This is a genomic window from Leisingera sp. G5_S3_59_S7 (assembly GCF_054968485.1).
In genome coordinates this window covers 1-57,671 of the sequence record NZ_JBQKUH010000016.1, presented here as the reverse complement: position 1 = coordinate 57,671, position 57,671 = coordinate 1, and the positions used below count along the sequence as shown (strand labels likewise).

General features: G+C 64.8%; 49 protein-coding genes and 1 pseudogene (1 of these 50 running past the window's edge). 19 read left to right on the top strand and 31 right to left on the bottom strand.

Translation table 11 applies throughout. The annotated features are described in order from the left end of the window. The 7 genes from ACTRWG_RS09600 to ACTRWG_RS09570 form a co-directional block, all read right to left on the bottom strand. Positions 1–348, bottom strand: the beginning of a protein-coding gene (locus ACTRWG_RS09600; protein ID WP_027233843.1) for a bifunctional allantoicase/(S)-ureidoglycine aminohydrolase. 483 nt of this gene lie to the left of the window's left edge; 348 of the gene's 831 nt are visible here — the first part of the coding sequence; its start codon is at positions 346–348; the stop codon falls past the left edge of the window. A gap of 126 nt (positions 349–474) precedes the next feature. After that, positions 475–1,560: a molybdenum ABC transporter ATP-binding protein gene (gene modC / locus ACTRWG_RS09595; protein ID WP_027233844.1), complete on the bottom strand. Its 1,086-nt coding sequence runs from the start codon at positions 1,558–1,560 to the stop codon at positions 475–477. Further along, a complete protein-coding gene (gene modB, locus ACTRWG_RS09590) occupies positions 1,560–2,264 on the bottom strand; it encodes a molybdate ABC transporter permease subunit (RefSeq protein ID WP_027233845.1) in 705 nt (234 codons plus the stop codon). Before modB ends, modC begins: the two co-directional genes overlap by 1 nt. Next, on the bottom strand, positions 2,261–2,974 hold the full coding sequence (modA, locus tag ACTRWG_RS09585) for a molybdate ABC transporter substrate-binding protein (protein WP_051357646.1): 714 nt from the start codon (positions 2,972–2,974) through the stop codon (positions 2,261–2,263). Before modA ends, modB begins: the two co-directional genes overlap by 4 nt. Positions 2,975–3,169: 195 nt before the next feature. Next, a complete protein-coding gene (locus tag ACTRWG_RS09580) occupies positions 3,170–3,733 on the bottom strand; it encodes a chemotaxis protein CheD (RefSeq protein WP_027233847.1) in 564 nt (187 codons plus the stop codon). Positions 3,734–3,759: 26 nt separating this feature from the next. After that, on the bottom strand, positions 3,760–4,704 hold the full coding sequence (locus ACTRWG_RS09575; RefSeq protein ID WP_051357647.1) for a CheB methylesterase domain-containing protein: 945 nt from the start codon (positions 4,702–4,704) through the stop codon (positions 3,760–3,762). Positions 4,705–4,871: 167 nt separating this feature from the next. Further along, on the bottom strand, positions 4,872–7,244 hold the full coding sequence (locus ACTRWG_RS09570; protein WP_027233849.1) for a methyl-accepting chemotaxis protein: 2,373 nt from the start codon (positions 7,242–7,244) through the stop codon (positions 4,872–4,874). 413 nt (positions 7,245–7,657) lie between these two features. On the opposite strand from ACTRWG_RS09570, the gene ACTRWG_RS09565 reads away from it, so the two are divergent. From ACTRWG_RS09565 to ACTRWG_RS09520, 10 genes are all read left to right on the top strand, one after another. Beyond that, the gene (locus tag ACTRWG_RS09565; RefSeq protein ID WP_008558454.1) at positions 7,658–7,945 is read left to right on the top strand and encodes an STAS domain-containing protein; all 288 of its coding nucleotides are present in this window, start codon (positions 7,658–7,660) and stop codon (positions 7,943–7,945) included. Further along, the gene (locus tag ACTRWG_RS09560; protein WP_027233850.1) at positions 7,942–8,316 is read left to right on the top strand and encodes a response regulator; all 375 of its coding nucleotides are present in this window, start codon (positions 7,942–7,944) and stop codon (positions 8,314–8,316) included. The genes ACTRWG_RS09565 and ACTRWG_RS09560 overlap by 4 nt, the downstream gene beginning before the upstream one ends. Position 8,317: 1 nt before the next feature. Beyond that, positions 8,318–10,486 (top strand): chemotaxis protein CheA, encoded by a 2,169-nt coding sequence (locus tag ACTRWG_RS09555; RefSeq protein WP_027233851.1) that lies wholly within the window; start codon positions 8,318–8,320, stop codon positions 10,484–10,486. After that, entirely contained in the window at positions 10,476–10,958 is a 483-nt protein-coding gene (locus ACTRWG_RS09550) for a chemotaxis protein CheW (protein ID WP_019297432.1), read from the top strand. The genes ACTRWG_RS09555 and ACTRWG_RS09550 overlap by 11 nt, the downstream gene beginning before the upstream one ends. After that, positions 10,955–11,818: a CheR family methyltransferase gene (locus tag ACTRWG_RS09545; RefSeq protein ID WP_027233852.1), complete on the top strand. Its 864-nt coding sequence runs from the start codon at positions 10,955–10,957 to the stop codon at positions 11,816–11,818. Before ACTRWG_RS09550 ends, ACTRWG_RS09545 begins: the two co-directional genes overlap by 4 nt. Positions 11,819–11,851: 33 nt before the next feature. After that, positions 11,852–12,238 carry a response regulator gene (locus tag ACTRWG_RS09540; protein WP_027233853.1) on the top strand — a complete coding sequence of 129 codons (387 nt, stop codon included), beginning with the start codon at positions 11,852–11,854 and terminating at the stop codon, positions 12,236–12,238. A gap of 2 nt (positions 12,239–12,240) precedes the next feature. After that, positions 12,241–12,567 carry a hypothetical protein gene (locus tag ACTRWG_RS09535; protein WP_027233854.1) on the top strand — a complete coding sequence of 109 codons (327 nt, stop codon included), beginning with the start codon at positions 12,241–12,243 and terminating at the stop codon, positions 12,565–12,567. 129 nt (positions 12,568–12,696) lie between these two features. Next, on the top strand, positions 12,697–14,196 hold the full coding sequence (locus ACTRWG_RS09530; protein ID WP_027233855.1) for a caspase family protein: 1,500 nt from the start codon (positions 12,697–12,699) through the stop codon (positions 14,194–14,196). Positions 14,197–14,263: 67 nt separating this feature from the next. Then, on the top strand, positions 14,264–14,590 hold the full coding sequence (locus tag ACTRWG_RS09525; RefSeq protein ID WP_462829251.1) for a hypothetical protein: 327 nt from the start codon (positions 14,264–14,266) through the stop codon (positions 14,588–14,590). Further along, positions 14,587–15,120 (top strand): hypothetical protein, encoded by a 534-nt coding sequence (locus ACTRWG_RS09520; RefSeq protein ID WP_154667622.1) that lies wholly within the window; start codon positions 14,587–14,589, stop codon positions 15,118–15,120. Before ACTRWG_RS09525 ends, ACTRWG_RS09520 begins: the two co-directional genes overlap by 4 nt. Positions 15,121–15,129: 9 nt before the next feature. Here ACTRWG_RS09520 and ACTRWG_RS09515 read toward each other — a convergent pair whose 3' ends face one another. Further along, positions 15,130–15,972 carry a M15 family metallopeptidase gene (locus ACTRWG_RS09515; protein ID WP_027233856.1) on the bottom strand — a complete coding sequence of 281 codons (843 nt, stop codon included), beginning with the start codon at positions 15,970–15,972 and terminating at the stop codon, positions 15,130–15,132. A gap of 182 nt (positions 15,973–16,154) precedes the next feature. Between ACTRWG_RS09515 and ACTRWG_RS09510 the strand changes: the two genes are divergently transcribed. Both ACTRWG_RS09510 and ACTRWG_RS09505 read left to right on the top strand, forming a co-directional pair. Continuing rightward, positions 16,155–16,730: an OmpA family protein gene (locus ACTRWG_RS09510; RefSeq protein ID WP_027233857.1), complete on the top strand. Its 576-nt coding sequence runs from the start codon at positions 16,155–16,157 to the stop codon at positions 16,728–16,730. A gap of 44 nt (positions 16,731–16,774) precedes the next feature. Beyond that, complete coding sequence (locus ACTRWG_RS09505; RefSeq protein WP_462829250.1) at positions 16,775–18,937, top strand: serine/threonine protein kinase; 2,163 nt, start codon at positions 16,775–16,777, stop codon at positions 18,935–18,937. A 36-nt stretch (positions 18,938–18,973) separates the two neighbouring features. Here ACTRWG_RS09505 and ACTRWG_RS09500 read toward each other — a convergent pair whose 3' ends face one another. From ACTRWG_RS09500 to tssA, 22 genes and pseudogenes are all read right to left on the bottom strand, one after another. Then, on the bottom strand, positions 18,974–19,696 hold the full coding sequence (locus ACTRWG_RS09500) for a PP2C family protein-serine/threonine phosphatase (protein ID WP_259959464.1): 723 nt from the start codon (positions 19,694–19,696) through the stop codon (positions 18,974–18,976). Next, positions 19,696–20,364, bottom strand: a complete 669-nt coding sequence (gene tagF, locus ACTRWG_RS09495; protein WP_462829249.1) for a type VI secretion system-associated protein TagF — start codon at positions 20,362–20,364, stop codon at positions 19,696–19,698. Before tagF ends, ACTRWG_RS09500 begins: the two co-directional genes overlap by 1 nt. Next, a complete protein-coding gene (tssM, locus tag ACTRWG_RS09490; RefSeq protein ID WP_462829248.1) occupies positions 20,364–23,936 on the bottom strand; it encodes a type VI secretion system membrane subunit TssM in 3,573 nt (1,190 codons plus the stop codon). The genes tagF and tssM overlap by 1 nt, the downstream gene beginning before the upstream one ends. Then, positions 23,933–25,360, bottom strand: coding sequence for a type VI secretion system protein TssL, long form (tssL, locus tag ACTRWG_RS09485; RefSeq protein WP_027233862.1), 1,428 nt, complete (start codon positions 25,358–25,360; stop codon positions 23,933–23,935). The genes tssM and tssL overlap by 4 nt, the downstream gene beginning before the upstream one ends. 14 nt (positions 25,361–25,374) lie before the next feature. Beyond that, on the bottom strand, positions 25,375–26,715 hold the full coding sequence (tssK, locus tag ACTRWG_RS09480; protein WP_027233863.1) for a type VI secretion system baseplate subunit TssK: 1,341 nt from the start codon (positions 26,713–26,715) through the stop codon (positions 25,375–25,377). Between the two features lie 44 nt (positions 26,716–26,759). Further along, positions 26,760–28,247, bottom strand: coding sequence for a type VI secretion system-associated FHA domain protein TagH (tagH, locus tag ACTRWG_RS09475; protein WP_027233864.1), 1,488 nt, complete (start codon positions 28,245–28,247; stop codon positions 26,760–26,762). Between the two features lie 8 nt (positions 28,248–28,255). Continuing rightward, entirely contained in the window at positions 28,256–28,558 is a 303-nt protein-coding gene (locus tag ACTRWG_RS09470) for a PAAR domain-containing protein (RefSeq protein WP_027233865.1), read from the bottom strand. A 17-nt stretch (positions 28,559–28,575) separates the two neighbouring features. After that, positions 28,576–29,184: a DUF6931 family protein gene (locus tag ACTRWG_RS09465; RefSeq protein ID WP_027233866.1), complete on the bottom strand. Its 609-nt coding sequence runs from the start codon at positions 29,182–29,184 to the stop codon at positions 28,576–28,578. 9 nt (positions 29,185–29,193) lie between these two features. Further along, a complete protein-coding gene (locus ACTRWG_RS09460) occupies positions 29,194–31,305 on the bottom strand; it encodes a type VI secretion system Vgr family protein (RefSeq protein WP_027233867.1) in 2,112 nt (703 codons plus the stop codon). Positions 31,306–31,369: 64 nt separating this feature from the next. Further along, positions 31,370–34,987 (bottom strand): type VI secretion system contractile sheath domain-containing protein, encoded by a 3,618-nt coding sequence (locus ACTRWG_RS09455; protein WP_462829256.1) that lies wholly within the window; start codon positions 34,985–34,987, stop codon positions 31,370–31,372. A gap of 837 nt (positions 34,988–35,824) precedes the next feature. Continuing rightward, positions 35,825–36,322, bottom strand: a pseudogene (gene tssB / locus ACTRWG_RS09450) (type VI secretion system contractile sheath small subunit); the annotation flags it as partial. Next, entirely contained in the window at positions 36,315–37,145 is an 831-nt protein-coding gene (locus ACTRWG_RS09445; RefSeq protein WP_259959432.1) for an ion transporter, read from the bottom strand. The gene ACTRWG_RS09445 and the pseudogene tssB (ACTRWG_RS09450), both read right to left, overlap by 8 nt. Before the next feature lie 87 nt (positions 37,146–37,232). Beyond that, a complete protein-coding gene (locus ACTRWG_RS09440) occupies positions 37,233–38,468 on the bottom strand; it encodes a hypothetical protein (protein ID WP_027233785.1) in 1,236 nt (411 codons plus the stop codon). A 59-nt stretch (positions 38,469–38,527) separates the two neighbouring features. Beyond that, positions 38,528–41,251 carry a type VI secretion system ATPase TssH gene (gene tssH, locus ACTRWG_RS09435; protein ID WP_027233786.1) on the bottom strand — a complete coding sequence of 908 codons (2,724 nt, stop codon included), beginning with the start codon at positions 41,249–41,251 and terminating at the stop codon, positions 38,528–38,530. 1 nt (position 41,252) lies between these two features. Further along, positions 41,253–42,308 (bottom strand): type VI secretion system baseplate subunit TssG, encoded by a 1,056-nt coding sequence (tssG, locus tag ACTRWG_RS09430; RefSeq protein ID WP_027233787.1) that lies wholly within the window; start codon positions 42,306–42,308, stop codon positions 41,253–41,255. Beyond that, the gene (gene tssF, locus ACTRWG_RS09425) at positions 42,272–44,149 is read right to left on the bottom strand and encodes a type VI secretion system baseplate subunit TssF (protein ID WP_027233788.1); all 1,878 of its coding nucleotides are present in this window, start codon (positions 44,147–44,149) and stop codon (positions 42,272–42,274) included. Before tssF ends, tssG begins: the two co-directional genes overlap by 37 nt. Next, positions 44,149–44,646 (bottom strand): type VI secretion system baseplate subunit TssE, encoded by a 498-nt coding sequence (gene tssE / locus ACTRWG_RS09420; protein WP_027233789.1) that lies wholly within the window; start codon positions 44,644–44,646, stop codon positions 44,149–44,151. The genes tssF and tssE overlap by 1 nt, the downstream gene beginning before the upstream one ends. Beyond that, entirely contained in the window at positions 44,639–45,442 is an 804-nt protein-coding gene (locus ACTRWG_RS09415) for a type VI secretion system accessory protein TagJ (RefSeq protein ID WP_027233790.1), read from the bottom strand. Before ACTRWG_RS09415 ends, tssE begins: the two co-directional genes overlap by 8 nt. Positions 45,443–45,534: 92 nt before the next feature. Continuing rightward, positions 45,535–46,035 (bottom strand): Hcp family type VI secretion system effector, encoded by a 501-nt coding sequence (locus tag ACTRWG_RS09410; protein ID WP_027233791.1) that lies wholly within the window; start codon positions 46,033–46,035, stop codon positions 45,535–45,537. A 68-nt stretch (positions 46,036–46,103) separates the two neighbouring features. After that, positions 46,104–47,600: a type VI secretion system contractile sheath large subunit gene (tssC, locus tag ACTRWG_RS09405; protein WP_027233792.1), complete on the bottom strand. Its 1,497-nt coding sequence runs from the start codon at positions 47,598–47,600 to the stop codon at positions 46,104–46,106. 15 nt (positions 47,601–47,615) lie between these two features. Continuing rightward, positions 47,616–48,131, bottom strand: a complete 516-nt coding sequence (gene tssB, locus ACTRWG_RS09400; protein WP_027233793.1) for a type VI secretion system contractile sheath small subunit — start codon at positions 48,129–48,131, stop codon at positions 47,616–47,618. 70 nt (positions 48,132–48,201) lie between these two features. Then, positions 48,202–49,281, bottom strand: a complete 1,080-nt coding sequence (tssA, locus tag ACTRWG_RS09395; RefSeq protein ID WP_462829247.1) for a type VI secretion system protein TssA — start codon at positions 49,279–49,281, stop codon at positions 48,202–48,204. Positions 49,282–49,466: 185 nt separating this feature from the next. Between tssA and ACTRWG_RS09390 the strand changes: the two genes are divergently transcribed. The 6 genes from ACTRWG_RS09390 (at position 49,467) to ACTRWG_RS09365 (ending at position 53,981) form a co-directional block, all read left to right on the top strand. After that, positions 49,467–50,312: a hypothetical protein gene (locus ACTRWG_RS09390; protein ID WP_462829246.1), complete on the top strand. Its 846-nt coding sequence runs from the start codon at positions 49,467–49,469 to the stop codon at positions 50,310–50,312. A 66-nt stretch (positions 50,313–50,378) separates the two neighbouring features. Further along, positions 50,379–50,798 (top strand): hypothetical protein, encoded by a 420-nt coding sequence (locus ACTRWG_RS09385; protein ID WP_462829245.1) that lies wholly within the window; start codon positions 50,379–50,381, stop codon positions 50,796–50,798. Between the two features lie 3 nt (positions 50,799–50,801). Beyond that, positions 50,802–51,419: a MotA/TolQ/ExbB proton channel family protein gene (locus ACTRWG_RS09380; RefSeq protein WP_027233797.1), complete on the top strand. Its 618-nt coding sequence runs from the start codon at positions 50,802–50,804 to the stop codon at positions 51,417–51,419. Between the two features lie 167 nt (positions 51,420–51,586). Beyond that, positions 51,587–51,997, top strand: a complete 411-nt coding sequence (locus ACTRWG_RS09375) for an ExbD/TolR family protein (protein WP_462829244.1) — start codon at positions 51,587–51,589, stop codon at positions 51,995–51,997. After that, complete coding sequence (locus ACTRWG_RS09370) at positions 51,994–52,401, top strand: ExbD/TolR family protein (RefSeq protein WP_462829243.1); 408 nt, start codon at positions 51,994–51,996, stop codon at positions 52,399–52,401. Before ACTRWG_RS09375 ends, ACTRWG_RS09370 begins: the two co-directional genes overlap by 4 nt. Further along, a complete protein-coding gene (locus tag ACTRWG_RS09365) occupies positions 52,398–53,981 on the top strand; it encodes a hypothetical protein (protein WP_462829242.1) in 1,584 nt (527 codons plus the stop codon). The genes ACTRWG_RS09370 and ACTRWG_RS09365 overlap by 4 nt, the downstream gene beginning before the upstream one ends. Before the next feature lie 399 nt (positions 53,982–54,380). On the opposite strand, the gene ACTRWG_RS09360 is transcribed toward ACTRWG_RS09365, so the two are convergent. Further along, positions 54,381–55,883, bottom strand: coding sequence for a caspase family protein (locus ACTRWG_RS09360; RefSeq protein WP_462829255.1), 1,503 nt, complete (start codon positions 55,881–55,883; stop codon positions 54,381–54,383). 203 nt (positions 55,884–56,086) lie between these two features. On the opposite strand from ACTRWG_RS09360, the gene ACTRWG_RS09355 reads away from it, so the two are divergent. Next, complete coding sequence (locus ACTRWG_RS09355) at positions 56,087–57,127, top strand: OmpA family protein (protein ID WP_027233802.1); 1,041 nt, start codon at positions 56,087–56,089, stop codon at positions 57,125–57,127. Positions 57,128–57,671: the final 544 nt, after the last annotated feature.

Sequence of the window (57,671 nt, the reverse complement as noted above, 5' to 3'; positions counted from 1 at the left end):
ACCGCCCTCCTCCATTTCATGCGCGGTGCCGTCGATGGTCAGCGTCATGGCCCCTTGGACGACGAACAGAACCGCCTCGGTCCCCGGTTCGGTCTCAGGGCGGTCACTGCCGCCGCCGGGCTGCACCTCGGCGATGTACTGGGAAAACGTCTCGGCAAAGCCCGACAGGGGCCGCGACAGCACCCAGAACCGCGCCTTGTCCCAGAACGGCAGCAGGCTCGCCACAATATCGCTCATCGTGCCCTTGGGAATGACCGCATAGGCCTCGGTGAACATCGCCCGGTCGGTGAGCAGCTGGGTCTGCGGCGGCAGCCCGCCTTCCGGTGCGTAATAGGATCGTTTGGTCATGGGCTGCCTTTCCTGCTGAACTGCTGCCCCTATTGATACCCGCGCTGCGCGCGCAACCGAACTTATTTCCGTATCAAGATTACCTGAAGGATTATTGCGGAAAATTTGAAAGCAAGGGCCTCCGCCCTATCCGGCCCCGCCAATATCCTCCGGCGCGATGGAGACGGTTTTAACCACGGCAAAGCAGTCCGCCCCGGCCTCCAGCTCCAGCGCCTGCGCCGAGCGCCGCGTGACCCGGGCCAGCACCCGCCCTGCCGGCGTCCGCAGCGAGACCATGGCGCCGGGACCGCTGCCGGTGCGGACATGCTCAACCGTGCCCGGCAGGATGTTGAGCGCTGACAGGCCTTCGGGGCGCTGGCGCGACAGGATCACCTCATGCGCCGAGATCCGCACCCGCACCTGGCTGCCCGGTGCTTTGGTAATTTGCGGCAGGAACAGCGGCACGCCGCCCGCTTCCAGTTCTGTCAGCCCGTCCGCGTGGTGGAGGGCCACCCGTGCCTCCAGCAGGGCGCCGGCCGCGCGCACGCCCGCAGGCATGACAGCCGGATCGCCCAGCACCTCTGCCGCGCTGCCCTGGCGTTGCACTTTGCCGTCCTGCAGCACCACAACCGTTGTCGCCAGCCGGGCCACTTCAGCGGCGGAATGGCTGACATAGAGCATCGGGATGCCAATCTCGTCCCGCAGCCGCTCGAAATAGGGCAGGATCTCCGCCTTGCGAGCCTCATCCAGCGCTGACAGCGGCTCATCCGCCAGGATCATCCGCGGTGCCGACAGGAGGGCCCGGCCAATCGCCACCCGCTGTTTCTCACCGCCCGACAGCCGCCCGGGCCGCCGCTGCAGCAGCGGGCCGATGCCCAGCAGATCCACCACCCGGTCCAGGCTCTCACGTTTGGCGCCGCGGGGCGCAAACCATTGCCCGAACAGCAGATTTTGCCGCACGGTCAGATGCGGAAACAGCCGCCCCTCCTGAAACACATAGCCCATTCGGCGCTTGTGCGGCGGCAGCCAATGCCGCTGGGAGGTGTCAAACAGCACCTCGCCATTCAGCATCACCCGCCCCTGGTCGGGCCGCAACAGGCCGGCAACCGCCTGAATCACCGTGGTTTTGCCGGTGCCGGACCGCCCGAACAGCACGGTGACGCCCGGCGGTGCCTCGAACTGCACATCCAGCCCGAACCCCGTCAGCGAATGTTGCAGAGAAACCGTCAGCATCAGCGCCCCCCGGTCCGGTCAGCCGCCCGCCGCGCCAGGATCTCAGAGAGCAGCAGCGCGCTGAGGGCAATGGCAATCGACACCAGTGTCAGCCGCAACGCTGCCGCCTCCCCGCCTGGCACCTGCAGGAACGTGTAGATCGCCGAGGGCAGCGTCTGCGTCTGCCCCGGAATGCTGGAGACAAAGGTGATGGTTGCCCCGAACTCCCCCATCGCCTTGGCAAAGCCCAGCACGGTGCCGGCAATCAGCCCCGGCAGAATCATCGGCAGGGTGACGGTGGCAAAGCACAGCAGCCGCGATGCGCCCAGGGTTGCGGCGGCCTGCTCCAGCTTCGGATCCACCGCCTCCACCGACAGCCGGATCGCCCGCACCATCAGCGGAAACGCCATGATCCCGGCCGCCAGCGCCGCCCCGGTCCAGCGGAAGGCAAAGACAATGCCGATTTGCTGCAACGCTCCGCCGACCGGCCCCTTGGTGCCAAACACCATCAGCAGCAGGTAGCCGGTCACCACCGGCGGCAGGATCAGCGGCAGGTGCACCAGGCTGTTGACGATCTGCTTGCCGGGAAACTGCCAGCGCGCCAGCGCATAGGCCACGAAAACGGCCAGCGGCAGCGCCGCCAGCGTCGCCCAGAGAGAGACCCGCAGCGACAGCATCACCGCCTGCCACTCCTGCGGCCCCAGCCATGCCGTCTCAGCGCTCACTCCGCCAGCACCCCGAAGCCGTGGCGCAGGAAAATGTCCCGCGCGCCGGGGCTGCGCAGATAGTCCAGAAATTCCCCAGCCCCGGCGGCGTTGCCGCCCGCGACCACGGCTGCTGGATAAACGATGGGCGGGTGGCTTGCCTCCGGAAACACCGCGATGACCGAGACCCTGCTGTCCGCGCGGGCATCGGTCGCGTAGACCACGCCCATCGGTGCCTCGCCGGAGGCCACCAGCGCCAGCGCAGCACGCGCATTGGCGGCCTGCGCCACCTTGGGCGCGACGGTTGGCCAGTGCCCCAACGCAGACAGGGCCGCCTTGCCGTAGATGCCCGCAGGCACCGCATCGGTCAGCGCCATGGCCAGCCGCCCCTCGCCCAGCAGCCCGCCCAGATCAGCGGCTGACAGGTCCAGCGGCGTGGCGTCTTTTCCGTGCGCGATCAGCACCAGGCGGTTGGCCAGCAGGTCCAGGCGCGAGGCCGGATCCACCAGCCCCTCCTGCTGCAAAACGTCCATCCAGCCGGGATTGGCGGAGAGGAACACATCCGCGGGCGCGCCCAGCTGGATCTGCCGTGCCAGCGCCGGGGAGCCGGCGTAGGAAATCGTGACGGGCTGCGCGGTCTCAGACTGGTAGGCGGCGGCGGCCTCATCCAGCGCTGTTTTGGTGCTGGCGGCAGCGAAGACCGTGATCCGGGCCTGCGCCATCGCCGCCATGCCGCATGTCAGCAGCACAGCCGCTGCCAGGCCCCGCCGGAGGCCCGGCAAGATCCGGTAAAGCGATGAGGAAGCCCGGTTTGTTCTCATAACCCCTAAGGGACTACCCGCGCCGGGCAGCGCGGGCAAACGGTATTTGCGTCCGCCCGGTCAGCACCGGGCAGGGCTGTGGTCTGCTCTTGCCGTGCAAGCCCGTCAGAACAGGGTGACAGCGCCTGCGCCGCCTGCCGCCGGCGCCGGTGCCGGAGCCGGGCGTGTTGCGGCGCGCTGCTCCAGTTCGCCGAGCTTGCGGTCGTCCTGCACATGGGTCTGCTGGGCCGCGCCGGAACAGGCGTGGAACCGCACCCTGCGGGCGGAGGTGCCGCCAACACTGGAAGAGATGCAGGGAATGCCCTCGTCGCGCAGGAACCGCTGCACAAAGTCTGCATTGGATGCGCCGATATCCGACAGGTTGGCTGACATCTTGGCGCCGCCAAAGACCTTGGCCTTCAGGTTGGAGCGCGCAGCACCCTTCTTCATAATGCCGTTGATCAGCAGTTCCATCGCGTGAATGCCGTAACGGGCGTTGGCCGCACCGCCCTGGCGGGCATTCGCCAGCAGGAAATGGTTCATTCCGCCGACACCGTTCTCCGGATCGTAAATACACGCCGCGATACACGAGCCAAGCACCGTGGAGAACACGATTTTCGGATCGGTGGTCACCCGGTACTCCCCCTGAAGAACCGTTACGGATTTCGAGTTGGCGAAAACAGTGGTCAAGGCTTTGGTCCCTTCCTGCGGTGTGTTCAGGCTTTGCTGGCCTGTAGTAGTGTGCTGGCCATCCGGACCAGCGGCACCTGCTGCTGCGCGGCGCCGATATCCCAGGCCACTCTGGGCATTCCGTATACGACCGAGGACTTTTCATCCTGGGCAAAGGTCTTGGCACCGGCCTTGCGCAGGTCCAGAAGCCCCCGGGCGCCGTCCTGGCCCATGCCGGTCAGGATGGTGGCAACAACGTCCTTTCCATATGGCACGGCAGAGGTGAACAGAGCGTCAACAGACGGCGTGTGACCGGAAATATCCGGGCCTTCCTTCATCCGCAGCCGCAGCGGCTTGCGGCTGCTCAGCCCCATGTGGCGGCGCTGGCCGGCGGCGATGTAGACATGGCCCGGCTCCAGCGCGATGCCGTCCTCAGCCGCCCGCACCCGCGCCGGGCAGATGCGGTCCAGCAGCGATACCAGGCCGGACCCGAAATTCTTGCCGGTATGCTGCACGATCAGGGTCGGCGGGCAGTCGAAGGGGAAGCCGACCAGAATGCTGCGCAGGGCTTCCACCCCGCCGGTCGAGGATCCGATCAGGATCAGCTTGCGGCTGCCGCCCGCGGCCGGTGCCGGGCGGCTGGCGGTTGCGCGGGCCGCGGCCCGGGGGCTGCGGCGCGGCGCGTTGACCATCATGTCGAAGTACTGGGCGAACTGGCTGGGATGATCGGCCTTAGTCAGCTCGAAGATACCCGCACCGACATCCAGCAGCGGTGAGGATTTGCGCGCCGGAGTGGCGCCCTGGGTGTCCATGACCGAGACCCAGCGGGTATCCATCGCCGAAAACAGCGCCATCATCATCTCGAATTCCGGCAGCTTGGTGAACCCGTCTTCCACAAAGGCAAAAACCGGCTGCGCCGCTTCTGCCTGGTTGTAGGCCATCATCAGGTTGTTCGCCAAATACACCCGCATGCCCGGGTAGGCGGATTCCATGTAGCTTTGCAGGTTTCGGGCAAAGCTGCGGTCGGTGGTAATGATCAATAAGTTTTTTGAAGACAATGGGTTCCCCAGTCAATGTTCGGTGCCATCAGAGTTTCAGGCACAGGTTGCCATGGCCTGAAGGCGCCGCTGACCGGGCAGCGGCGCCTCCGGTGATTTTTTCAGAAGTCCTGCCAGAGATCGCGGGCGGCATTGCCGCTTGCGGCGGCGGATGCCACGGCAGGCGCCGCACTGGCCTCGATCTCCCAATCTTCTTCGCCATGCGCCGAGGGCGCAGGCTTTGCCGCCGGAGCCGCCGGGGCCGCTGCAGGGGCAGGACGGGCCGCAGGGCTGCCGCCTGTCACCCGGAAGCGGGCGACCAGTTCGGCCAGCTTGCTGGCATCCGTGTTCAGCATGTGGCCGGCCGCAGTGGCCTCTTCGACCATTGCCGCGTTCTGCTGAGTCACCTGGTCAAGCTGGGTGACGCCGGTGTTGATCTCATTCAGGCCGGTCGACTGCTCGGCTGCGCCTTCGGCAATGCCGGAGACCAGCTGCGAGATATGGGTGACCCGTTCGACGATGCTTTGCAGCGCCTCGCCGGCCTTGCCGACCAGATCGACGCCGCGCTCCACTTGCTTGGAGCTGTCGCTGATCAGCGTCTTGATCTCCATCGCCGCGTCCGAGGAGCGCTGCGCCAGGGCCCGCACCTCGCTGGCGACCACGGCAAAGCCTTTGCCGGCCTCGCCCGCGCGCGCCGCCTCGACGCCTGCGTTCAGCGCCAGCAGGTTGGTCTGGAAGGCAATGTCGTCGATCACAGAGATGATCTGGCTGATGTGGTTCGAGCTCTGCTCGATCTCGGTCATGGCCGACACCGCGCTTTGCACCACTTCGCGGTTGTTCTCCGCTTCGGTCCGCGCTTCTGCCATGGTTGCTTCGACGCTGCGGGCGCCTTCGGCGGCGGATTTCACCGACGCGGTCAGCTCGTCCAGCGCCGCGGCGGTTTCTTCCAGCGTGGCGGCCTGGCTCTCCGTACGGTGCGACAGGTCATCGGAGGCCTGGCTGATCTCGGCGGCGCCGTTGCGGATACTGCCGGAGGCGTCGATCACCTGCTGCACGGTGCCGCTCAGGTTCGTGACCGTGCTGTTGAAGTTCTCCCGCAGCTGTTCGTATTCCTGCGGGAACGGGCCCCTGATCTCATGCGAGAAATCGCCGTCGGCCAGCTGCACCAGGCCGGTGCTCAGGCTTTCGACCACCTCCTGCTGCTGACGCTGCATCTCGGCGCGCTCCTCTTCCGCGGCGCGGGCCAGTTTCAAGTCGTCCTGCATCGAGACCAGCGTTTTGCCGATCTTGCCGATTTCATCCGAACGGCCGGCCGCGGCGACCTCTGTGTCGAGATTGCCGGAGGATACGGCCTCCATGTCCGTGCAGATCCTGTTGATCGGCTTGGTGATGGAGCGGGCGAAGAGCCAGCCGAGGAACGACATGGCGGCTGCGCAGGCGGCCGAGGCCAGAAGCAGCATGTTGCGCTTCTTTTCCGCCGGGGCCATCAGCTCGGCCAAGTCCTGCTCGGCGATGATCGCCCAATCTGCAAAGGCCAGCGGAAGCGGTTCCGAATAGGCCAGCACGGGATGCCCGTCGAGGCCGGGAACATTTGTCTGGACATGCGATTTACCGTCAAAGGCTTCCACCACCTGCTTGGTTGAGGGGAGCTGCGAGAGCACTTTGAAACCCTCTTCGAATCGCGAATTCGTGCGGGCCTGCATATCCGAACCAACCAAGTAGACTTGGGTGGTTTCGCCCATCCCCTGCTCATTGTTAACGATCGACCCGATCAGGCTGACCGGAATCTGCACCGCCAGCACACCCACGGTGAGATTGGCGTCATTCACAACCGGCGCCGCGGCAAAGCCTGCTGCCTTACCCCCGCTTGCGGCGTAAGGCTCCAAATCGGCAAAGAACACGTCGCCGCGGCTGCCTTCGAGCGCTTCACGGTAGACTTTGGCAAGGCCGGAATCCTTGAACGGTCCCGTCATCATATTGGTGCCGAAATCGTTTTCCTTGAACACCGAATAAACGATGTCGCCAGCCAGGTTGATCAGGAAGGCATCATAGTACCCCTTGCTTTCGATCAGCGTTCTGTAGGCGGGATGAAAGCTCTCGTGATGCATATGATAGGGGGAGTCGCCCTCGGCACGCGCCAGCAGGTGCTTTTCTCCGGCCGGGTGGGGGTTGTTCTCCATATAGGCCTGGCGCAGAATTTCGCCCGGATTTCCCTCCAGGTCGTTCCACGTCATCGTCAGCCATTCAATGGCGGTTGCCGTCGACGGCACAGAGGCCAGCGTCTGGACATCCGCATGTATCCCGTCCAACAAGGTCTGCACCGACAGCTTGCGGTCCGCCACCATGGAGCTCAGCTGGTCCTCGGCATTTGTTTCTGCGCTGCGCTGGAAGCTGAGCGTGCTGATGGTGACGAGAATCGCCGTCACAAGCACAACCAATCCAACAACAAACAACGGCAGCTTATGTGCCAGTTTAAGCGATTTCAGGGCTTTCATTCCGTCCTCCTAAGAGCATCGCGGTCTAGGCCACCGCTAATGATGATGCCGCTCAGGATGCCGCACATACGTTAATTTGCGGCTTACGGCGGGGAAGCCGGACCGCTGTCAACCGCAAAAATGAGCCGGAATCCGCAGCGCATCGGCGTCACTCCGTAAAGGTCCGGTAAACATACAGCCGCTGGCTGTGCGCAACCCGCTGAACACAGCCGAAAACGCGGCCAGGTGATTCCCCGGCCCGGCCGGCCACTGTTAAAAATTGACGGGAATTTCCGCGCGGAATTGCCGTGCGTCTCCTTATGAATCCCCTGCTGAGCGCGCGCGGCGGCAATCAAATGTTAAGGCCCCGCGCCTATGAATTGCTTCATCGAACTCGAATTGATCGCCGACAACGGGGGTGCGAATCGCCGAAAATGACCACGGAAACGCAAAAGCACATTCTGGATCTGCCGAATGCCTTCGCGGAACTGGATCCGCTGATCGCCTTCCTGCAAGGGGCCCGCTCCCGGGCGGTCGAAATCGACTGCAGCAGCGTCGCTCTGATGCCTTCGCGCTGCCTGCAGATTCTGCTCGGAGCAGAGCAGCAGTGGCGGTCCGAGGGGGTAGGCTTCTCAGTCACCAACATCACCGAATCCTGCCGCAAGTCCCTGACGCTTCTGGGGCTGGAGCCCAACCGTTTTGAAGACGAGGAAACAGCATGAAGACCAAAGTTCTGGCAATCGACGATTCCCGCACGATCCGGAATCTTCTGGCCGCAACCCTGGAAGAGGCCGGGTTTGAATACCACTGCGCGGTCGATGGCCGCGAAGGCGTGGACATGTATCCCGATGTCGATCCCGACGTCGTGATCACGGATATCAACATGCCCAACCTCGACGGCTTCGGCGTGATTGAGGAGCTGCGCGGCGCCGGCATCAATTCCAAGGTGCCGATCCTGGTGCTGACCACCGAAAGCGCCCCTGAACTCAAGGCCCGCGCCCGCGGCGCCGGCGCCACCGGCTGGATCACCAAGCCGTTCGACGACGCTTCGCTGATCTTCGCGCTCAAGCGTGTGACTGGAGCTGCGGCCTGAGATGTCGGGGTCGATTCAGGATACCTTCTTTGAGGAGTGCGAAGAGCTCCTTGAAGCAACGGATGAGGGGCTGACCGCTATCGAAGGAGGCGATCAGGACCCCGAGGTTGTCAATGCGATCTTCCGCGCCGTGCACTCGATCAAGGGCGGCGCCGGAGCCTTTGGGCTGGACGACCTGGTGGCCTTTGCCCACCGGTTCGAGACCGTGTTTGACGAAGTGCGCTCCAACCGGCTGGATCTGGACGAGAAACTGATCCAGCTGCTGCTGCGCTCCAGCGACCATCTGTCGGCGCTGGTCGAGGCCGCCCGCGACGGCGGCCAGATCGACGAGGCGCATCACGACACCCTGCTGGCAGCGCTGGACGAATACATCCCCGAAGAGGAGGAGGACCTCACCTTCGAGCCGATGGGGCTTGGCGCTGCCGCTCCGGTCGGCGGCCTGGATATCGCGCCCGCCGCGCCGGCGGTGCCGCAGGAGGAGACCTACCGGATCCGCTTCCAGCCGCTGAAGGAGATGTACGGAACCGGCAACGAACCGTTCTTCCTGTTCCAGGCGCTCAAGGACATGGGCGAGCTGACGGTGGAGCTCGACGAGAATGAGCTGCCCGGCTTCGACTCCATGGACATGGACGAAAGCTATCTGGCGTGGGACCTGGTTCTGGTGACCAAGGAACCCCGGTCGGTGGTCGAGGCGGTCTTCGAGTTTGTCGAAGGCCTGTGCGAGCTGTCTATTGCCGGGGATGGCGATGCTGAGGCGGAGGCAAATGCCCTGGCCGCACTGGACGCAATGTTCAGCGCCCCGCCTGCGCCGCCTGCCGCGGACAGTGCAGACGGCGAGGCCTCTGCCGCCCCTTTTGAACCGCCGGTCCCCGCACCTGAACCCGAAGCCAAGCCGGCAGCTGCCGAAGAAAAGGCATCGGCCCCGAAAGCCGAGAGCGGCAAGCAGGAGCAGCGCGGCGGTCCCAAGCCCACGCTCCGCGTCGAGCTCGAGCGGGTGGACCGGCTGATCAACGCTGTCGGGGAGCTTATCATCAACCATTCGATGCTCGCGCAGCAGATCGCCAATCTCAATGTTTCGGATACCCGGGATGTCGAGACTGAGCTGGAAGGCTTCAAGAACCTGGCGCGCGACATCCAGGAAGGTGTCATGGCCATCCGCGCGCAGCCGGTGAAGCCGCTGTTCCAGCGCATGGCCCGGATCGTGCGCGAGGCGTCGGCCGCCACCGGCAAGACCTGCAAGCTGGTGACCGAGGGCGAAAACACCGAGGTCGACAAGACGGTGATCGAACGGCTGTCCGATCCGCTGACGCATATCCTGCGCAACGCGGTCGACCATGGCGTCGAAAAGCCCGAGGACCGGGAAGCGGCCGGAAAGCAGACCACCGGCGAAATCCGCCTGTCTGCCTCGCACCGCTCCGGCAGCGTCTGCATCGAGATCAAGGACGACGGTGCCGGCGTGAACCGGCCGCGGGTCAAGCAGATCGCCATCGAAAAGGGCCTGATCCCGGAAAATGCCGAGCTGACAGACAGCGAGATCGACAATCTTCTGTTCGCGCCCGGCTTTTCCACCGCCAAGGAGGTGTCCAACCTTTCGGGCCGCGGTGTCGGTATGGATGTGGTGAAGAATGCGGTGACCGGCCTTGGCGGCCGCATCAACATCTCCTCGACCCCGGGCAAGGGTTCGACGTTCACGATCATCCTGCCGCTGACGCTGGCGGTGATGGACGGCATGGTGGTGTCGGTTGCCGATCAGACCATGGTGGTTCCGATCACCTCGATCGTCGAAACCATGCGCGGCAGCGACGACATGATCAACAACCTCGGCGCCGACGGCACCTTGCTGTCGATCCGCGGCAACTTCGTGCCGATCTGCGATGTGGCCGGCGGCCTGGGCCTGTACCGCGAAAGCGACCAGCAGGCCGGCGTCTACCTGCTGGTGGAGACCGAAACCGGCCAGCGCTGTGCCCTGGCGGTGGATGACATCCACGACCAGCGCCAGGTGGTGATCAAAAGCCTGGACGGCGTCTGCGGGGAAATACCCGGCGTCGCCGCCGCAACCATCCTGGGCGATGGCAAGATTGCCATGATCCTGGACCCTGAAAGCATCATTGCGGCTTCGCCCACGGCGGCCGCCTTTGACACCGAGCGGAGATTGAGCAATGCAAGCTGAAGTGAAGCAAACCGATCAGGAAGTGAAGCACGCTGAACACAGCGAGTTCGTCAGCTTCACCGTGGCAGGCCAGGCCTTTTGCCTGAAGATCACCCAGATCCGCGAGATCCGGCGCTGGTCGCCGGTGACCATCCTGCCGCATGCTCCGGCCGATGTGCTGGGGGTGATGAACCTCCGCGGCGCAGTGATCCCGATCTACGACCTGTCGGCACGCTTCGGCTTGCAGCAGACCGAAGCGAGCGAGCGCAATGTGGTCATCGTGGTCTCAGTGCATGGCAAGCCGGTCGGGCTGCTGGCGGAATCGGTCTCGGAGATCATTTCGATCAACCCGGATGACATCCAGGACACCCCGCCGGTCGACAGCCGCAACACGATGGAATACATCCAGGGCATCATCTCGCATGATGACACCATGGTGCGCATCATCAATCTGGATGCGGTGATCTCGGCTCCGGAGCAGGTGATGCCGTGAGCGCAGAAGGTTCCATCACTCCCGCAACTGAAAGCTTCTCGCTCTCGGACCAGGAATTCGAAGCCATTGCGCAGTTTGCGCATAAGCATTTCGGCCTGGCTCTGGCGGCAAGCAAGAAGCCGCTGGTGTCCTCGCGGCTGGCGCGGAAGCTGCGCCAGCGCAATTTCACCAGTTTCAAAGAGTATCTGGCTTGCCTGGACGGCCCCAACGCCGAACAGGAGCGCAGCGGCCTGCTGTCGCTGCTGACCACCAACGTGACCCATTTCTTCCGGGAACCGCACCATTTCGAAACCCTGCGCAACGATGTGCTGCCGCCGCTGATCGAGCAGGCGCGGCGCGGCGGGCGGGTTCGGCTGTGGTCGGCGGGCTGCTCCAACGGGCAGGAACCCTATTCGATTGCCATGACCGTTCTGGACCTGTGCCCGGACGCGGCCAAGCTGGATTTCAAGATCCTGGGCACCGATATCGATCCGGTTGTGGTGCGTCACGCCCAGGCGGCGAAATACCCCGAGGACGAGTTGGCCCAGATCGACGCGAAATACCGGAACCTGGTGCCCGCCCGGGACGCTGAGGGGCGGCTGCCGGACAGCCTGCGCAAGCTGATCACCTTCGGGGTGCTGAACCTGATCGAGCCGTTTCCGTTCCGGGGCAAGTTCGACGCCATCTTTTGCCGCAACGTGGCGATCTATTTCGACAACCCGACCCAGCAGAAGGTTTGGCAGGCCTTCCAGAATGCCCTGAACCCGGGCGGTTATCTCTTCATCGGGCACTCCGAGCGCATGTCCGGCCCGGCAGCGCAGCACCTGAAGACGGCCGGGATCACAACCTATGTCAACTCACCCGCTGGCAGGACTTCCTGACCACGGCTGCAAGCAGAGCAGAAGGAAAGAAAAATGAGCTTGAAAGACTCTCTCCGCGTTATGGTCGTTGACGATATGTCAACCAGCCGGGGGATCATCACACAGAGCCTGGATGAGATCGGCATCAAGAACTATATGGTCGAAAACTCCGGCGAGGGCGCCTACAAGAAACTGGTTCAGACGCCGGTTCACATGGTGCTGTCGGATTACAACATGCCGGGCATGGACGGCCTGGGCCTGCTGAAAGCCCTGCGCAGCCATCAGGTCACGCAGCGGGTCGGTTTCATTCTGGTGACCGGCAAGCCGACGCCGGAGATGATCCAGGTCGGCAAGCAGATCGGTCTGAACAACATTGTCCGCAAGCCGTTCACGGTGGCAACGATGAAGCAGGCCATCGAACAGGTCGTCGGGCGGCTGTAACCATGGAGCGTCCCGGCAAAGCCCTGAGCGAACTTTGCGCCGCCTCGGCGTGGGAAATGGAGCAGCTGCGCGGTCAGATGCAGGCGCTGGAAGACGTCGTGCTCGACGTGCTGGAACGGGGCACGCCCCCGACCAGCCAGGAACTGCGTTCCCTGCAGGACTTTGATCTGGTGATTCAGACCCTGGCCGGGCTCTCCGGCTTCTACAAGCGTGTGCAGGCGCAAGTTGACGAGTCCGGCCCTGCCGACCTGCCAGCCGCAGCGGCAGGGGTCACCCTCGAAAAACTGCGCGAACGGCTGCGCTCTGCCAGCAGCCTGGCAAGCACCTGACATTCCCCGCCCCGCCCTGACCAGGGCGGGGCCGCCTTTGCGGCGCCCCGCTGCAGCGAATTTTCTTTTTAATTGCTGCCGCCGCGGATTACATTGGGCATAGCTGTAACCGCCAGCCCGGGTATCCGTATGTCTTTTCTTTTCAAACCGTTGATTTTCACCGCCTGCCTTCTGATGGCGGCAGGGGCGCAGGCTGCAAGCGACCGTATCGCCCTGGTCATCGGGGTGGCAGAATACCAGTACCTGCCGCCCCTGGAAAACACACGCAACGATGCCGCCGCAATGGCCGGCACGCTGGAAGGCATCGGCTTTGACGTCAGCCTGGCGCTGGATCCGGGCACCGCGGAAATGGAGCAGCTGCTGGATGATTTCGCCTTCCGCTCCGAAGTTGCCGATCTGGCGCTGATTTATTTCGCAGGCCACGGGATTGAGGTTCAAGGCGAGAATTTCCTGATCCCGGCCGACGCCAAGGTGGCCGGCAACCGGGATGTGCAGCGCCAGTCGCTGTCGCTGAAACAGCTGCTGGCGGCGGTGGACCGGGCCCGCAAGATGCGCATCGTGATCCTCGACAGCTGCCGTGACAACCCGCTGGGCGATGACATCGCGCTGGAGCAAAGCGGCAGCCAGACCGCTGACAGCACAGCCGCCACCCGCGGCAGCGGCGGCATGGCGCCGGCCGATCCGGACCGCGGCACGCTGGTGGCCTTTGCCGCCAAGGACGGCCAGGTGGCGCTGGACGGCAGCGGCAGCAATTCCCCCTACGCAACGGCGCTGATGGAGAAAATGGTGCAGCCGGGGCTGGAAATCAGCCTGATGTTCCGCCAGGTGCGCGACCGGGTGCTGGAAACCACCGCCAACCTGCAGGAGCCCCATACCTATGGCTCGCTGACCGGCGTGCCCTTTTATCTGGCCGGCCCGGGCGAAAATGATGCCCCGGTTTCGGTGGCCGATGCCTCTGCCGCCTGGGCCGCGCTGAAACCCGACCAGGAGGAGCAGCTGCTGGCGCTGGCCGATCTTGGCGATACCCGCTCGATGCTGGGGCTGGCCTATATCCGGCTCAACCCGAATGAGGGCCGGTTCGACCCCAAGGCGGCCGTGGATTTCCTGCAGCGCGCCGCGGACGCGGGCTCCCCTGAGGCGCAGTTCGAACTGGCCAAGCTTTACGAGCGCGGCACCGGCGTGGACGCCGATCCGGCCAAGGCATTGGAGCTGTATCAGGCGGCGGCAGCCCAGGATTTTGCCGATGCGATCAACGATCTGGGCTTTTTGCATTACCAGGGCGGACTTGGCCTGCGCGCCAACCCGAAGAAAGCGCTGACCTTCTTTGAGCGCGCTGCGGACCTGCGCCACCCGCAGGCCCAGTTCAATTTCGCCGCACTGATTGATGACGGGCTGATCCCGTCAAAAGGCCCCGAAGACTCGGCGCATTACCTTTACGCGGCGCTGCGCAGCGGCAGTTCCGATGTGCTCAATCTGCTGAGCGAACGCCCGAAAATGTTCACCGCAGAAACCCGGCGCGCGCTGCAGCGGAAGCTGAAAAACAACAACTTCTATGCAGGCGCGATTGACGGCGATTTCGGTCCGGGAACGCAAAGGGGCATCCGTCAGGCCTATGGACTGGAGGGGTAAGCGCCCTACTTCAAGCGGATGTTGTTACATCGTGCTGTGTTCCTCGTTCTGCTCACCTGTTTCCTGAATGGCCCCTTGGACAGCCAAGCCGGCGGCTATGGCGGCGGCACCGGTGGTGCCGGCGGTGACGGCGGCAGTGGTGACGGCGGCAGCGGCGACGGCGGCAGCGGTGACGGCGGCAGTGGTGACGGCGGCAGCGGCGACGGCGGCAGCGGTGATGGCGGCAGCGGTGATGGCGGCAGCGGCGACGGCGGCAGCGGTGACGGCGGCAGTGGCGATGGCGGCAGCGGTGACGGCGGCAGCGGCGATGGCGGCAGCGGTGACGGCGGCAGCGGCGATGGCGGCAGCGGCGATGGCGGCAGCGGTGATGGTGACGGCGGTGCTGGCGATGTGAGCTCGCGCGGCGGCAGTGGCGGCGACGGCGAAGGCAGCACTTTTGGAGGGCCGTCCGGAAACGGCCGCTTCTTCGGCAACCGTATACGCTCAGCTGACGACGTGGTGGACCGTATCGCCGGCTTCCGGAACCTGTGCGGAATCGTGGGGCCGTATTTAATCGATTGCCTGGCTGAGCGTTTCGAAGCTTTGGAAAAGGATCTGGCAGGCCTGCCCGGCCATGAGCCGCTGCGGGAGATCCTGCAGGAAACGGCTCAGGATCTGCGGCAGATCGCGCGCGAGAACCGTGACCCTTCAAAACCGCGGGGAAAGGCCCGATCCCTGAACAGCGCCGAACGGTCGTATCGCCCTATCGTCGCTGTGGCGCCGGAACGGCAGGCCGCGGCAACAACCAAGGCCCTTGCGGTGCTCGAGGAAACGCAGACAAAATTGCTGCGCTCCGCGGAAAACTCACCCGCGCGGTCCATCGTGCGCTACCAGCGGATTGCGGCGGCCATCGACTCCAGCAAGGTTCTGCTGCGCTCTGCCTGAGGCTGTTTGTTACAGCAGCCCGTCGGCCAGCCATTGGTCCAGCTGGCGGCGGCTGATTTCAAAATGCATGCTGTCCTCGCGACGGAAGCCCGCGCCCCAGACCCAGCCCTGATCGTAGAAGAAATCAGCCATGATGGTCAGCCCCAGCTGGGTTTTGCCATCGGTGAAATTGTCCAGCTTGCCGTCGATGTTCAGATCGACTGCCAAGCCATAGCTGTGGGTGGAGAGCGCGCTCAGCGTGCCGCGGATCCGGCGCACGCACAGCGCCCCGGCCGTGTTGATGCGGGCATAAAGGTCGGGATCCGCCTGGCGGATGTTCTCGAACACCACCTTCAGGCTTTCAATGGCCGGGCGCAGCATGCTGACCCGGATCGGGCCGACCTGCTCTGTCACCAGCTTTTCCTTCAGGTCCGGGTTGGTCATCGGCTGGCAGGTATCGTTCAGCTCCTCCCGCGGGCGGCCCAGCTTTTCTGTCAGGTAGCGGCCGCCTGTCACCTTCAGCCCGCGGTTCACGTTCAGCCGGTCGGCGATCAGCACCACCTGCGCATAATCGAGATCCGCGCCGCCGGTCTGGTTCCAGATCGCGGCCTCGCCGGCCGCGTCATCGGTGAAAGGGGTTCCGGTGCCTGCCCCTCCCGCGGGCAGGCTGGCAACCTCGTTTTGCAGGTCGGTCATCCGGGCCTGCAGATCCTCGACCTGCTGGCGCAGCATCTCGATCTCGATCCGCGCGGTGGAATCCACCCCGCCGGCCCCCTGGTAATCCTCTTCGCTCAGCAGCCAGCTGAGCCCGAACCAGACCGCCGGGGCCAGAACCAGGCCAACGGCAATTATGACTGCTGGCAGAACCCGCATGTTTCCTCCCGGCTCTTCTGCGCCTATTTCAATCCTTCACCGCGCGGCAGTAAACCCCCTGATTACAACTTGCCGGAAACACCGTGTTTTTTTCCGCAGCGGACCTCTGCCCGCCATTGGCACACCGCAGGTGCTGGTATAAGCTGCCAGCGATGTTGAAACGGTAGGGGAGGGCGTCGAGCATGATCCGCCTGAAAGGTATTTTCGCAAGTGTTTTGGGGGCAAGCCTCATCTTTGCACCGCTGGCGCAGGCGCAATCGAACGGCGATGAACTGTCGGTCGAGGAAATCACCGAAGCCTTCAAGAAGCAGAAGACCCGCGGCCTGGTGATCGTGCCCAGCAGCACGGACCAGACCCAGGACACCGCGCAGGAAACCGCAACCGTGGCGGCCGCGGCCGAGGAATACAACCCGGTGGACCAGCAGGCCCAGATCAATGTCCAGATCTCCTTTGATTTCGACAGCGCCGCGCTGCGGGCCGACCAGGCGCCGAAGCTGGCCAATATGTGCGAGTCGATGAAGCTGATGGACGGCACCGTGTTCCAGATCATCGGCCATACCGACAGCTCTGGCTCCGCCGCCTATAATGAGCGGCTGTCGCTGTTGCGCGCGCAGGAAGTGCGGCGCCACCTGATCAGCTCCTGCGGCGTGCCCGAAGATATGCTCAAGGCAATCGGCATGGGCGAGACCGCGCCTTTCAATCAGGACAACCCGCGTGCGGATGAAAACCGCCGCGTCGAATTCCAGGCTCTGGGCTGAGCCCGGCTTGGGCGCGCGGCGGGCTGCAGGCCAGGGAGAACCACATGCTTGAATCGCGCCCTGGCGACCTGTTCCAGCCGGGTGATCTGCTGAACAACACCTACAGGATCGAAGGCCTGCTGGGGCGTGGCGGCACCTCGGACGTTTACAAGGCGCGCTCGGAAATCTCCGGCAACCTGGTGGCCCTGAAGGTGCTGAAGCAGGAGCTTGCCGCCAACGAGGACTTTACCGTCCTGATGGCGCGCGAGGAGAATATCCGCGAAATCCGCCATGCCGCGGTGGTGCGCTACTCGGAAAACCACCGCACGCCGGACGGGCATATCTATCTGCTAATGGACTACATCGACGGCCCCGGCCTCGACAAGCGCCTGAAACAGGGACCGATGGCGGCCGAAGACCTGCTGGTGATCTGCCGCCGCGTGGCGGAAGGGCTGCAGGCGGCGCATGCCCGCAATATCGTGCACCGCGACCTCAGCCCGGACAATATCATCTTGCGGGGCGGCGACCCGGCAGAGGCGGTGATCATCGACTTCGGCATTGCCAAGGACACCAATCCCGGGGCCCAGACCATTGTCGGCAATGAATTTGCGGGCAAATATTCCTATGCCGCGCCGGAGCAGATGAGCGGCCAGACAGACGCCCGGTCTGACATCTATTCGCTGGGGGCGCTGCTGCTGGCCAACTTCCGCGGCGAAGCGCCCAAGCTGGGTGCCAACCCGATGGAAGTGGTTGAGAACAAGCAGAAACCCCTGGACACCAGCGGTGTGCCGGAACCGCTCAGGTCGTTGATCGAACGGATGTGCGCGCCGGACCCGGATGACCGGTTCCAAACTGCAGCCGAGGTGCTGGCGTTTCTCGACAATCCCGACGGCGGCAGCCTGGCGGATGTGCTGGACGGGCCCGCAGCCGAAGATGCCACCATCATCGTGCCGCAAACCCGCCAGCCGGCACCGCCTCCGCCGCCGGAACCGGCAGCGGACAAGCCGCAGGAGAAAAAGGGCGGCCGCGGCGGCCTGTGGGCGGCGCTGGCGGTTCTGCTGCTGCTCGGTGGCGGTGCGGGGGCCTATTTTTCTGGCATGCTCGACAGCTTCATGGGGCCGTCTTATCCGATTGTGCGCCCCTATTCCCTGATTGCCGAAAAACCGGCGGACGGGCCGGTGCAGATCGTCGGCAACGTGCCCTCGGAAGCCACCCGCGACGCGCTGCTGGCGCTGGCGGAGGACGCGGATCTGACCCTGGCCTCCGGCGAAATCGCCGAGACCTGGGGCGTTGATGTGCTGGATACGGTGCAGCCGCTTGAGGGCCTGCGCGAGTGGCGGCTGGTGGTCAGCAACAACAAGGCCCGCCTGACGGGCGCGACCAGCGACACAAATGTTGCCGAAATGCTGAACGAACGCTTCCGCAACGGCCTGCCCGGGGCGCTGGAAGGCAAGGCGGAGATCCGGTTTGAACTGCCGATGCTGCCGGTGGCGGAGGTCAAGGCGGTGATGGAGGCCTTTGCCGATTGCGGCCCGCTGGTGCGCGACGGGAACGGCCATTATGACGGCTATGCGCCAACCGATCCGATCCTGATCAGCGGCCGGGTCGCCAGCACCGCCACCCGGCTGGAACTGTTCGACGCGCTGCGCGCGCTGGCCCATGAGCGCCAGGTGGTGCTGGATGTCGAGGTGCTGAACGACTCGCTGTGTGTGGTGGAGCAGCACCTGCCCAAAGCCCCCTCCGGCGGCGCCGAAGTGGAATTTGCGGTGGGCGGCTCAAGCGTGGAGCCCAACCCCTCGGGCCGGTTCTTTGTCGGGGAAAACCCGGTGATCGACGTGGTGCTGCCGGGGGATGTGACCGACGGCTACCTGACCGTTTCGGTCCTGGATGTCTCCGGCAACGTGTTCCACCTGCTGCCCAATATCGCACGGCCGGACAATGCTGTGGCCAGCCTGCGCGACGGCGCTGCAGGCGATGTGCCGGTGCGGGTTGCCTACAGCCTGGAGGAATCCTCTTCCGGCGGCGGCATCGCCTTTAAGGTGGATGACAGCACCCTGGGCAAAAGCAAGGTGCTGGTGCTGCATTCGTCAGAGCCGCTGTTTGACGGGATGCGCCCGACCTCGGAAAGCGCCGTGGGGTTTGCCGAAGCGCTTCAGGCCAGTTACGAGGCGGATTCCAGCCGCATCCGCTCGCTGGACAGCCGCATTCTGGTTACCGCCAAACCCTGACCGGGAAACCGGATTCCGTGCTGGAACGCGGCTTGTCTACGTCACATCAATCACGATGGCGGTGATGTTGTCGGCGCCGCCGCCGTCCAGCGCGATCTGGATCAGCCGGTCGCCAACGGTTTCCAGCGGTGTGCCGCCCAGCACATCCGCGAGGATCGCGAAGGTTGCGTATTTCGTCAGCCCGTCAGAGCAGATCAGAAACCGGTCGCCCGGCTCCGTGTCGCCGCGGACCTTGTCGATCTCCAGGTCCTCCCCGACCCCGACGGCGCGGGTGATCGCATTGGACTGCGGGTGCTGGTCGGCCTCGTCCCAGGTCATCTTGCCCGCCAGCACGTATTCCGCCACCGCCGAGTGATCCTCAGTCAGCATCTCGATCCGGCCATTGCGCAGCCGGTAGATGCGGCTGTCCCCGGCCCAAAGGCCGACGAAATGCTGGTTGGCCATAATCAGCGCCGCCACGGTAGACCCGATGGTGCCGCCCCCGCGGGAGGCGGCCTCGGCCCGGATTGCCTGGTGCGCGGTCTGGATCGCATCCCGCAGCGCATGCATCCGCGCCGCCGGGTCCAGCCCCTGCGGGATCGTCGCCACCGCATCGGCAATCAAGCGGCTGGCGAAATCCCCCGCGGCATGGCCGCCCATGCCATCAGCCACCAGCCAGATGTCATGTTCCGGCAGCGCCAGAACGGCATCTTCGTTGACTTTGCGCTTCAGCCCCACATGGGTTTGCGCGGTGTAGCGGTATTTGCGCATCGGGTTCATCATGTAACCCCGGCCCCTGCCCAGACCGGCGCGGCAAGGTCAAACAGTCCCAGCGCCGCGGGGCCTTGCGGCAGCCCGCTGAACGCCAGCGTCCGCGGCGCCCCGTCCAGAACCGCCGTCCACAGGCTGCAGCCCGCCAGACGGGCGCCGTCCGATACGGCCGACAGCCTCTCCGTGCTCTCGGGACCAGCAAGAACCACCGCCATGCCCGGTGCGTCCACGGAGCCGGCAGCCCGTGCCTCCGGCACCGGAATGTTTGCGAGTGTTTCCGCCAGCCGGTCCTTGGTCATCGTGTCCTCCAATGCATCCAGCGCCACATCCTCCAGCCGTTCAAATAACGCGGCCTCGCCGAAATGGTACAGGCCCGCCGCCCCCTGCCCCGGCAAGCCCGCCATAAGCGTCAGCGGAAACCGGCGCCCGACGCGGTCAACCGAGGGCATCATGACGCCCATGACCTTGCCCGCGCCGGCCATGCCGGCGGGCAGGGTGAACCGCCAGATCGGCGCGGTCATGTAGTGCGCGTCAAAGCCCGCACCATAAGCCGCCCTGCCGTCCAGCATAACCTGCTGCAGCCAGGCATCCCACACCCGCACAAACCCGCCAGGGGTGTTCAACCGGAAGAAATCCCCGGCTGACGGCATCTTACCAAAGGCGCCGAACCCCGCCATCACATCGACTTCGGGCAGCTGAATTTCGCCATCGCCGGCAGGGCAAAGGGGTTGATGACCGACCCGGACTGCAGCTCAAACAGGGCCAGCCGGCCGCCCACGCGGAAGTTCACCCGGCGCCGGTCCGAGACATTGGTTCGGCGCACCTCTGCCGCGTCCAGCAGCCGGAACCAGGCCCACGGCCCGTCCCGGGACATCACGTTTTCGGCGTCGCGCTTTTTCGGCAGCAGGGTGATCCGCGCCAGCCCCACCGGGCCCGGCCAGGTCACCGCCACAGGCGTCGGCGCGCCGGAGCGGTGGTTATAGGCGACCTTGGTGCCGTCGATCTCCAGCAGCACCTCCTTGGCCTTGGGGTCCAGCGCGTTGACGGTGATCTGGAACTGCACCGCGGGCTGCGCGCCGCCGGCAAAGAACGCCTCCTTGATCTCGGAGGCGTATTGCATCTGCTGCAGCACCGCCTGGCTGATGCCCAGATCCACGTCATTCACCCGCTTCCAGGTCCAGGGGCGGCTGCGGGTGTCGACATATTTCAGCAGCTGATCATTGAAAAAGCCGTCGATCAGCCCGCCCGGCGCAAACAGTTTTGCAAAATCCGCCATTGCCACGTCGGCCCGGGCCGAGCGGTTGAACGGATAACGGTTAGCCAGCGCCTTTTCGCAGAACGGCAGCACGGTGGACTGCCAGCGCGCGTTGATCGACGCCCGCGTGCCTTCGGAGGTGATTCCGGAGGAACCCGCCGAAATCTGTGTCGCCCAGCGGGGCAGCGGCCCGCCCATACGGCTGGCGGTCTGCTGGAACTGCAACAGCGCCTGGCCGGTCTGCCCGCCTGTCGCCACGCCGGAGAAGGACATCTTGTTCAGCTCCTGATAGACAAGCTGCAGCTGCCCCATCAGGTCATCCAGCTGCGAGGGCTGGCCTTCAGGCCGGTTGACCAGGTCATAAAGCCACTGGAACCGCTCCTGCACATAGGCCCCCGGCGGCTTGGCCGCCTGACCAGGCGCATTTTCGGCAGAACCGACCAGCGCCTCCAGCAGGATCTGACCCTGGATCGACAGGTTAGAGCGCGCCTCGATCGCCGCCACGTTCTGGGCGCCCGCGGCAAGAGTGCCCGCATCCAGAAGCGATTTGTCCTCATTCAGGCGGGTTTCGTTGCTGACCTCCGTCAGGATGTTGACGATGGGCGAGGTCGGCCCGGACAGCACGTTGGTGACTTCTACTGCATGGGACAGCGATTCCAGCGGCACGATGTCGATATCGCCAAGGATCTGATCGTAGCGGCTGATGTAGTCGTTGTAATAAAGGTCCAGAACATCGCGGCTGAGCTTCAGCAGAACCGCCTCATTCTGGGCTGCCTCGCTCTGTTCGCCCAGCACCCAGGCCTCGCGGTGGACCCGTTCGGCAACGCCGACCGCCTCCGGCAGGAACACGTTTTGAAAGCCGTCATAGGTGAAAATGCCCTCGATCCCGTCATTCAGCGGCTTGCCGGAGCTGCGCACCAGCACCCGTTTGACCGACGGGCCGCCAACATCGGTGATCCGCCATTTCGGCAGGCTGGTGGCCTTTTGCGAGTTGAGGATGCCGTTATAGACCCGCTGCGCCAGCGGCATCTCCGACAGGATGTTCTGCGCCTGGGCAACCAGCGGCCCGTTCAGCGCGATCTCTTCCATCGGCTGCGACAGCAGCGCCGTCAAATGATCCATCAGGTCGGAACGCAGCTGGGTGCGGGCGATGCCGGGATAGGCAATGTTTTCCCAGTCCAGCCGCATCCACTCCTTGACCAGATCCGGGTTCATCGGCCCCTGCAGGCCCAGCATCAGGTAGATCTTCAGTGCCTCATAGAGCGTGTCGGGGTTGTTGATGTTGCCCTCGATCTGCTGCTCCAGCCGCACCAGCAACCGCGGCAACAGGCGCTGGTTCAGCGCCGCGCGGTAAGTCTGGGCAGCCTGGGTGCCGATCACCTCGCCCTGATACAGCCCATAGGTCATCGCGCGCTCAGGGTCCGGATCCGACAGCACCGGATTGCCCGGCATGTCGCGCAGGTTGTTCAGCGCCGCCACCACCGGCACCAGATCGGTATCGCCCACCGGGCTGGGCGGCAGCTGGGCCGCCGCGGCCTGGTAGGCCGACACCTGGCCCTCGGCCTGGGCAATCAGATCGGTGTTCTTGAGATAGGACCGCACCCACAGCGTGCCCATCGCAATGGCCACCAGCACGGTCGCCGCAATCGCAATCCGCCGCGTCCAGCGGTAGCGGCGCTCCACCTTGTCATCCGCTGACACCAGGCCCGCCTCGGGGAACATCACGCCTTCGAACAGCCGGGTCAGGAAGAACGAGCGCCCGGTCCCCTGCCCTGAGCCAATCGCCTGCCGCCCGATGCCGAACGTTTGCGCCATGCCCAGCATCAGCCGGTCAATCGGGGTGCCTTCCTGGGTGCCGGAAGTGAAATAGACCCCGCGCAGCATCTGCCGCTGCGCATAGCGGTTGTCCTGGAACACCTCCATCAGGAAGTCGCGGGCAACGCCGCGCATCGACGCCACCTGCGCCGGGAAGCCGGCAATCAGCGCCCGGCGCTGATGGTCGGTCTCGGTCTGCATCTTCTCCAAGAGCTGCGCATTGATCTGCCCCAGCAGCAGGCCGAACTCCTCGTCAAACGCGGCAATCGGCGGCTCTTCCTTCTTGCCCTTGGGCAGCGGCAGGGTGAAGCCCCAGACCTGTTCGCGGTCCTCCTTGCCAAGCGAGTCATGGAATTCCTGGAACCCGGCGATCAGGTCCGCCTTGGTGAACAGCACATAGACCGGAAAGCGCACGCCCAGCTTCTCGCGCAGCTCAGCCAGTCGGTGGCGCACCGCGGCGGCATGGCTTTTCTGGGTGATTTCATCCTGCAACGACAGGTCCGACAGCGAAATCGCGACGATGGCGCCATTGATCGGCTGCCGCTTGCGGTATCTCTTGAGCAACCCCAGGAAGCCCAGCCAGGCGGCATTGTCCGCATCCGCATCGCTTTCCTGGGTGGTATAGCGCCCGGCGGTGTCGATCAGCACCGCGTCATTGGTGAACCACCAGTCGCAGTTGCGGGTGCCGCCAACGCCGCCAATCGCGGCCTTGCCCAGTTTCTCGGCCAGCGGGAACTGCAGGCCGGAATTCACAATTGCGGTCGTCTTGCCTGCGCCCGGCGGGCCGATCATGATGTACCAGGGCAGATCGTTCAGATGGCGCCGCCCGCCCTTGGACTTGCGCAGCTCCTTGATCGCGTCCTTGAACTTGCCGCGCAGCTCGCCGATTTCCTCGGACAAGACATCATCTTCCGAGGTGTCGGCCGCCTCGGCCATCTCCTCGGTCATCTCCTTGTCCTTGCGGCGCCGCCGCCAGAAGATGAGGCCGATGGTGAGAAAATACAGCAGGAAGATCACCCCGATGGTGATCAGCCGTGACATCACACTGTCAAACGGGCGCCAGTCGGCGCTGCCGATAAACGGTGCAAAGAACCACACGCAGGCCGACAGCACCAATGCCAGGATCAGCAGGATGGTGTAGATCGACCGGAACAGGGGGAAGATATAGCGGCGGATCATCCTTCAACCTCCTGAACCAGCAGGATTTCGATCCTGCGGTTCTTGGCCCGCCCGGCGCGGGTGCCGTTGTCTGCAATCGGTTCTTTATCGGCGCGGCCCTCGGCCGACAGCCGGTCCGGATTGGTCATCACCTTGGCCATGCCCGCCATCACCGATTTCGCGCGCGCCAGCGACAGCGCCATGTTGGACGGGAAGCGCGACGAGCGGATCGGCACGTTGTCGGAATGCCCTGCCACGATAATCCTGCCCTTTTCATCATTCAGCGCCTCAGCCACCCGGTTCACCGGGTTGCGGAAGGCCTTGCTCAGCTGGTCAGAGCCGGAGCCGAACATGCCCGACCCAGCCAGCCGGATAATCAGCGTGTTGCCTTTCTGGAAGACCTGCACGATGCCTTCCTTGATCTCCGGCTCCAGGAAGCCCGCGACCTTGGCGACCTGCTCCTCCGTGGTCGGTGCCAGCGGCGGCGGCGGCGGCGGCGGCGCGCGCCGTTCCAGTTCCACCTTGGGGCCGGAGTCGACGATGGACAGCTGCCCCACCACATTTTCCGTCTTGTTCGACAGCAACCAGCTAAGGCCGATGAACTGCAGCGCCAGCACCGCAGCAGTGGCCGCCAGCGTGATCCACACCAGCCGCCACACCGACAGCGCCTTGAAGGGTTTGACCACCCCTTCCCAATGCGGCGACAGATCGCGCTCAACAGGCCCGCGCTGATTGCGGATGATCCGGGCCAGCGCGCCGCGGATCTGCAGGTGTTTCTCGGACCCGCCCTGCTCTACCCGCAGACGGCCCTCGAACCCCAGCGACAGGCACATGTACAGGAACTCAAGCATGTCGATATTGGCGCCCGGCTCCTTCTCCAGCCGCGCCAGCAGGTCATAAAACCGGTCGCCGCCCACCACCTCGCGGTGGAATGTCGCGACCATCGACTGCAGCCCCCAGGAGGACTGCCCGCCCCAGGGCGTGTTCAGCACCACGTCGTCCAGTGTCGCGCACAGGGCATAGCGGGCGATCTTCACGGTCTGCGCGGCGATACCCGCCTGCAGGGCGCGGTTTTCAAACGCGCGCACCTCTGCCACCACGCTTTTGCGCAGCGCGTCCGGGTCCATGTGCTGGGCCCGGTTGCGGATGCGGGAAATCAGCGCAAACAGGGTCGAGGCGCAGGCGGTCAGCTGGTTCATTCCTGTCAGCGCCATCTTCGGCGCTTTCTGGCCGCCCGCAGCGGCCTGCGGCCTCGGCGCCGCTGCCTGCGGCACACCATAGGCATCCAGATCGGGATCTGCCGCCTGTTCCGGCACCGGCTGGGCCTGCGGCGACGCATCCGGCTGCTGCATCGGGGTGGCTGTGCGCCGCCCCCCCGGGTTCGGCTTGATCACCGTCTTGTCGGTATCCCCCGGTTCGGCAAAGGGATCGTCATAATCAGCCATCTCAGCGCCTTCCCTTATGCGTTACGGATTGCCCAAAGCTCCATCTTGAGCCCCGGATACTGTCCCGACACATGCACCGCGATCCCGCCCGACGTGGTCATCTTGCGCCAATAGGGGCTGTCCGCATCCATCTCGAAGTAGACCACACCCGAATGATAGGGGATCTGCCGCGGCGCCACCGGCAGGGGGCGGAGCGTGATCCCCGGCAGCGCCGAGTTCACCAGCTGGCGGATTTCCTCGACGGGTCCGATCTTGGCCTGGCCTGAGAAATGCTTGCGCACGTCCTCGGCCGGGATATCGGCGCTGACCGCCAGCACAAAACCGGCATTGCCCAGCAATTTGCGGTCGGCAATCACCCCCACCGAGATACCGTATTTACGCGCCTCCAGCTTGATCGGGATTGCAGTCTGTTCCAGCACCGAGCTCAGGTACTGGCGCAGCACCCGGATCACTGGCGCAAAGCATTCGGCCAAGTTGCCGTGGGTATAGGGCGGAAACTCCGGCGCCTGTTTTTCCGTGGACATGAACACCGACAGCTCCCCCGCCAGCCCGGCGCACAGGGTGAACAGGCGTTCGGGGTGCAGGTTCTCGATGTTGCGCAGATGGCGCACCTGCGGCAGCAGCCGGTTCACCACCGTCAGCAGCATGAAATCCGACACATCCGCCACCCCGCGGGCGCCGCCTGCCTCCGACAGGCGGCCCGCCAGCGCCTCCATCCGGTGCGCCAGCAGCCCCTCCAGCTCCCGCAGGAAACCGTTCAGCGCAGGCGCCGCGCGCACATCCAGGCAGGAAGGGATAAAGGCCTGATCCAGCACGATCTCCTTGTCCGGGCGCACCTCGATGATGCGCGCCACCGGGATCGCCAGCAGGTCGGCCAGATCATCCACCTCCAGAGCGAACTGCAGGCGCATCTTGCCCACATCCAGCTCCACCGGCTTGCGCTCGGTCGAGGTCACATCGGTCACTTCCTGCTTGTCCGGGCGCAGGCGGCTGGCTGAGCGTTCGGCGCCGCTCAGATCGACCTCCACCGCGCCCTGGCGCCGCTGCGGCACGGTCAGGTAGACGATGCAGTCCTTGACCGTGGAGGGCACCTCCATCGCGGGCGGATGCGGATCCGCCATCGGCACCCGGAACACCGTGCCGTCATGGGTCAGCCCCTCGCAGGACTTGACCGCAAACTGGCCGATCTTCAGCGCCTCGTGGTCAATTTCCAGCCCGTTCACGCCCCAGGCATAGGGGCTGAGCCGCCGCGCCAGCCCGGCCACCAGCGCCTCGTTGTAACGGTCGGATTGCTGGAAGTGATGCGGCTGCAGAAACAGCCCCTCCGTCCAAAGTACCTTGCTGTCCCAGGACACCGGGATCTCCTCTTCCTTGCAGGCACGCGCCGGCGGCGCGGCGCTTATCCGTCCTTCAGCCTGTCCAGCTGCTGCTTGTAGGCCCGCGCAAATTCGCGGCTGAACAGGTCGTGAAAATCATTCTCAGCCTGGTCGGAAATCTCCGCATAAAGCTGCTCGTAAACGTCCCAGTACCGCGCTTTCTTGCCGCGCAAGAGGCCGGTAAAGCCGCCCTTGTCCTCGATCTGCGCCTCCAGCGCCTTGGGGTCGAGGCGCTTCAGCACGCCTTTCAGCGCCGCCTCCATTCCGGTGACCATCGCCACCTCATGCGCCTTGATGTCCCTCAGCGCCTCTTCGGCGGCGGTTTCGGGGCTGAGATAGCCCTTGGTCGCCGGGCGCACCATCGCCTCGACCGCCTGCTCCGGCGTGATCGAGAACTTCAGCGGATTGTTTCCGCCGGCCGAGATCATCGTCTGCTCAATGCGGAATTCCGACTTGATAGAGGTCCGCGTCATCAGGATTTCGCGCAAGCCCGTGACCAGCGTCCGCATCACCCGGCCCATGCGCGCCATGGTGCTGGCATGATCCTCCGGGGCTATGCTGATCTCGGCGCCGGCGCCATTCATAAAGGCCTCAAGCGCGTCCTGCGTTCCGGCAGGCGGCGCCGGTCGCGCACCCGCCTCATGGTAGGGCGGAATCTCGGGCGGTGCAGAGGGCGGGGCCTCCTGCGGCGGCCCAGGCGGTGTTTCCTGGGGCGGTCCCGGAGGGGCTTCCTGCGGCGGACCCGACGGCGGCACTTCCTGCGGCGGCGGCGGCACCTCGCGCGGCGGCTCGGGTTTCGGCTCGGGTTCCTCCGGCCCGCCGATGCCGGACAGGAACTCATCGTCCCAATCGTCCGGAATCATGTTCGATTGCGCCGCTGACGCGGCAAACCCGTCCGAGGCAGTGGGGTTGTGGTTGGCCAGGCTGGCCCCCTCCCCTTCGCGCCCGTCACTGGCCTTCTGGAAGAACGGATCCTCCTCCTCACCCAGCGGCGGCAGCAGCTCGTCAATCGGGTCGACCGGGTTCAGCTGCGCAGGCCCCTTCGGCCCCTCGCCCAAAAGATCGTCCAGGAAATCGCCGCCCGGACCGGCATCTTCCAGCAATTGCAGCGGGTCGGGCGCGTTGGCGGCATTGCCAGGCGAAACGGGCGCCTGCGCCGCGGGCGCTGCGATCAGGTCGCCCACATCCATCAGATCGTCGCGGATCTCCACCACCAGCTCATAGTTGCCGATGCACAGCACGTCGCCGTTATTAAGCGGCGTCGGCGTCCGGCCCAGCGGGATCTTGGAATAGTTCAGAAAGGTGCCGTTGGAGCTGAGGTCCACCACCACCACATTGCCGTTGTGATCCTCGATCACACAGTGGTTGCGCGACAGCATCTGGTCCGGGTCGGGCAGCACCAGGTCGCAGCTGGCGCCGCGCCCCACTGTCAGGCTCGGCCCGCGCATCGGAACGGGGGCCGCATCGCCGGGCATCGCGCCCGAGCTTTGAAACTTCAGCGTCACTCCCATGATTGGGCCTAACCTCCCACCAGCACGGTGAATTCACCCTTGACGACCATGCCGCCGCAGGCGGTGTTGTCCAGGATCCGCGCGGCCGGCATATTGTTGATCAGCACCGTCGCGGAGCCCTTGATGATCGGGTGCGGCGACGGCGCCGCGGTGCACATGTCACCCAGGCGCGCGGCCGGCAGGTTTGCAACCAGCACAGTCACCGCGCAAGGCGGCAGGATCGGCGTCGGCACCGGCAGGACCGGCGGCGGCGGGGTGGAGGGCAGCATGCAGGCATGCAGATCCGTCACCCGGGCCTGTGGCATTCCCATCTGTTACATCCTCCCTGTCAGCCCTGCGCCGCGTGCTGGGGAACTTCGATCACCTGCCCCTTGCCCCCGCGCGCGATATCCAGCGCGCGCTCCACCAGAACGCCGCCGTGTTCTTCAAACTTATCAGACAATTGACCCAAGGCCACCATATTCATGGCAAAGGCCGCCGCCTCCGAGGCGCCTGCAGGGGCAGGATATTGATTCAATTCTCCGGGTCCCAGCGTTCCGGCGGCATAGAGCACCGCCAGCGCGCAATTCACCGTGTCATCATCGACATAGGCATGATCCAGAGTGATCCGCGCCTTGTCGCGGTTTTCCTCGCTGGGCTCGAACACCCAGGCCTCGGACGCGGTCAGCGAAGCCGGGTCCTTGTCCGACCGCGGCCCGATATAGTCGCGCGCGGCCAGGCAGGCCCACCACACCCGTTCCCGCGGGGGCAGCAGCACCGCCAGCACCCGCAAGAGATCGACCAGCGCGCCCTTGCGGTCCAGTTCCTCCAGCACCGCCCCGGCCTGCGCCGTCGGCGGCGCCTCCAGCGGCGTCTTCAGGATCACATTGGCCCGCGACAGCAGCTTGGCCACCGGATCGGCGGGCATTTTGACCAGCTTTTCAAATCTTCCCGGCATCTGCACCACCTAGTTGATCATCGTGAGGCCGCCCTTCAGGGTCAGCATGGCCTCGCCTTTCACGGTGGTCATCGGTGCCTTTGCCTCGACCATGCCGGTGCCTTCGATCTTGATCATCGGCCCCTTGATGGTCACACCGGAATTGTCGATCTTCACCTCCGAGGCGCCCACGGTCAGCTTGATCTCCTGGCCCGCGCTCATCGCGATCTTGCCCGCGGTCACATCGACGGTCAGGTTGCCCAGCGACACGGTCTCCGTGTGGTCGCCCTGCGCAATGGTTTCGGTCAGGTTGCCGGTATCCACATCAAGCGTCATGTTGCCGGTCTGGATGTTTTCCGACTTGTCCCCGGTCTCCACCACCTCAGTGCGGTCGCCCTGATGCACGGTTTCCGTCATGTGCTGCTGGACCGTGAACACATAGCTCTTTTCATCGGCAGAGGTGACCTCCGGGTCGGGCGCATCCAGGCCGACTGTCACCGTCGAGCGGTCCTTGACCAGCATCTGGTGATCCTTCTGCGCCTGCACCCGCATCAATTCGCTGTCTTTCTTGTCGTCGAACATCAGCTCGTTATAGCCGCCGCCCCCCTTGGAGGAGTTGGTCTTGATCCCCAGCTGGGTCTGATCGTCCGGATAGGTATAGGGCGGCATCGTTTCGGCATTGTAAAGCATGCCGGTGCAGATCGGCCGGTCCGGGTTGCCGTCCTCGAACTGGATCACCACCTCCTGGCCCATCCGCGGGATCGCCACCATGCCCCAGTTCTTGCCCGACCAGGGCGTCATCACCCGCACAAAGCAGGAGGAGGTCTCGTTACTCTCGCCTTCGCGGTCCCAGTGGAACTGGATCTTGATCCGGCCGTGCTCATCAGTCCAGATCTCCTCGCCGCTCTTGCCGACCACGGTGGCGGTCTGCAGACCCTGCACCTCCGGCCAAGGGGTGACCAGCGGTGCCCGGAACTGATCGGACTTCAGGATCGCCCCGAAGGTGGCCGCGTAGACGTCGTGCTCCATCTCCTTGGGGTAGTCCATGTTGCGGGCCTTCACGTCATGGCGCATCTCGCCCGAGGTGGCGACCTTGGTGGTGCGGCTCTCGCGCTCGCCGTAATCCCAGGCCAGCTTGATGTGATGCTCGGCGTCGGTGACCAGATACTCCTTGTTGTTCTCATTCACCGGGTGATCCTTCAGGGTGAAGGTGTAGCCGGTGCCCAGGGTCGCCACGCTGGAGGCGCCGCGCCAGCGCTTGTGCCTGATCGCCTGCGCCTCCATCTGAACCCGCGTCAGCTTGTTGCCCAGGCCGGAATTCTTGCGGTAATGCCCCTGATAGTCGTAAACCTCGTGATCCTTGTGGGAATGCTTGCCCTTGGCAATCGCCGAGGCGGCCTTGAGGTCCGCTGACGGGGTCAGAAAGTCGAAATCGTTCAGGGTGACCTTGCCGCGGGTCAGGATTTCCTCCTTGGCCCATTCGGAAATATGCTCTTCGCGCCGCCGGTCCCGGTCGTCGCGGGCGTGGAATTCGATCTCTGCACCCCCCATGACCGGGGAGTGCCCGCTGACGCCGTCACACAGCACCAGCTTTTCGGGGCTGCCGGGGCTGGTTGTGCTGTCGAAGTAGAAATAGATCCCCTCCTCCTCCATCAGCCGGCACAGGAAGGCATAATCGCTTTCGCGGTACTGCAAACAATACTCGCGCGCCTCATAGCTGTCGCTCAGCTTGTCAGTGTAATCGCTGAAGCCGTATTCGCTGAACAGCTGCTTGATGATCTCGACCGTGGACTTTTCCTGAAACACCCGCAGATCGCTGGTCCGCGTCAGCAGCCAGAACCAGGGGCGCACCTCCGCGACATACATCTCATAGCCGTTGCGGAACCCCAGGTATTCGACTGAAATGCACAGGCCTGAGAACTGCTGCTCCGTGTCCGGGTTGCGCATCACATGCACGTTCATCGTCTTGCCGACCAGGTCCTCCAGCTTGGGCTGGGCCTTGGTGGCGGCAAATTCGATGGTGGTTTCGGTCAGCTTGCTCAAGCCCTCGCGCACAATTGCGCGGCTCAGCATCAGCCCATCGGTGCTGTAGCTCCCCGACATCCAGGCGAGGTCGTTTTCATGGCCCTTGCTTACAACCATGGTTCCTCCTTTCCGCGAAGGGAACCGGGCCGGAAATCACCGGCAGTGTTCTCAAACATTCGCATCACAAATCATCCAAAAGCGCGGCGAGTTCAGCATCCATTTCCTCGTCGCCGTCATCGTCATCCTCGTCGTCGTCATCCCCGAACGACGCCAGAAGATCATCGAGCCCCCCGTCATCGGCGTCGAAGTCCAATTCCCCCAGGTCCAGGTCGTCCTCGCCGTCTCCTCCGAGATCCAGATCGTCCAGGTTCAGATCGTCCAGGCCTGAATCGTCCCCGTCATCACCGCCCAGATCCAGATCGTCTTCATCCCCGCCGCCCGCAGGGGACGCCGGTTTCGGCAGGCCGCGCGGATCCGGCGGCGAGGGCTCTGGCGCCGGCAACCCGGTCCAGGGCCCCAGGATCTCGCTGCCTTTCAAGGAATTGAAAGAGGTCAGCCGCACCTCATCCCGCCCCTTGACCGCGCTCACCGCCATAAAGCCGCGCTCTTGCGCCAGCGCGATCTTGCCGAGGTCGACATTGCGCTCCGTGCAGGGCAGCGCCACCTGGTCGCCGAACCTGTCGTTCACGTAATGATAGGGCATCCCCCCCAAAGACATAATCCTGCCCAGCTGCAGCGACGGGCCGTTCTCCTTGAACGACCGCGCCAGAAGGATCGCCACCAGCACCACCGGATTGGCCCAGAGCATGCCTTTCAGGCCTTCCGTTTCGGTGAACTCCTCGAAATCAAATTCGTAACAGGGCTCGGTTTTCTCGCCATAGGGACGGCGCAGCAGGAACCGCGGGCTGACCAGTCCCAGATACCCGGCCTCCGCCATGCCCTGCAGCGTGTCCCAGGCCTCCGCCACCACCTTGGGCCGCTCCGCCTTGGGCGTCTTTAGAAACTCGGGTGAGATCGACCCAAAGAACGGTGCATCCACATGCGCCGCCACCCGCGCGATGCGGCCCAGCAGTTCCGCATGCGGCGGGGTTTCCTCGAACTGATACATGCCGATCAGCGCCGAATAACCGCCGCGGCCGTTCTCCTCGTCCAGCGGCTCCTCGGTCAGCAGGCGCACAAAGCCGGTCTTCGACAGATCCTCTTCGGCGGCCAGATCCGCCGCCAGCTCCTCTGCCGAGATGTCATAGAGCATCACATCCAGCGTATCGTCCGCCTCGATCGAACGCGCCATCAGATCCAGCGAGCGCCACTGCGCCTCCACCGACTGGAACTCCGGATGATGCAGCACCAGCCGCATCGCATCCGACAGCGCCTCATCCACCGCCTTCTGCATCGCCGCCACGTCCGGATCCGGCAGCGCCCGGATATGCGGACCCACAACCCGCGCCAGCAGCTCCTCCACCGGTGTCGCCGGGCGCGGTGTGATACCGGTGTCCTTGATCAGCTGCTGAAAGGCGCTGAGCCGCTTGTCCGCAGGCACCGCATTACCGGCCGAGGTCCGCTTGGGCGCCCGCGCCCGGGTGCCGTATTTCTCTGCCCAGGCCCTCAGCGTCTTGGCCGCGTGATCCGCCGTCGCGCCGCTCTGCAGCTGCTTGCGCAGACCCGCCAGCTCCGTGAACAGTTCGACGTTCTCGTAAAGCTCATCCGGATGCAGCCCGTCCAGATCCTCCAGCTTCACGGCAATCCCGGCGCCCTCCTTGCCGATCGGCAGCACCAGCTCGGTGGCAAAGCGCTCGATCACATCCTCAACCGTATCCGGGTCCAGCAGGATCGCCTTGCGCGCCGCCAGCGCGTCTCCGGTCTCCAGTTGCCCCTTGGCCGCTCTCCCTGAGAAATCCCCCAGCACTGCCAGCCGGAACCGCTTGCGCTCCAGTTTCTGCGGTTCGGGCCGGTCCGCGCTCATAGTGCCATAGGCGAACTCCGGTTCTTCCGAAGCTTCCACCGCAGCCGCAGCCTCCGCTGCGCCGCCGCCGTCATCCAGATCCCCCAGCAGCGCATCCAGATCGTCGCCGCCGGCGTCCTCCGCCGCCTCATCATCACCGCCCAGATCCCCCAGCAGGTCGTCGAGATCCATGTCGCCATCATCGCCCATCAGGCTGTCCAGATCGGCGTCCGCATCCCCCAGGCCATCCAGCAGCGCGTCCAAGTCTTCCTCGCCGCTTTCCGCGTCAGCCGCGTCCTCAGCTTCGGCCTCCTCTCCGAGCCCGGCCAGCAAATCGTCGAGATCGCCATCATCCTCCTCACCGCCGCCCAGATCGCCCAAAAGATCGTCCAGGCTGAGGTCTTCAGCCTCCCCGGCATCCTCCGCGTCGAGTTCCCCAAGCAGCGAGTCCAGGTCATCATCGCCGGCCGCTTCAGGTCCGGTTTCTTCCCCGCTATCCAGATCGCCAAGCAGATCATCCAAACCGCTGTCCGCTAACTCCTCCGAAGCCTCATCTCCGGGCTCCTCCAGATCGCCCAGCAAGTCATCTAGATTTTCCAAGCCGCCGGCGTCTTCTGTGTCCTCATCGTTTGGCGGCAGCGCAGCGGAACTATCGGCCTCAGCTGCGTCAGCTTCGGCATCTTCGCCGGCTTCCAGATCACCAAGCAAATCATCCAGACCGCTGTCCCCGGCGCCCGCTTCCTCCTCCGCGCCGCTCAGAAGCGCATCCAGATCATCATCATCCGAGGCGTCCGCCTCCTCGGTCAGATCGCCGAGCAAGCTGTCGAGGTCATCCTCCCCGGCGGTGGCCTCAGCCTCGTCTCCGCTGTCGAGCAAGGCGTCCAGATCCAAATCCAGTCCGCCGCCCTCCGCGTCGTCCAGGCTTTCCTCTTCCGCGGTCAGAACCTCGGGCACATCGGCGTCATCCTCCGCCGCCGCCTCTTCGACGCTGTCACCGCCAAGGTCGCCGAGGTCGCCAAGCAGATCATCCAGCCCGCTGTCATCAGCGTCTTCCTCCGCAGGCGCGTCCAGCGTGTCCAGCGCGGCACTCAGGTCATCGCTATCATCCGCTTCCTCGGGCGCATCCAGCCCGTCGAGGATCGAGCCCAGGACGCTGTCCTCTTCCTCAGTTTCCTCCGTCAGGCCATCGGTAAGCCCGGCCAGCACATCGCCGGAAGTCTCCCCGGCATCCGCCGCCTCCGGTGCTTCAAGGCCCTCCAGAACCGCGTTCAGATCCTCGTCCGTACCCTCTGCCTCATTCAGACCGCCCTCCAGCAGTCCTTCCAGAACGTCATCGGACCCGTCATCGTCCGCTTCCTCCACGTCAACAGAGACAAGGCTCTCCAGCGCGTCTTCGGCCTCGCTTCCGGCGTCTTCTTCTGCAGGCGTATCTTCCAGCAGACCGCCAAGCACATCGTCCAGGCCGTCGTCTTCCTCAGCCTCCGAAAGCTCTGCATCCGCCAGGCTGTCCAGCGCTGCAGCGGCCTTCGCGCCCTCCTCGTCTGCCTCTGGCTCAACATCCGCGAGGTTACTCAGAACGCCGGAGATATCCTCGTCATCCTCCACAGCTTCCGCCACAGGCTCAAGACTGCCCAAAGCCGCCTCCGCAGCATCATCCGCTTCGGCCTCTTCAGGCTCCAGATCTGCCAGCCCTTCCAAAATGTCCGCGTGATCTTCAGCTTCCGGCGCCTCAATCTCAGCCGCGGCCAGGCTTTCCAGCGCCGTCCCGGCAGCGTCTTCGTCTTCTTCCTGAACGTCGATTGAGGCCAGCTCATACAGAACCGAAGACGCCTCCTCAGTGTCTTCAGCCTCCGGCACTTCGGCCGCCGCGAGGCTCTCCAGGGCCGCGCCCGCAGCGTCGTCTTCCACGGTCTCTACGGGCGCCTGCTCCGCAAGCCCGCCAAGAACGCCGCTGTGATCCTCCTCTGCCTGCTCCTCGACCTCCACAGCCGCCAGGCTCTCCAGCGCAGCCTCCGCGGCGGTATCCTCCGGCTCTTCCACTCCGATATCCGCAAGGGCATCCAGCACGCCGGAAGGATCCTCCGCTTCCGCCTCGGCCACCTCAAGCGCAGCAAGGCTCTCAAGCGCGGCAGAGGCAGTGTCTTCCGTCTCCTCCAGAATATCCGCCTGGGCCAGACCTTCCAGAACAGACCCCGTCTGATCGTCTTCCTCAGCGTCCGGGACCTCCGCCGCCGCCAGCGACGCAAGCACCTCTCCGGCCGCGTCGCCCTGGTCGTCCTCCTGCAGCGCAGCAGCACTCAGGCCAGCCAGCACATCTGCCGAACCGTCCCCGATCTCCGATTCATCAGGCTCCACAGCCCGCAGTTCGTCAAGAACGCTGCCAGAGGCATCCTCAGCTTCGGTCTCTTCCGGCGCTTCAGCCGCAAGCCCCGCCAGCACATCTGCCGATGCGTCTTCCGTTTCAGCCTCCTCCGGCGCGTCAGAGCGCAATCCCTCCAACACCCCAGCCGAAGCATCCTCTGCCGCCTGATCCTCCGGCGCCGCCTGCCGCAGCGCATCTAGAACCCCGCCGGAGGGCTCTTCAGGCTCTGCCTTCTCCGGTGCCTGTGCGGCAAGGCCTGCCAGCACGTCGCCGCTGGTGTCCGCCTCTTCCTCCGGCAGCCCAAGTTTGCGCAGGCTGTCCAAAGCCGCAGCGCTGTCTGTGTCCGCCACTGGCGCCGACACCGCCTGCAGCAGCGACGGATCGTTCAGGATCGTCTCGATCAGCATCTCGGCGCCGGTCTTGCCGTCCATATAGGCCATCAGATTCTGCAGCTGGGTGCGGGCCTCCAGCAAGGGCCGCAGCGCATCCACCTTGGCGGCAATCGCACCGGGCGAGAAATCCGCCATGCTCTCAAACGTCAGATCGACCGCCAGGTTGCCCTCGCCGGTCAGCGTGTTGGGCACAGTGAAGGCGGCGCGCGGCGCCAGCCCCTTCATCCGCTCATCGAAATTGTCGACGTCGATTTCCAGGAACTTGCGGTCTGCCACCGCGGGCTGCTCCACCTTGGATTTCCCGGCCAGGTCGCTCATCACGCCCATCACAAAGGGCAGCTGCACCTTCTTCTCGGCGCCATAGAGCTCCACGTCATATTCTATCTGGACCCTTGGCGCCCGGTTGCGGGCAATGAATTTTTGCGAGCTGTCAGCCATTGCCCTGCCCTTTCAGCTCCGCGATTTCCGTCCGCAGCGCCTTGATCTCCTCATGCAGCTCCCGCACATGCGCGTCGACCACATCGGTTTCGGACCTCACCAGATCCCGCAGCTTTTCGAATTCTGCCTCGGCTTCCGCCTCCACCGCCGACTGCATGGTGTTGACCAGAAGACCGATGAACAGGTTCAGCACCGAAAAGGCGGTGATCACGATGAAGGGCACAAAGAACGACCAGGCAAAGGGGAATTCCTCCATCACCGGGCGCACAATCCCCATCGACCAGCTTTCCAGTGTCATGATCTGGAACAGCGAATACAGCGACCGGCCCAGGGTGCCGAACCATTCGTCAAATGCAGCGCCGTACATCATCGTCGCCATCACGCCGAAGACGTAGAACACGATGGAGATCATCACAATCACCGCGCCCATGCCGGGCAGCGCATCCAGCAGCGCCTGCACAACCGCACGCATCTGCGGAATGACCGACAGCAGGCGCAGGGCGCGCACCACCCGCAGACCGCGCAAGGCCGACAGGCCCTGGCTGTCCGGCAGCAGCCCGAAAGAGACCACAACCAGGTCGAAGATATTCCAGGCTGAGGAGAAAAACCGCAGCCCGTAGGCAAACAGCTTAAGCGCCAGCTCCAGCACAAAGATGGCCAGGACCGTGGTGTCGATCACATCCAGCAGCCCCCCGGCATGCGCCCGCACCGCGGCAGAGGTGCCAAGGCCCAGCGTAATGGCGTTGAAGATGATGATGCCAAGAATGGTATTCGTCACCCAGGGGCGCTCGACGAATTCGCGGGCGCGGTCCCGAAGCGTCATTCCGGTGCTGGCCTGGGTTTCCACTGGTCTTCTCCCTGTCTGCGGCCCGGCCGGCTTTGGGCCGGGCCATTGCTTTGCCGGTCCCGATCAGGCGACCGCCTTGCTGACGTTGTCCACCAAGGTCTTCACGGTTTTGATTGCCCCCATCAGTGTGGTTGCTTCCGAAGCAATCGACATCTTGTCCAGTTCCTTGAGTTTCTGGATCGTGGTCTGGTCGTCGATCTTCATGCCGTTGCCCTCCATCAGGGCCTGCATTTCCTCCAGAAAGGCCTCGCGGTCCTTCAGCTTGGCAGCCAGTTCACTGGCGGCGCGTTTCAGCGTCATGCATTCGGCGCCCAGCTTCACCCCCTCTTTCAGGGTCTTCGACGCGCGCACCTTCTTCATCAGCTTGTCCGCCGAAACGCCCAGGCTGTCGGTCTTGTTGCGCGTCTTGGTGGTATGCTCGCGGTAGGCTTTGCGGGCCTTCTCAGCGTCATTCACCTTGGCCGAGATCCCTTTGACCGTGGCATCCAGCAGGTTCTTGGCGATGGACTTGGCATCCTTGCCCTTGGTCACCTCATCCCCCATCGCCAGCGCCTTGGCGGTCAGCTTCTTGATCGCCTCAATCGGCTTCTTCACCGAAATGCCGGAGGTGTCGGTGATCCCCTGCCGCTCCGCCGCCTGCATCAGAACGGTGCCGCGCAGGGTGATATAGGCCTGGATCCCGGTATACAGGTCCTTGCGCAGCTTGGCCTCGTTCTTGAGCTGCTGATTAATCTCCATCCCCAGCTTCACAACCTCGACCACGATCGTTTTGTAAGAGGTCACATCCGCGCCGGAGGTCGCCACCAGCTTGGCCACGGAGCCTGCGATCTTGATCGTGCCCAGCCCCACCTTGAGCGTGGTCTTGACGCGCGCCTCCTTCAGCAGCTTGTCGCCCTGGGCTTCTTTCTTAAGCCGCGCTTCGATGGCTTTCTGGGCGGCACCTTCCGCCGAATCCATCGCGTTCTTGATCGAGGCGTTGGTCGCCTGGATCATCTTTTCCGCTTCTTTCTGCGCCGCCGCCCCGGGCGTCTCCATCAGCTTGCCGACCTTGGCGTCCAGCTTCACCGCCTCTTCGGTGATCACCTTCTCATAGCGCTCCAGCTCGGCCATGCCGGCTTCTTCCAGGCGCTTCAGTTTGGTCGACGGCGCCGGATCCGGCTTTTTCAGCGTGCCCTTGGTGGTGACTTCAAGCTCCACATCAACCCGGTATTTCGGGATCTCGATGTAATTCAGCTTGGGTTTGGACCGCACCAGATCGACGACATAAAACTTGTGCTTAACGGTTGTTGTCTTGGCCATCAGGTCTCTCCCTTGTGACTCTTTAATTTAAATACGGGTGCCGGCTGCCCGGCACCGCGTCACTCGAATGAATATGAAAACTCACCGCCGGTGACGCCGATCTCGACCTTCTTGACCTCCGTGCCCGCCATCAGGCGGCGCAGGAACTCGTTGGAGATATCCGGCAGCATCGAATTGGTAACGATGGCGTCGATCATCCGGCCGCCGGACTCCAGCTCCTGGCAGCGCTCGACAATCTTGTCGACCACAGCGTCCGAATAGGTCACCGGCACCGAATGCGCCTCCTCGACCCGCTTCTGGATGCGGCCCAGCTGCAGCTTGGTGATCTCCGCGATCATGCCGGGCGAAAGCGGGTAATAGGGGATCGTCACCAGACGCCCCAGCAGCGCCGGCGGGAACACCTTCAACAGCGGGTCGCGCAGGGCTTTCGCCATCCCCTCCGGCTCCGGCATCAGGTCGGGATCGGAGCACAGGTCCATGATCGTCTCGGTGCCCACATTCGACGTGAGCAGGATCAGCGTGTTCTTGAAGTCGATGATGCGGCCTTCGCCGTCTTCCATCACGCCCTTGTCGAACACCTGGAAAAAGATCTCATGCACATCCGGATGCGCCTTCTCAACTTCATCCAGCAGCACCACGGAATAGGGTTTGCGCCGCACCGCCTCGGTCAGCACCCCGCCCTCGCCATAGCCGACATAGCCCGGAGGCGCCCCTTTCAGCGAGCTGACGGTATGGGCCTCCTGATATTCGGACATGTTGATGGTGATGACGTTCTGTTCGCCGCCATAGAGCACCTCGGCCAGCGCCAGCGCGGTCTCGGTCTTGCCGACGCCGGAGGTGCCGGCCAGCAGGAATACCCCGATCGGCTTGTTCGGATTGTCGAGGCCTGCGCGGCTGGTCTGGATGCGCTTGGCGATCATTTTCATCGCGTGGTCCTGGCCGATCACCCGTTTCGCCAGATGCTCCTCCAGGTTCAGAATGGTTTCGATCTCATCCTTGACCATGCGGCCCACCGGAATGCCGGTCCAGTCGCCCACCACCGACGCCACCGCCTGGTGGTCCACAATCGGCAGGATCAGCGCGCTGTCGCCCTGCAGCGCCTCCAGCTCAGCGTTCTTGTCCTTCAGCTGCTGCATCAGCTTGGCGCGTTCATCCTCCGTCAGCGGGCTGCCGGCGGCGCCCTCCGCCGCGTCGTCCCCGGCATCCCCGGCAGCATCCACGGGCGCGGCCCCCTCCCGGAGCTTGGCGCGCAGGTCCAGAATGCCTTCGACCACCGCCTTTTCCTTGTCCCAGCGCTCGGTCAGCCCGGCCAGCCGTTCCTCCTCGGCGGCCTTGGCGGCCTCCACCGCCTCGCGCCGGTCGGCGACCTCATAGCCTGCGGTCTCGTCGCGGCCGATGATCTCCAGCTCGGTGGTCAGCGCCTCGATCCGGCGCTGGCTGTCATCGACCTCAGCCGGAACCGCGTGCTGGCTCACCGCCACGCGGGCGCAGGCGGTGTCCAAAAGGCTCACCGATTTGTCGGGCAGCTGCCGCGCCGGGATATAGCGGGCCGAGAGGCTGACGGCGGCCTCGATCCCCTCATCCAATACCTGCACCCGGTGGTGCTGCTCCAGCATTGAGGCGATGCCGCGCATCATCAGCACCGCCTTTGGGATATCCGGCTCATCGACCTTGACCACCTGGAAGCGGCGGGTCAGCGCCGGGTCTTTCTCGATGTATTTCTTGTACTCGGCCCAGGTGGTGGCGCCGATGGTGCGCAGGGTGCCGCGCGCCAGCGCCGGTTTCAGCAGGTTGGCCGCGTCGCCGGTGCCGGCCGCGCCCCCTGCCCCCACCAGCGTGTGGGTTTCATCGACAAACATCACAATCGGCACCGGGCTCGCCTGCACCTCGTCAATCACCTGGCGCAGGCGGTTCTCAAACTCGCCCTTCATGCTGGCCCCGGCCTGCAGCAGCCCCACGTCCAGCACCAGCAGCCGCACATCATGCAGGGCCGGCGGCACATCACCGCGCGCGATCCGCAGGGCAAAGCCTTCGACCACTGCGGTTTTGCCGACACCCGCCTCGCCGGTCAGGATCGGGTTGTTCTGCCGCCGACGCATCAGGATATCGACGATCTGGCGGATTTCCTCGTCCCGGCCCACGATCGGGTCGATCTCGCCGTTGCGGGCCTGCTCGGTCAGGTCGGTGCAGAACTGCTCCAGCGCCTCGCCCTTGCCCATCGCGCCCGGCGCCATCGAACCGGACGCCTCGCCCGGCTCCGCGCCGCCGCCGGTCACGTTGGAGCCGTCCTGCGCCCCCAGCGTTTCCTCGGGCGAGCCATCGGTGGCGTCATGGAAATTATCCGCCAGATCATCAGCGCCGATCTTCGCCAGCTCCGGCGACATGGCCGACAGGATGTTGCGCAGCGCCGGCGTCTTCAGCATCCCCAACAGCAGATGGCCGCTGCGCACCTGGCCCGAGGAATACAACAGCGAGCCCCAGACCCAGCCGCGCTCCATCGCATCCATCAGATGATCGGAGAGGTCGGAGATGGTCGAGGCCCCGCGCGGCAGCATGTCCAGCGCGCGGGTGAGTTCGGTGGCGATCTTGCCCGCATCCAGATCGTAATGCTGGATGATCCGGTGCAGGTCGCTGTCCTGCTGCGCCAGCAGCTGATGCATCCAATGCACCAGCTCGACATAGGGATTGCCCCGCATCTTGCAGAACACGGTTGCGCTTTCAACGGCCTGGTACCCCAGCTTGTTCAGCTTGCCAAACAGCGCCACGCGGCTGATCTCGGTCATCTCAAATCCCTCCCTCTACTCGCTCTTCAGCCCCGGCGCCAAATCCCGGGTACAGGTACAAATCATTCACGTCCGGCTGGTCCGCATCCGGATCGGGGCGCGAGCGGATCCAGCTGGTGTGCCCCAGCCGGGTGGTACCGCCCAAGCTTGCCCGCGGAACCTCATCGCCCGCGAGCACCAGGTTCACATCCCAGTCCAGCACATCGCCGGCATATGAGCGCACAATGGCGCGCAGCCGCTTCAATGCCTCCCCGCCTGGCAGCAGCCGCTCGTAATCTTTCAGCGTCAGCGGCCCGATGCGGATGCGGAACTTGGCGGTGCGGCTCCACACCTTGTTGCCGATGCTGGTGCTGTGCCCCAGCCCGCCATAACCCAAGCCCCAGCGGTCGTCCGGCTCCAGCTCCAGCCAGCTGCCGACAAATTCCTCCAAGGAGACCGGCACCTCGAAAAACGCCGCCAGGATCGACACCAGCCCTTCCGGGTTTTTCGCGCCGCGGGCCAGGTGGCCGGCAAAATGCAGCTTGGCCAGGTCCGGCATTTCGTCCCGGCCGGCGAACTTGAAGCCGTTATAGCCGATCAGCGACGCCACCTTGCGCGCCATCGGGTCATCGGCCCGGTCAAAACTGACCGCGGGCGAGCCCTGCGTCCAGGCGCGGTACAGCAGGCTCATCAGCCGGTGCGTCAGCATGTCGGCAAAGGCCACCATCGTCGGGTCGCGGTGGTTGCGTTTGCGGTCTCGGGCGTATTCCGTCAGGTGCAGCGGCAAGGGGCCTTGCGGCCCGAACAGGCCGAAAAAGCGGTTGGTCAGCACCGCGGGCTTGTCCCCTTCGGCAGGTTTGAAAGCGGCAATGGTCGAGGGCGGAAACGCCAGTTCCGCCTCCTGCCCCAGCCGCAGCTTGTCCTCGCGCGGGCGGCGGCTTTCGCCAAGGCGGGGGGCGTCGCCGAAATGCGCCTCCAATACCCTCAGGGCCTGAAAAACGTGGTGTTTCTCAGGCTCCATGGCCAGCTGGCCGTAGTGGCTCAGATCATCCGGCCAAGGCCCTTTTCCGGTCGCCATCTGGCAATTTCCCCGCGTTTTTCGGTTTTCAGGACGGTCTCCGTGAACGAATTGATGCTGGCATAGCCGCGGAAGAACCGCTCCAGCACGGCCCCCAGCGCATAGATGTTGCTGCCCTCGAAAAAGCTCTCGTCAAAGCCCAGCGTGATCTCCAGTCCGCGCACTGCGGTCGACAGAATCTCATCGCTCATCCGCCGCACGATGGGCCGCGCGCCGACCGACAGGATGCCCTCCAGCTGCTTTTCGGTCACCCGGTCGCCCAAAGGCGCATAAAGCCCCACCAGCTCGCGCAGCGCCTCCGCCGACTGGCCCTTGCCGGTTTCGGCAATCGACACGTAATTCAGGCTGAGGTGGGAAATCAGCCGCCAGGCGGTATCCCCCTGCGCCAGCGTCGGATGCGGGCGGGTCGGCGACACCGGCAGCGTCACCTTCTTAACCGGCCCGCCTTCGGGCAGGTGGAAGACATCGTCATTGCCGGTGGCCAGCAGCATCGGCAGGTCGCGGTTGGTGCACAGCGCAGTGACCGCCAGCTGCTCCAGCCCGGGCGAATAGGGCACCTGCGACCGGTCCACCAGCGTCAGAAACACCTCCGACCCCAGATAAGAGCTGCGCACTCCGCGCAAACGCTCCTTTTCCGAACGCTGCCGCATCCGCCGCTTGACCGTGTAATAGGCCGGGTGGCTTTCGCCCGCAGCGGTGAAATCATTGGCGGAATAGAACGGGCGGAACACCACATCGTCCTCCCCCTCGCCGCTGATCCCGACCACGCTTTGCAGGGCGTAAACCTCAAAATCCAGACCGGCGGTGCGGTTCGGGATCACGTGGTGCTCCGTATCTATCGGCGCAATCCGCACCCGGTCGCAGCGTTTTTCGAACAGGTTCACCGCGGGCACCGCGTTCAGCTGGAACACTTCCGGGACCACAATCGGGGCAACTTCGGACATGCCCTCGCGCAGCAGGATATAAAGATCCACCTCATTGCCGGCGGATTTCTCCAGCCCTGCCCGCAGCCCCTGCAGCTCAACAAAGCGGAACCGCTCCGGCATCGCGAAATATTCCTGCAGCAGGCGGTAGCCGTCATAGACCCGGCGCGGCAGCGGCAGCAGCGCCTCCTCCGGGCTGAACCCCTTCTGCACAACCTTGGCGCCGCGCAGCGGCAGCTGCCAGTCCGCCCGCCGGTCGGTGGAGCGCGCCACGATGCCCTGCACCTGGGTGCACAAAAGCTCCAGCAGCGGCCAGCTGTTGCCCGCCGCGCCGGACAGGTACAGCGACAGCTTGTCCATCTCCAGCTTGCTGATCGGGTCGCCGTCGATCCGCTTGATGCGCAGCCGGATGCCCGCCCGCGCGTCATAGCCGGTGGCCACGCCCGCCGCGACCAGCTCGCCACGCCCGTCGATATACTGCGCCTCGGTGATCCCGATCGGCCACATGGTCAGATCGGCAGCAGTGCGGAACTCGCAGGGCGTCTGCTCGCCTTCGGTCAGCCGCGACCGCAAAGTGGAGCCGCGCGGCAGCACATAGCCGCTTTTCACCGCAGAGTTCGCCGCATCCGGCTCAAACGCCGCGATCATCATCGACGGAGTCGGCGCCAGGTAATGCGGATAGATGATCTCCAACAGGTTCGAGGTGAAATTCGGATACTGCAGCTCCAGCTCCAGCTGCACCCGCGCGGTCAGAAAGGCGGCGCCCTCCAGCAGCCGCTCCACGTAAGGGTCAAGAACCTCAACCCCTTCCATCCCCAGCCGCGCGGCGATCTTGGGATAGGCGGCGGCAAATTCCGCGCCCATGTCGCGCAGATAATTCAGCTCGTTTTCGTAATGGGTCAGCAGCCGTGTATCCATCACATGGCCCTTTCCATCTCGACTTCGCCGGTGGTCAGATCGACCTTGCTGCGCAAGTACAGCTCCAGCGGCATCGGCTGCGCCCACATGTCGGCGCGGATCTCCAGCCCCACGGTCATTTCGGTGGCGTCGGTGCCCTCCTGCAGCCGCACATCGACCGACCCGTCGATGATCCGCGGCTCATACGCGGCAATCGCCTGCTTGATCGACCGCCGGATCGCCTCCGCCTTCTCAGAGGTCGAGGCCTCACCCGCCACTTCCACCAGCCCGTAGTTCAGCACCGACGCCGACACCGACGGGTATTTCTCCGCATCGAAATGGCTTTCGACATTCTGGGTGTTCAACAGCCAGGACAGATCGCGCTGAATGATTTCCCGCAGCCGCACCAGGTCGATCACCCGGCTCTCGCGGGTTTCCTTCAGATCGCCAGGTGCATTGTCGGTCAGCCGGTCCAGCAGCGACGGCTGCAGGCGCTCGGCCAGTGTCTTGTCAGCCATTTTCTACGCCGTGCCCATCCATCCGGAGTGTGCGCACATCCATGATGGCAATATCCTCTTCCCCGATTGTCAGCAGCCGCTGGCCCAGACCGGTATAGGTTTCCGCGCCGGCATCCTCCCACACGGTGGCGCGCGCCAGCATCGACAGCCCATCGGCCTTCTCGCTGCCCGGGTAGCGGGTCGGGATCATCGCCGCCACAGCGCCGCCGCCTGCCAGCGTCAGCGTGCCGGCGGTCCAGACAGCGTCGCGCAGGTCGCTTGGCTCCTCCGCCTCGAACGAGACGATCTGCGCAAACGGCAGCCAGTAGTATTTGCCGTTAACAATTGTCTCCAGCACCGGGCCCAGCCGCATGTCGGCATCCGCGATCCATTCGAACCGCTTGCCGTTGATCTCGCCCGGGCTGGCAGGTGCGGCCTCAAACGCCTTGGCGCGCAGCTCTGCGGCTTCCTTGGGATTGCCCTGCGCCAGCAGTTTCTGCGCCTCGATCAGATGCGCCAGCCATTCCTCCGGCTCGCCCAGGATCAGCGGCGACTTCTCTCCCGCAAACACCTTCTCGCGGTAGACCTCGCAGATGATTGCCTCGCGGTAGGCCTGCGCCATCACCGTGGCGCCTTCATCCAGCCCCGCCGCCGCCTTCAGCTGGGCAATTGCCCGGTTCCAGTCGCCCAGCACGCACAGCAGCTGAAACAGGAACACCCGCAGTTTCGGATTGCTGGCGTCCGCCCTGATCTTGGCCTGCAGCGCCTCCAGCGCCGCCCTGGGATCACCGGCTTTCAGATGCTCTTCGGGTGTCATGGGGCTCTACTCCGCAACTAGGACTGGATGCTGGAAATACGTCAGAAAAAACGGACCCCGGGCGCAAACACGCCCGGGGCCAGCCAAAGGAGTTACTCGACCTTGCCGGTCTGCACATTCCACTTGAAGGTGCCCTCGGTGGTGAGTTTACCGGTTTTCTGGTTGGTCGACTTGTACTCATGCTCCAGCGAGGCATAGGCCAGCGACCAGGTTTCTTCCGGAATGCCGTCTTCGCTGGCGGAGATGGAATAGCTGTCCACCACCACATCCTTGAACTTCCAGATCGAATAGACCAGCAGGCCCTGGCTGGCGCTGTCACCCGAACGGCACCAGTGCATGGTGATTTCCGGGCGCACGGTGCCATTGGCAACCGACAGCGCCAGATCGTTGGACGCCTTGCCCATCTGCGACGTCAGCTCGACTTTGCCGAAGTTGGAATTTGCGTGCATCCGCTGGGTCGAGCCCAGGTCGGTCATTTCAACAGCGCGTTCAACATTCCAGCTCGCGGACTGGACGACGATCCATTTCTTGTGCTGTTCCTCGGTCGCGTCGCCTTCGATGTCCGAGATGTGTACGAACATATTTGCAGCCATTTTTCTATCCTTTCAAAAACTAAGAACTCTACTGCAGTATGATGGGTTTGAGGCTGGGGAGTGGGAAATCAGCCTCCTTTTTCCGAGGGCAGTTTCGATACCAGCCGCAGCGAGACGGAAAGCCCCTCAAGCTGGTAATGCGGGCGCAGGAAAAATTTCGAGGAGTAATACCCCGGATTGCCCTCGACCTCTTCCACAACCACTTCGGCTGCGGCCAAAGGCTTGCGCGCCTTCTCGTTCTCCGAGGAGATATCCGCGTTGAAGTCAACATAGTTGTTGATCCAGTCCTGCAGCCAGGACTCCATGTCCTGACGGCTTTTGAACGAGCCGACCTTGTCCCGCACCATGCACTTCAGATAGTGCGCGAACCGGCATGTGGCGAACAGATACGGCAGCCGCGCGCCCAGATTGGCGTTGGCGGTGGCGTCCGGATCGTCATATTCGGCCGGCTTGTGCAGCGATTGCGCCCCCATGAAGGTGGCGACATCGGTGTTCTTGCGGTGGATCAGCGGCATCATGCCGTTCTTCGCCAGCTCCGCCTCGCGCCGGTCGTCGATGGCAATCTCGGTCGGGCATTTCTGATCGACGCCGCCATCGGTGGTCGGGAAGGTATGGCTGGGCAGGTTCTCCAGCGTGCCGCCGCTTTCCACCCCGCGGATGCGCGAGCACCAGCCGTACATCTTGAACGAACGGGTGATGTTCACCGCCATGCCATAGGCCGCGTTGACCCAGCCGTATTTCTCGCTTCCGGCTCCCGCGGTGTCTTCCTCAAAGGCAAATTCCTCAACCGGGTCGGTCTTGGAGCCATAGGGCAGACGGCCCAGGAAACGCGGCATCGCAAGACCCACGTATTTCGCGTCTTCGCTGTCCCGCAGGGACCGCCACGCGGCATATTCCGGGGTCTGGAAGATCTTGGTCAGATCGCGCGGGTTCGACAGTTCCGCCCAGCTGTCCATCTGGAACAGCGTCGGCTTGGCGCCGGTGATCAGCGGCGCATGCGCGGCGGCGGCGATCTTGGACATCTCGCCCAGCAGCTCGATATCCGGCGGCGAATGGTCGAAGTGGTAGTCGGCCACCAAGGAGCCATAGGGTTCGCCGCCCAGCTGGCTGAATTCTTCTGTATAGATCTTCTTGAAGATCGGCGACTGGTCCCATGCCGTGCCCTTGAACTTCTTCAGGGTCTTCGACATCTCCTTTTTGGTGATCGGCATCACCCGGATCTTCAGCTGTTCGTCCGTTTCGGTGTTGTTGACCAGGTAATGCAGCCCGCGCCAGGCGCTTTCCAGCTGCTGGAATTCCTCGTTGTGCAGGATCATGTTCACCTGCTCGGTCAGCTTCTTGTCGATCTCCGACACGATGCTCTCGATCGAGCGCAGCGCGTCATCGGAAATCAGCGCAGAGTTTGCCAGCGCCTGTTCAGCCAGGGTCTTGACCGCGCTTTCGACGGCGGTTTTGGCCTGGTCCGACTTGGGGCGGAATTCCTTCTGCAGCAGGTTGGCGAATTCGGCAGAGCCAAAGGCGGCTTCACCGGCAGCGGCTTCCGCCTGGAGTTCTTCTTCAGCCATCTTTGTCCTCCCCTTTTATTCTTCGCTCTCGGCGTCACCGCCGGGTTTCGGCTGCGCGGCCAGGGTTTTCAGCAGGCTCGGATCCTGAATGATCTTGGAGATCAAATCCTCGGCGCCGGTCTTGCCGTCCATGTATGTCATCAGGTTCGAAAGCTGGGTGCGCGCTTCCAGCAACTCGCGCAGCGGCTCCACCTTGGCGGCGATCGCGGCGGGCTTGAAATCGTCCATGCTCTCGAACGTGATATCGACCGCCAGGTTGCCCTCGCCGGTCAGCGTGTTGGGCACGGTGAAGGCGGCGCGCGGCGCCATCGACTTCATCCGGTCATCGAAGTTGTCGACGTCGATTTCCAGGAACTTGCGGTCGGCAACCGCGGGCTGCTCCACTTCGGATTTGCCCACCAGGTCGCTCATCACCCCCATCACAAAGGGCAGCTGCACCTTCTTCTCGGCGCCATACAGCTCCACGTCGTATTCGATCTGGACCCTTGGGGCCCGGTTGCGTGCAATGAATTTCTGTGAACTTCCGGCCATCTAGGTCTCCTTACTCGTCTTGCTGTCACAGGCTCCGCGGCCGGACCGGCCGCAGCATGCCCCGTGTCCGTCAGTCGTCGTCGTCTTCGATGCCGCCAATGAGGTTGACGTTGTCCACCCCCTGCGGCGCCATGTCGTTCATGATGGTGAGGAAGTCGGCCCCCACCAGCCGCTTGGCCCGCTCCAGCAGGATCGGCAGCGGGCTGGAGGGTTCCGCCCGCCGGTAATAGCCGATGATCCGGTCCAGCGCGTTGGAGACATCCGCGGGCGAGTTGATCGCCCCCGGCGCCGCCGGCGCTGCGCGCCCGCCTGCAGCAGCCGGGGCAGCCGCCGTTCCGGCCTCCTCCGCCGCGCCGCCGCCGACCGCGTCTTCTTCTTCGGCGCCGCCGTCCGCGGCACCCACATTGCCATAGGCGCGGATGCGCTTGGCGATCTGCTGCAGCAGCTTGATCAGCGCGCTCAGGTCCGGCCCCTGCCCCGGTGTCTGCTCGTCAAACACCGCGGAAATTGCCCGGACATTTTCCTCCGCCGTCTCAATGGCCGACAGCCGTTCTGCCAGGACCTCTTCGCCGCTGTCCTGAAAGGCGGCGCCGATGGTGGCTGTGTCCGGGATATGCTCCATGTCCGCGGGCGCCATCATCACGCCCTCGGCAATCTCGATATCCCGCAGCGAAAACCGCCCGAAGCCGCGGCTTTCGGTCAGCGGCGCCCGGCGCAAGGACCGGTACAAGGGCGACGGCCCCGCCATCCCGTCCGGCTGGCCGCACAGGTCCTGCACCGCGTTGATCCGCATTGTCGGATCACCGTCATCCTCATCCAGTTCGGGATGGCAGGTTTTCCAGAAGTCCTCCAGGCAGCCGCGGATATAGGCAGTAACCCCGGCAAACCCGGTCAGCCCCTCGGAATGCAGCAGCGCATCGCCCAGGAACACCGCCGCGCGCAGATCATGGCTGCGCTCCAGCACCTCCAGCGCTTTCTTCTGAACTTCGCGGTAATCCGGATCCGTGGCCTCGATCGTCTCATTGCCCACCACGGATTCTTCCCCGGGCTGCGCAGCCAGCTCCATCTCGGTGAAGGCCGGATCGTATTCGAGGTTCTCGCCGCTGGGAGCATCGTCCCCTTTGGACTGCAGCAATACTGCCGGATCCATCTAATCGCCCCCCCCGCTGTTCTTCCGGTTTTGCGGCCTAATTAACGTAACGTCAAGCAGCCCCCCGCCCTTTTCAGAACTGGCGGTTAAGGATGTCCTAATCTCAAACTAAAACTTGACCCTAAGTGAGCCTTATCGGCATCTTAAAGTCAAATGTTTTGATACCTTTTTGCGGCGGGTGAATGATGAGTATTGAGCGCATTTCCGGCAAGGAAGTCAAAGCGATGGTTCGCGAGGGCGCCAAGAAGCGGATGAGCTTTGCGTTCTGCCTGGACCAAAGCAAAGACCCGCTTCTGATGATCCAGCCGGGCAAAAAACCGGAGACCCTGAAGAACCCGATGAAGAAGGAAGGCGGCGGGCCGCCGATGGCCTGGGGCACCTATGTGGTGCGCTCCGGCGCAATGGAAATGATCTGCGAAACCGCCCCGCAGCGCATGGTCACCGAGCTCAAGAAATTCCTCAAGCGCAACAAGCCCAAGGTCAACGTGCTGTTCTACGACGACGGCGGCAACCTGCTGGACAGCCTCAAACCGGAAAAACCCGAAGGCCAGGTGACAGAGGAGACCGCCGCCGGCATTTCCGCTCCCGGCATCGACAAGAAGGCCGTCGCGCCGCTGAAACGCCGGCTCAAGCGCATTCAGCCGCGCATCGGCCTCGCCCCCGGCCCGCTGGAGCTGAAGCTCAAGCGCGCCCTGGCGAAATCCGTCAGCCTGATCAATCAGGGCCGCCTGCAGGAGGCGGAGACGATGATCCTGGTGATCGAACGCGCTGTCGCCCGCATCGGCAAGGACCGCGAGGATGAGGGCAAGGCGATGAAACGCGGCCAGCGCGAGATGGATCAGCGCAGCCTGGGCGCGCAGGTCAAGCGCGCCCAGTCGCTGCAGGCCAATGTCGCCCGCGCCCCCGGCAAGGTCCGCGGCCGCCTGGCCCGCGCCCTGCATGTTGCCGCCCGCCACCTGAAACGCCGCGACCTCGACTCCGCCCGCGATGCCATGGACCGCATCGAAAAGGCGCTGACAGCCCTGGTCTGACCCCGAACAACAGCCCGGCCCGCAGCGGTTGCGGGCTGGGCATCCCACCGGACCCCGGAGACAGTGATGCCCCTGACCCGCCTGCTGACTGCCCTCGCCCTGATCTGCCTGCCGCTCGCCGCCACGGCGGAACCCGGCGCCTTGCAGGTCGAGCTGAACAAGACCGAAGAGATCGAGAGCGGCGGCTGCCGCGCCTTTTTCCTGTTCCGCAACCAGACCGGCAAAAGCTTCGAAGGCTTCGAGATGTCGCTCGCCATTCTCGACGGCAACGGGGTGATCGACCGCCTCCTGTCAATCGACGCCGCGCCGCTGCCGGTCCAGCGCACCACCCTGAAACTGTTCGAGATCCCGGAAATCGCCTGCAGCAACATCTCCGAAATCCTGCTGCATGACATCACCTCCTGCCAGCCCCAGAACGAGGCGCAGATGGACTGCTTCCCGATCCTGGAGCTCGGCTCCCGCGCTGCCGCGCCGCTGGTGAAGTAAGCCATGAGCGGCACCTGGGAAATGCTCGGCACCGGCGGCCCGGTGATTGCGCTTCTGGCGCTGATGTCTCTGCTGTCGGTCACCGTGATCGCGGTGAAACTGATCCAGCTCTGGCCGGTGCGCTCCGGCGCGGCGTCCCGCGAGCAGGCATTGGATCTGTGGAAGGACGGCGACCGCACACGCGCTCAGCTAAGCATCGAGACCGACAAATCCCCCGCCGGCCGGGTAATGGGTTACGCCATGCAGGCCCTGCAGGAAGGCCTGCGCGGCCCGCTGCTGCAGGACGAGCTGCAGCGCCGCGGCAATGAGGAGGTCAGCCGGATGAACTCCCTGATCCGGCTTTTGGAGTTGATCGCCATGGTCGCCCCGCTGCTGGGCCTGCTCGGCACCGTGCTGGGCATGATTCAGTCCTTTCAAGAGCTGGAACTGGCACAGGGTGCGGCCAATGCCTCGGTCCTGGCCGGCGGCATCTGGCAGGCGCTGCTGACCACCGCCGCGGGCCTGATGGTCGCCATCCCTGCCGCCGTCGCCGCCGGTCTGTTTGCAGCCCGCATCGACGCCGCCGCCCAAGCCATCGAAAGCGCCGCCGGCCGCCTGCTGCTGATCGACGGGTCGCGCTGAACAATGCGCAGCCTTAGCATCATAAACCCCCAGGTCCGCCTGCCGGCTGTTTCACGCTCAGCCAGGCTATTGCACCCCGCCCCCATGGGGCGGCGCGATTGCGGCCCCCCGCGGGTCTCTGCGCCCCTTCGCGCTCCGTTGGCTCTGGATGGCGCCGCAGGATCGCCATGACCCTCAACCGCCCCATACGCCCCCGCGGCCTGATCTCGCTGGTGCCGATGATCGACGTTATGCTGATACTCCTGGTGTTCTTCATGGTGACCTCCACCTACCTGAACCTCGACATGATCCCGGCGGTGGAACCCTACGAAGGGGCAGCGGGACGCCCCCAATCCCCGGCAGGCACACTGATGATCCGCCTCGGCGCCGACGGCGTGCCGGTGCTGCGCGGCACCGCCCTGGATCAGGACACCCTCCGTGCCACTCTCGCTTCTGCCATTGTTGAGGAACCGCTCACCCAAGTGGTGATCCTGCCCTCCGGCGCCGCCCAAACCCAAGCACTGATCGCCGTGATGGACAGCGCCGCGCTGGCCGGCGTCACCCGCCTGCGCGTTCTGCGGCTGGAGGCGGCGCAATGAAGCTCAACCGCCCGGCCCGCAACCCGCACACGGAAACCATCATCGCCCTGATCGACGTGGTGTTTTTCCTGCTGGTCTTCTTCATGCTGATCGGCCGGATGGACGCCACCGCCCCGTTCGACGTTCGCCCGGCCACCGCCGTCACCGGCCGCGACATGCCCGCAGGCGGCATCACCCTGGCCGTCTCCGCCCAAGGCGCCCTTGCACTCGACGGCGAGGAACTCTCCCGCGAGGCCCTCTCCTCTGCCCTCTCTGCCCGGCTGACAGAGGATCCGGAGCTGCGCCTGCGCATCAACGCCCACCGCGCGGCTGAACTGCGCAACGTGCTGCCGCTGGTCGCCGAGGGCGAGGCGCTGGGGTTCAGGGACGTGGTGCTGGTGGTCACCCCGGAAACAGACGGGTGATGCGCGCCCCGGCCATATGGGCGCTGGGGCTCGCAGCCTCCGCCCTGGTCCACGCCGGAGGCGCCGCCGCGCTGCTGATCTCGCTCACCCCCGATCCGCTGCCGCAGCAGCCCGCGCCGGAAAGCAGCCTCCACCTGCAAGCCCACCGCATCCCCCGGTCCGAGGCCGTTCCGCAGGCACCGCAAGGCGAGCAAGCCCCTGAAACCCAAGCACAAAGCCAGGGCCTCGCCGCAGGCAGCATCCCGCAATCGAAGGCGCAGCCAAAGGCCCCCGCAGCAGACCGCCTCACCTCCGCCACCCCGCCGGCAGCCAGCCTTGCCCCAGCTGTCGCCCAGGCCCCTGCCGCCGCCCCAGCCAACGCCCCGTCAAGCAAACTCGCCAGCGCCTCCGCACCTGCCGCCCGCCTGCCCGGCGTCCGTCCGGCTACTTTACCGGCCCAGGCGGCCGAGCCGCAATCAGCCCCAGCTGCCCCGGCCCAAGCCGCCTCGCAGCAGGCAGCCCCCGCAGCCGCCGCGGTGCAACCGGCCACTGCCGCCACCGCCGCGCCCGTCCTGCTGGCCGCCGCGCAGAAGCCTTCATTGGCGCTGGCAAACACAGACGCTCCGCTGACCGCCGCCGCAACGGCCCAGCCAAACACGGCAGCCCTGCCGCAGACCCCTCCCGTCAGCCAGCCCGGTGCCGAGGCGCAGCCTGTTTCCGCACCGCTGCCGGACACCATTCCGCCCGCCCGGCAAACGCCATCCGTCCTCCCGGACGCCCCCCGCATCAAGGCCGCGCTGGCGTTCCAGGGCGGATCGGGCGACATCGACCCGGTCTCCCTCGCCGCGTTTCAGGCCTTCATGCAGCCCGGCGATGCGGTGGCCGAAGGCGATCCCTTGCGCGATGGCGTCTCCGGCATCCTCGCCGCCGTCCCCTGCTCCCGCCTGCAGGCCGCCTTTGTCCCGGAAACCGCCACGCTGGAGATCCGCGGCCACCTGCCCGAGGACGGGCTGCGCAGCCCGGTCCTTGCGGCGCTGCAAGCCCAGATGGGCGCCGACATCACCGTCTCCGACCAGATGCGCCTGCTGCCCCGCCCGCAATGCGGCGCGCTGGCCGGGATTTCCAGCGTCGGCCTGCCGCAAAGCACGGATCAGATCACCAATCCGCTGCTGGTCGGTGACGACGCCCACGCCCGCGTTCTCGACTATTCCGGCGGCGAGCGGCTGTTCTTCGACCTCACTGCGCCGGACTACCCCGCTTACGTTTATGTTGATTACTTTGACGCTGGCGGCGCGGTGCTGCACCTCAGCCCGAACGAGCTGGTGCCGCTGACAGAGGCCGCCCCCGAAAGCGCCCTGCGCGTTGGCGCTAAAGAGGCCGGAGACCCGGGCCTGCAAATCTCCGTCGGCCCGCCCTACGGCCAGGAAATCGCCGTCGCCTTCGCCGCCTCGCACCCGTTGTACGAAGGCACCCGCCCGCTCAGCGAGCCCGCAGCGCCATATCTTGATTTCCTGCGCACCCAGGTGGCAGCGGCCCGCACGGAACACCCTGATTTCAAGGGCGAATGGGTCTATTTCCTGATAACCACCCACGCGCCGTAACACCCAGTCCGCACCAGGAGTGCTCCCGCGCCCGCAGGCCCGCGGCTGGTGCCGCCGGACCTTGGCGGCCTTGGGCCCGGCGCTGCGCTGACGCGCAGCGCCCTCGCCCGCCCATTTCCGGGTCAGGGGCCGCGCCAGCAGCCACGCGGCACGCGCGGCTCACCCTAAAGGCGGATGGGGACAGCCTGCACTTGGGCAGGCGCTAATGGGCAAACCTGCCCTCAAGCGCTTCTTAGCAATGAAGCCTCAGAACTCGTTCAACGCATCTTTTGCGGTTTCGAAGGCGCAACCCGCGCTGTGCGCAGCACAGCGCCACGCCCAACTGGGACCGTGCATTTCCTGAAATGCACCGGAGCAGGCGGGAGCCCTCCCCTGCACTTTTGCAGCCGGCCCGCAAAACTACTGGCAGCCGCCCGCGGCCCAGCTCTTCAACGCCTGTTTCAGCGCGCCGCCAAAGGGGTGCTGCTTTCCCAGCGAGCGCTGCATGTTGAGGCTCAGGTAGGTGTTTCCCTGCGTGCACAGCCGCTCCCGCGTCCATTGGTGGCAGCTGCTGCAGGACTGGTCCTTCCAATAGCTTTCCGGCAGGCCTTCCACCGGCGGAAACGATGGCGACCGGGTCACCGCCTCGGCCAGAGTCAGGCCTGAAATTGCCGCCGCTTCGGTGTCCAGCGGGCTGGCATAGGTGATTGGCCCGCTTTCCGCCAGCGCCACCGCAGCCGGCGCGGGTTCGGCGGCAGCCGCCGGAGCCTCCGCGCCCGCCTGCGGGTCCTGGCCTGCGCCGGCGGCCAGAGCCGCAACCTCAGCGGCGGCCATCTCGGCAAACCGGCCCTCAGGGTACGCCATCAGATAGGCCTCATAGGCGGCCTTGCTGCCGTCGCCTTGTGCGGCCTGGAACATGGCCGTCTCGGGATCCGCCGCTGCGGCCGCAGGTGCAGGCGCAGGCTCCGCCGGAGCAACCGCAACCGCGGCCCCCGTGCCGCCGTGCAGCTCTTCCTCCATCAGGCTGGCCAGCAGCGCACGCGCCTCGCCGGCGTATTTGCCGTCGCCATAGCCGCGCAGGAACAGCATAATCTGCATTGCATCGCGCGACGCCTTGACCGAGCGCCAGATCTGCGCCTCCTCGATCTCCGCCGCGCTCATCACCGCCTCCGGCTCCGCCGCGGCAAAGGTGAAGTCACTCACCAGCGAGGACGTGTCCCAGGGCGTCTGGCTGCCGCCGCTCTGCTCCAGCACCGCCCGGCGCACCTGTTTGAAGACTTGCTCCACCGGCGCCCCCGGCACCACGATCTCGCGCGCCAGCGCCTCGGTGAACGGGCTGTTCTCGCCCTCCCCGTCCAGCGCCACATCGCCCGGCGCGGTGGCATAGGCCAGGAAGGTTCCGGTCGGCGCCTTCATCTCCGCCAGGCCGCTTTCGTTCAGATCGGCAACCGCCTTGAACGGGTTGTTGCGGCAGGCATCCAGGATCACGATGTTGGTGCGGTTGCGGGCCGACGCCATCTGCCGCAGAACCGACTGCGCCTCCACCGCCATCAGGTCGAGATCGGCAGCATCCGCCAGCGCCACATCGACCGGCAGCAGGTAGTTGCTGCCAAAGCTCTGCACCCCGTGGCCGGCATAGTAGAACAGGCCGGTCGCGTCCTCCCCTGCCCCGCGCAGCTTGCGCCCGAACCGGCCGATGGCGCGCTTCATCTCGATCTGCCGCGCATCCACCGCCAGGGTGACGTCAAAGCCCAGCCGCTCCAGCGTCTGCGCCATCAGCCGGGCATCGCGCCCCGGGTTGTCCAGCGGCTGCACCGACCCATAGGCCGAATTGCCGATCACCAGCGCCAGCCGCTCCTCCGCCCAGGCAGCCCTGGCGAGGCCCAGCACCGCGGCGGCCAGCACAGCCAGCCGGATCCACATCCCGAAAATTCGCACGCTCCTGCTCCACTTCTTTGCCCCCGGCGACCGCGGCCGGGGCAGCTTCCCAATTATTAAGGGTATTTGGTTACCAAACTATCGCGTCCCTTGCGCCCGGCAGCAACCCTGCTGTTAGACTGGAAGGGTACCGTCCGTCCCCGCCCGCGGGCCGGGAAATCATGTCCGTCAACTCGAATGGATCGCGCATGCTCCGCTTAACCATCTCTATCTTAACAGTTTTATTTCTTTTTCTCCGCCCGGCTCTGGCCGCTGGCCCGTTTGAGCACGGCTGGCAGCTGAACGCCGGATCCTCCGCTATCCGGTTTATATCGATTAAAAAGGGCAGCATTGCGGAATCGAGCCGCTTTGCCGCCTTCTCCGGCAGCATTTCTGAACAGGGCGATGCCAAAATCCACATCGCGCTGGATTCCGTCGATACCTCCATCGACCTGCGCAACGTGCGGATGCGGTTCCTGTTCTTTGAGACCTTCACCTATCCCGAGGCCACCATCACCGCCCGCATCGACCCGGATCAGATCGCCGACCTCGCTGCAGTGCAGCGTAAGCAGGTCGAGCTGCCGGTCACCCTGTCGCTGCACGGGGTCGAGGCCCAGCTGACCGCGCCGGTAGCGGTAACACTGCTGGGCAAAGACCGGGTCGCCGTGGCCACCGTGCAGCCGATTATCCTCAAGCTGGAGGATTTCGCGCTGAACCCCGGCCGCGAAAAGCTGGAGGAAGCCGCAGGTGTCACCATCACCCCTGTCGGCCTGGTGAGCCTGGATCTTCTGTTTGACCGCACTGCCCCCGGCAGCGCCGCTGTCCCCGCGGGGACAGTGACCGCTGGCGCCGCCGCCGCGCTGGAGGCCAGCGGCGATTTCAGCCGGGAGGCCTGCACCGGCCGTTTCGAAATCCTGTCGCGCAGCCGCAGCGTCAACTTCGCCCCCTCCACCGCCCGGCTGGATGCCAATTCCCGCGGCTTTCTTGACAGCCTGTCGGACATCATCCGCCGCTGCCCCGGCATGATCGTCGAGGTCGGCGGCCATACCGACAGCCAGGGCAAGGCGGCCTGGAACATGGCACTAAGCGAAAAGCGTGCGGCGGCGGTCAACAGCTATCTGCGCGAAACGGGCATCCCGGCAGAGCGCCTGGTGTCCGTCGGCTATGGCGAGACCACGCCGCTGGTGCCGAACAACACGGTGCAGAACCGGGCCAAAAACCGGCGGATCGAGTTCAAGGTTCTGAACTGACCGGCGCGCAATCCCCGGACCACCGCGCGCTGTCCCCGCGGGGACAGCAGCTGAAAACACATCCGGACCCGGCCATCGCGCCGGGTCTTTTCCTGCGGATCGCTCCCCTCCGGCAGGTGATGTTGTCTCCTGTCCCCGCGGGGACAGGCTGATGTTTTTCACACTCTTTGACGGTTAAAGGCTGGTGTTCCCGCGGAGGCACGCAGGCCTGCCGGGAATGTGCGGAGGTAAAACTGCCTTCCATGCCGGGGCACTGCCAAACCTGGGGCCGGCGGTTCCGCCCGCTGTCAGCGGAAACCACTCTCTGTCCCCGCGGGGACAGGCTGATGAAACCACAGACGGCGCGTACCGGCACCGCGGCCCGGGAGCACGTCTCCCGATGCGGAGGGGGTTAGCGGCAAGGACACTGGGCACAGCGTCGATCCACTTTGGTCTGCCGTGTTGTCCCCGCGGGGACAGGTGTTTCAACCAGCTCGCCAAGGTGGAAGACACGCCGCAGTGCTGGGACCGGCGCCCGGCCTTTGGGTATTTGATTGTACCCATC

Excerpts from the sequence above, each read along its gene's own strand:
- ACTRWG_RS09565 (WP_008558454.1), top strand. The coding sequence starts at position 7,658 with ATGACCACGGAAACGCAAAAGCACATTCTGGATCTGCCGAATGCCTTC.
- ACTRWG_RS09355 (WP_027233802.1), top strand. The coding sequence starts at position 56,087 with ATGCTCCGCTTAACCATCTCTATCTTAACAGTTTTATTTCTTTTTCTC.
- tssG (WP_027233787.1), bottom strand. The coding sequence starts at position 42,308 with ATGGCGACCGGAAAAGGGCCTTGGCCGGATGATCTGAGCCACTACGGC.
- tssB (WP_027233793.1), bottom strand. The coding sequence starts at position 48,131 with ATGGCCGGAAGTTCACAGAAATTCATTGCACGCAACCGGGCCCCAAGG.
- ACTRWG_RS09440 (WP_027233785.1), bottom strand. The coding sequence starts at position 38,468 with ATGGCCAAGACAACAACCGTTAAGCACAAGTTTTATGTCGTCGATCTG.
- ACTRWG_RS09465 (WP_027233866.1), bottom strand. The coding sequence starts at position 29,184 with ATGCCGGGAAGATTTGAAAAGCTGGTCAAAATGCCCGCCGATCCGGTG.
- tagH (WP_027233864.1), bottom strand. The coding sequence starts at position 28,247 with ATGGGAGTGACGCTGAAGTTTCAAAGCTCGGGCGCGATGCCCGGCGAT.
- ACTRWG_RS09385 (WP_462829245.1), top strand. The coding sequence starts at position 50,379 with ATGCCCCTGACCCGCCTGCTGACTGCCCTCGCCCTGATCTGCCTGCCG.
- ACTRWG_RS09360 (WP_462829255.1), bottom strand. The coding sequence starts at position 55,883 with ATGTGGATCCGGCTGGCTGTGCTGGCCGCCGCGGTGCTGGGCCTCGCC.
- ACTRWG_RS09370 (WP_462829243.1), top strand. The coding sequence starts at position 51,994 with ATGAAGCTCAACCGCCCGGCCCGCAACCCGCACACGGAAACCATCATC.
- tssH (WP_027233786.1), bottom strand. The coding sequence starts at position 41,251 with ATGACCGAGATCAGCCGCGTGGCGCTGTTTGGCAAGCTGAACAAGCTG.
- ACTRWG_RS09555 (WP_027233851.1), top strand. The coding sequence starts at position 8,318 with ATGTCGGGGTCGATTCAGGATACCTTCTTTGAGGAGTGCGAAGAGCTC.
- tssC (WP_027233792.1), bottom strand. The coding sequence starts at position 47,600 with ATGGCTGAAGAAGAACTCCAGGCGGAAGCCGCTGCCGGTGAAGCCGCC.
- modC (WP_027233844.1), bottom strand. The coding sequence starts at position 1,560 with ATGCTGACGGTTTCTCTGCAACATTCGCTGACGGGGTTCGGGCTGGAT.
- tssE (WP_027233789.1), bottom strand. The coding sequence starts at position 44,646 with ATGGCTGACAAGACACTGGCCGAGCGCCTGCAGCCGTCGCTGCTGGAC.
- ACTRWG_RS09570 (WP_027233849.1), bottom strand. The coding sequence starts at position 7,244 with ATGAAAGCCCTGAAATCGCTTAAACTGGCACATAAGCTGCCGTTGTTT.
- ACTRWG_RS09460 (WP_027233867.1), bottom strand. The coding sequence starts at position 31,305 with ATGGTTGTAAGCAAGGGCCATGAAAACGACCTCGCCTGGATGTCGGGG.
- ACTRWG_RS09415 (WP_027233790.1), bottom strand. The coding sequence starts at position 45,442 with ATGACACCCGAAGAGCATCTGAAAGCCGGTGATCCCAGGGCGGCGCTG.
- ACTRWG_RS09540 (WP_027233853.1), top strand. The coding sequence starts at position 11,852 with ATGAGCTTGAAAGACTCTCTCCGCGTTATGGTCGTTGACGATATGTCA.
- ACTRWG_RS09375 (WP_462829244.1), top strand. The coding sequence starts at position 51,587 with ATGACCCTCAACCGCCCCATACGCCCCCGCGGCCTGATCTCGCTGGTG.
- ACTRWG_RS09470 (WP_027233865.1), bottom strand. The coding sequence starts at position 28,558 with ATGGGAATGCCACAGGCCCGGGTGACGGATCTGCATGCCTGCATGCTG.
- tssA (WP_462829247.1), bottom strand. The coding sequence starts at position 49,281 with ATGGATCCGGCAGTATTGCTGCAGTCCAAAGGGGACGATGCTCCCAGC.
- ACTRWG_RS09575 (WP_051357647.1), bottom strand. The coding sequence starts at position 4,704 with ATGGAATCCGCCTACCCGGGCATGCGGGTGTATTTGGCGAACAACCTG.
- ACTRWG_RS09550 (WP_019297432.1), top strand. The coding sequence starts at position 10,476 with ATGCAAGCTGAAGTGAAGCAAACCGATCAGGAAGTGAAGCACGCTGAA.
- ACTRWG_RS09560 (WP_027233850.1), top strand. The coding sequence starts at position 7,942 with ATGAAGACCAAAGTTCTGGCAATCGACGATTCCCGCACGATCCGGAAT.
- ACTRWG_RS09500 (WP_259959464.1), bottom strand. The coding sequence starts at position 19,696 with ATGAACCCGATGCGCAAATACCGCTACACCGCGCAAACCCATGTGGGG.
- ACTRWG_RS09515 (WP_027233856.1), bottom strand. The coding sequence starts at position 15,972 with ATGCGGGTTCTGCCAGCAGTCATAATTGCCGTTGGCCTGGTTCTGGCC.
- modA (WP_051357646.1), bottom strand. The coding sequence starts at position 2,974 with ATGGCGGCGATGGCGCAGGCCCGGATCACGGTCTTCGCTGCCGCCAGC.
- ACTRWG_RS09410 (WP_027233791.1), bottom strand. The coding sequence starts at position 46,035 with ATGGCTGCAAATATGTTCGTACACATCTCGGACATCGAAGGCGACGCG.
- tssF (WP_027233788.1), bottom strand. The coding sequence starts at position 44,149 with ATGGATACACGGCTGCTGACCCATTACGAAAACGAGCTGAATTATCTG.
- tssL (WP_027233862.1), bottom strand. The coding sequence starts at position 25,360 with ATGGCTGATTATGACGATCCCTTTGCCGAACCGGGGGATACCGACAAG.
- ACTRWG_RS09530 (WP_027233855.1), top strand. The coding sequence starts at position 12,697 with ATGTCTTTTCTTTTCAAACCGTTGATTTTCACCGCCTGCCTTCTGATG.
- ACTRWG_RS09380 (WP_027233797.1), top strand. The coding sequence starts at position 50,802 with ATGAGCGGCACCTGGGAAATGCTCGGCACCGGCGGCCCGGTGATTGCG.
- tagF (WP_462829249.1), bottom strand. The coding sequence starts at position 20,364 with ATGGCGGGGTTCGGCGCCTTTGGTAAGATGCCGTCAGCCGGGGATTTC.
- ACTRWG_RS09445 (WP_259959432.1), bottom strand. The coding sequence starts at position 37,145 with ATGACGCTTCGGGACCGCGCCCGCGAATTCGTCGAGCGCCCCTGGGTG.
- ACTRWG_RS09390 (WP_462829246.1), top strand. The coding sequence starts at position 49,467 with ATGAGTATTGAGCGCATTTCCGGCAAGGAAGTCAAAGCGATGGTTCGC.
- ACTRWG_RS09535 (WP_027233854.1), top strand. The coding sequence starts at position 12,241 with ATGGAGCGTCCCGGCAAAGCCCTGAGCGAACTTTGCGCCGCCTCGGCG.
- ACTRWG_RS09525 (WP_462829251.1), top strand. The coding sequence starts at position 14,264 with ATGGCCCCTTGGACAGCCAAGCCGGCGGCTATGGCGGCGGCACCGGTG.
- tssM (WP_462829248.1), bottom strand. The coding sequence starts at position 23,936 with ATGATCCGCCGCTATATCTTCCCCCTGTTCCGGTCGATCTACACCATC.
- ACTRWG_RS09510 (WP_027233857.1), top strand. The coding sequence starts at position 16,155 with ATGATCCGCCTGAAAGGTATTTTCGCAAGTGTTTTGGGGGCAAGCCTC.
- ACTRWG_RS09505 (WP_462829250.1), top strand. The coding sequence starts at position 16,775 with ATGCTTGAATCGCGCCCTGGCGACCTGTTCCAGCCGGGTGATCTGCTG.